The sequence below is a fragment of the Microbacterium sp. cx-55 genome (genome assembly GCF_021117345.1).
Lineage (GTDB): Bacteria > Actinomycetota > Actinomycetes > Actinomycetales > Microbacteriaceae > Microbacterium.
Window position 1 is genome coordinate 738,432 of sequence record NZ_CP088261.1, and the last position, 57,671, is coordinate 796,102.

At 70.7% G+C, this 57,671-nt stretch carries 45 protein-coding genes, 1 tRNA gene and 1 riboswitch (2 of these 47 cut by a window edge); of the genes, 30 read left to right on the forward strand and 16 right to left on the reverse strand.

What is annotated here, in order from left to right; translation table 11 throughout:
* Both LQ938_RS03515 and LQ938_RS03520 read right to left on the reverse strand, forming a co-directional pair.
* Positions 1-1,350 carry the 5' portion of a helix-turn-helix domain-containing protein gene (locus LQ938_RS03515; RefSeq protein WP_223721788.1) on the reverse strand. The gene continues 879 nt to the left of window position 1, outside the view, so 1,350 of the gene's 2,229 nt are visible here — the first part of the coding sequence; it begins with the start codon at positions 1,348-1,350; its stop codon lies beyond the left edge, outside the window.
* Positions 1,351-1,498: 148 nt separating this feature from the next.
* Complete coding sequence (locus tag LQ938_RS03520) at positions 1,499-2,218, reverse strand: alpha/beta hydrolase (RefSeq protein ID WP_223721789.1); 720 nt, start codon at positions 2,216-2,218, stop codon at positions 1,499-1,501.
* A 303-nt stretch (positions 2,219-2,521) separates the two neighbouring features.
* On the opposite strand from LQ938_RS03520, the gene LQ938_RS03525 reads away from it, so the two are divergent.
* Positions 2,522-3,625 (forward strand): helix-turn-helix domain-containing protein, encoded by a 1,104-nt coding sequence (locus LQ938_RS03525; protein ID WP_223721790.1) that lies wholly within the window; start codon positions 2,522-2,524, stop codon positions 3,623-3,625.
* Positions 3,626-3,870: 245 nt separating this feature from the next.
* Here LQ938_RS03525 and LQ938_RS03530 read toward each other — a convergent pair.
* Positions 3,871-3,943, reverse strand: a tRNA-Met gene (locus LQ938_RS03530).
* 198 nt (positions 3,944-4,141) lie between these two features.
* On the opposite strand from LQ938_RS03530, the gene LQ938_RS03535 reads away from it, so the two are divergent.
* Entirely contained in the window at positions 4,142-7,672 is a 3,531-nt protein-coding gene (locus LQ938_RS03535; protein WP_223721791.1) for a lamin tail domain-containing protein, read from the forward strand.
* A 50-nt stretch (positions 7,673-7,722) separates the two neighbouring features.
* Here the strand turns inward: LQ938_RS03535 and LQ938_RS03540 are convergent, their stop codons facing one another.
* Positions 7,723-8,688: an acetylxylan esterase gene (locus tag LQ938_RS03540; protein WP_374197469.1), complete on the reverse strand. Its 966-nt coding sequence runs from the start codon at positions 8,686-8,688 to the stop codon at positions 7,723-7,725.
* Positions 8,689-8,775: 87 nt separating this feature from the next.
* Here LQ938_RS03540 and LQ938_RS03545 point away from each other — a divergent pair, with 87 nt between their 5' ends.
* From LQ938_RS03545 to ligD, 3 genes are all read left to right on the forward strand, one after another.
* Positions 8,776-11,223 carry an ATP-dependent helicase gene (locus LQ938_RS03545; protein ID WP_223721793.1) on the forward strand — a complete coding sequence of 816 codons (2,448 nt, stop codon included), beginning with the start codon at positions 8,776-8,778 and terminating at the stop codon, positions 11,221-11,223.
* Between the two features lie 20 nt (positions 11,224-11,243).
* The gene (locus LQ938_RS03550) at positions 11,244-12,314 is read left to right on the forward strand and encodes an SseB family protein (RefSeq protein WP_223721794.1); all 1,071 of its coding nucleotides are present in this window, start codon (positions 11,244-11,246) and stop codon (positions 12,312-12,314) included.
* A 72-nt stretch (positions 12,315-12,386) separates the two neighbouring features.
* Positions 12,387-13,409, forward strand: a complete 1,023-nt coding sequence (gene ligD / locus LQ938_RS03555) for a non-homologous end-joining DNA ligase (RefSeq protein WP_223721795.1) — start codon at positions 12,387-12,389, stop codon at positions 13,407-13,409.
* 358 nt (positions 13,410-13,767) lie between these two features.
* On the opposite strand, the gene LQ938_RS03560 is transcribed toward ligD, so the two are convergent.
* From LQ938_RS03560 to LQ938_RS03575, 4 genes are all read right to left on the reverse strand, one after another.
* Positions 13,768-14,799, reverse strand: a complete 1,032-nt coding sequence (locus LQ938_RS03560) for an ATP-dependent DNA ligase (RefSeq protein ID WP_223721796.1) — start codon at positions 14,797-14,799, stop codon at positions 13,768-13,770.
* Between the two features lie 13 nt (positions 14,800-14,812).
* The gene (locus LQ938_RS03565; protein ID WP_223721797.1) at positions 14,813-15,970 is read right to left on the reverse strand and encodes an AI-2E family transporter; all 1,158 of its coding nucleotides are present in this window, start codon (positions 15,968-15,970) and stop codon (positions 14,813-14,815) included.
* 177 nt (positions 15,971-16,147) lie between these two features.
* Positions 16,148-17,389, reverse strand: a complete 1,242-nt coding sequence (locus tag LQ938_RS03570; RefSeq protein ID WP_223721798.1) for an acyl-CoA dehydrogenase family protein — start codon at positions 17,387-17,389, stop codon at positions 16,148-16,150.
* A 162-nt stretch (positions 17,390-17,551) separates the two neighbouring features.
* Positions 17,552-18,217, reverse strand: coding sequence for a TetR/AcrR family transcriptional regulator (locus tag LQ938_RS03575; RefSeq protein WP_223721799.1), 666 nt, complete (start codon positions 18,215-18,217; stop codon positions 17,552-17,554).
* Between the two features lie 178 nt (positions 18,218-18,395).
* On the opposite strand from LQ938_RS03575, the gene sucC reads away from it, so the two are divergent.
* The 3 genes from sucC to LQ938_RS03590 all read left to right on the forward strand — a co-directional run bounded on the left by sucC (position 18,396) and on the right by LQ938_RS03590 (position 21,042).
* A complete protein-coding gene (gene sucC / locus LQ938_RS03580; RefSeq protein ID WP_223721800.1) occupies positions 18,396-19,559 on the forward strand; it encodes an ADP-forming succinate--CoA ligase subunit beta in 1,164 nt (387 codons plus the stop codon).
* Between the two features lie 26 nt (positions 19,560-19,585).
* On the forward strand, positions 19,586-20,488 hold the full coding sequence (gene sucD / locus LQ938_RS03585; RefSeq protein WP_223721801.1) for a succinate--CoA ligase subunit alpha: 903 nt from the start codon (positions 19,586-19,588) through the stop codon (positions 20,486-20,488).
* A gap of 110 nt (positions 20,489-20,598) precedes the next feature.
* The gene (locus tag LQ938_RS03590; protein ID WP_223721802.1) at positions 20,599-21,042 is read left to right on the forward strand and encodes a nitroreductase family deazaflavin-dependent oxidoreductase; all 444 of its coding nucleotides are present in this window, start codon (positions 20,599-20,601) and stop codon (positions 21,040-21,042) included.
* A 98-nt stretch (positions 21,043-21,140) separates the two neighbouring features.
* Here LQ938_RS03590 and LQ938_RS03595 read toward each other — a convergent pair whose 3' ends face one another.
* Positions 21,141-22,601 carry an NCS2 family permease gene (locus LQ938_RS03595; RefSeq protein ID WP_223721803.1) on the reverse strand — a complete coding sequence of 487 codons (1,461 nt, stop codon included), beginning with the start codon at positions 22,599-22,601 and terminating at the stop codon, positions 21,141-21,143.
* 164 nt (positions 22,602-22,765) lie between these two features.
* On the opposite strand from LQ938_RS03595, the gene LQ938_RS03600 reads away from it, so the two are divergent.
* Genes LQ938_RS03600 through purH form a run of 3 tightly spaced genes read left to right on the forward strand, consistent with a single transcriptional unit; the run spans position 22,766 to position 26,265 of the window.
* The gene (locus LQ938_RS03600; RefSeq protein WP_223721804.1) at positions 22,766-24,028 is read left to right on the forward strand and encodes a cell division protein PerM; all 1,263 of its coding nucleotides are present in this window, start codon (positions 22,766-22,768) and stop codon (positions 24,026-24,028) included.
* A gap of 9 nt (positions 24,029-24,037) precedes the next feature.
* The gene (gene purN, locus LQ938_RS03605) at positions 24,038-24,628 is read left to right on the forward strand and encodes a phosphoribosylglycinamide formyltransferase (RefSeq protein WP_223721805.1); all 591 of its coding nucleotides are present in this window, start codon (positions 24,038-24,040) and stop codon (positions 24,626-24,628) included.
* A gap of 29 nt (positions 24,629-24,657) precedes the next feature.
* Complete coding sequence (gene purH, locus LQ938_RS03610; RefSeq protein ID WP_223721806.1) at positions 24,658-26,265, forward strand: bifunctional phosphoribosylaminoimidazolecarboxamide formyltransferase/IMP cyclohydrolase; 1,608 nt, start codon at positions 24,658-24,660, stop codon at positions 26,263-26,265.
* Positions 26,266-26,326: 61 nt separating this feature from the next.
* Here purH and LQ938_RS03615 read toward each other — a convergent pair whose 3' ends face one another.
* Positions 26,327-27,775 (reverse strand): dihydrolipoyl dehydrogenase family protein, encoded by a 1,449-nt coding sequence (locus tag LQ938_RS03615; protein ID WP_223721807.1) that lies wholly within the window; start codon positions 27,773-27,775, stop codon positions 26,327-26,329.
* 131 nt (positions 27,776-27,906) lie between these two features.
* Here LQ938_RS03615 and LQ938_RS03620 point away from each other — a divergent pair, with 131 nt between their 5' ends.
* The 5 genes from LQ938_RS03620 to LQ938_RS03640 all read left to right on the forward strand — a co-directional run bounded on the left by LQ938_RS03620 (position 27,907) and on the right by LQ938_RS03640 (position 34,739).
* Positions 27,907-29,562, forward strand: coding sequence for an AlkA N-terminal domain-containing protein (locus LQ938_RS03620; protein ID WP_223721808.1), 1,656 nt, complete (start codon positions 27,907-27,909; stop codon positions 29,560-29,562).
* Positions 29,559-30,083 carry a methylated-DNA--[protein]-cysteine S-methyltransferase gene (locus LQ938_RS03625; protein WP_223721809.1) on the forward strand — a complete coding sequence of 175 codons (525 nt, stop codon included), beginning with the start codon at positions 29,559-29,561 and terminating at the stop codon, positions 30,081-30,083. The genes LQ938_RS03620 and LQ938_RS03625 overlap by 4 nt, the downstream gene beginning before the upstream one ends.
* Before the next feature lie 182 nt (positions 30,084-30,265).
* A complete protein-coding gene (locus LQ938_RS03630) occupies positions 30,266-32,074 on the forward strand; it encodes an ABC transporter ATP-binding protein (protein ID WP_223721810.1) in 1,809 nt (602 codons plus the stop codon).
* Positions 32,071-33,882: an ABC transporter ATP-binding protein gene (locus tag LQ938_RS03635; RefSeq protein WP_223721811.1), complete on the forward strand. Its 1,812-nt coding sequence runs from the start codon at positions 32,071-32,073 to the stop codon at positions 33,880-33,882. Before LQ938_RS03630 ends, LQ938_RS03635 begins: the two co-directional genes overlap by 4 nt.
* 44 nt (positions 33,883-33,926) lie before the next feature.
* Positions 33,927-34,739: a lytic transglycosylase domain-containing protein gene (locus tag LQ938_RS03640; protein WP_223721812.1), complete on the forward strand. Its 813-nt coding sequence runs from the start codon at positions 33,927-33,929 to the stop codon at positions 34,737-34,739.
* A gap of 15 nt (positions 34,740-34,754) precedes the next feature.
* Here LQ938_RS03640 and LQ938_RS03645 read toward each other — a convergent pair whose 3' ends face one another.
* Positions 34,755-35,207 carry a GNAT family N-acetyltransferase gene (locus LQ938_RS03645; protein ID WP_223721813.1) on the reverse strand — a complete coding sequence of 151 codons (453 nt, stop codon included), beginning with the start codon at positions 35,205-35,207 and terminating at the stop codon, positions 34,755-34,757.
* Positions 35,208-35,379: 172 nt separating this feature from the next.
* On the opposite strand from LQ938_RS03645, the gene LQ938_RS03650 reads away from it, so the two are divergent.
* On the forward strand, positions 35,380-37,599 hold the full coding sequence (locus tag LQ938_RS03650) for an NADP-dependent isocitrate dehydrogenase (protein WP_223721814.1): 2,220 nt from the start codon (positions 35,380-35,382) through the stop codon (positions 37,597-37,599).
* Positions 37,600-37,662: 63 nt separating this feature from the next.
* Here LQ938_RS03650 and LQ938_RS03655 read toward each other — a convergent pair whose 3' ends face one another.
* A complete protein-coding gene (locus tag LQ938_RS03655; RefSeq protein ID WP_231341353.1) occupies positions 37,663-39,114 on the reverse strand; it encodes a L,D-transpeptidase family protein in 1,452 nt (483 codons plus the stop codon).
* A gap of 174 nt (positions 39,115-39,288) precedes the next feature.
* On the opposite strand from LQ938_RS03655, the gene LQ938_RS03660 reads away from it, so the two are divergent.
* From LQ938_RS03660 to LQ938_RS03685, 6 genes are all read left to right on the forward strand, one after another.
* Complete coding sequence (locus tag LQ938_RS03660) at positions 39,289-40,488, forward strand: ROK family transcriptional regulator (protein WP_223721816.1); 1,200 nt, start codon at positions 39,289-39,291, stop codon at positions 40,486-40,488.
* Positions 40,489-40,556: 68 nt separating this feature from the next.
* The gene (locus LQ938_RS03665; RefSeq protein WP_223721817.1) at positions 40,557-41,825 is read left to right on the forward strand and encodes an extracellular solute-binding protein; all 1,269 of its coding nucleotides are present in this window, start codon (positions 40,557-40,559) and stop codon (positions 41,823-41,825) included.
* A gap of 79 nt (positions 41,826-41,904) precedes the next feature.
* On the forward strand, positions 41,905-42,870 hold the full coding sequence (locus tag LQ938_RS03670) for a carbohydrate ABC transporter permease (protein WP_223721818.1): 966 nt from the start codon (positions 41,905-41,907) through the stop codon (positions 42,868-42,870).
* Positions 42,867-43,742, forward strand: a complete 876-nt coding sequence (locus LQ938_RS03675) for a carbohydrate ABC transporter permease (RefSeq protein ID WP_223721819.1) — start codon at positions 42,867-42,869, stop codon at positions 43,740-43,742. Before LQ938_RS03670 ends, LQ938_RS03675 begins: the two co-directional genes overlap by 4 nt.
* Entirely contained in the window at positions 43,742-44,665 is a 924-nt protein-coding gene (locus tag LQ938_RS03680) for an ROK family protein (protein ID WP_223721820.1), read from the forward strand. Before LQ938_RS03675 ends, LQ938_RS03680 begins: the two co-directional genes overlap by 1 nt.
* Positions 44,658-45,437: a glucosamine-6-phosphate deaminase gene (locus LQ938_RS03685; protein ID WP_223721821.1), complete on the forward strand. Its 780-nt coding sequence runs from the start codon at positions 44,658-44,660 to the stop codon at positions 45,435-45,437. Before LQ938_RS03680 ends, LQ938_RS03685 begins: the two co-directional genes overlap by 8 nt.
* A gap of 87 nt (positions 45,438-45,524) precedes the next feature.
* On the opposite strand, the gene LQ938_RS03690 is transcribed toward LQ938_RS03685, so the two are convergent.
* From LQ938_RS03690 to LQ938_RS03700, 3 genes are read right to left on the reverse strand one after another with little or no spacing between them, the layout of a single operon-like run.
* Positions 45,525-45,956 (reverse strand): YrdB family protein, encoded by a 432-nt coding sequence (locus LQ938_RS03690; RefSeq protein WP_374197466.1) that lies wholly within the window; start codon positions 45,954-45,956, stop codon positions 45,525-45,527.
* A 1-nt stretch (position 45,957) separates the two neighbouring features.
* Positions 45,958-47,133: an N-acetylglucosamine-6-phosphate deacetylase gene (gene nagA / locus LQ938_RS03695; protein ID WP_223721823.1), complete on the reverse strand. Its 1,176-nt coding sequence runs from the start codon at positions 47,131-47,133 to the stop codon at positions 45,958-45,960.
* Positions 47,130-48,749 carry a beta-N-acetylhexosaminidase gene (locus tag LQ938_RS03700; RefSeq protein ID WP_223721824.1) on the reverse strand — a complete coding sequence of 540 codons (1,620 nt, stop codon included), beginning with the start codon at positions 48,747-48,749 and terminating at the stop codon, positions 47,130-47,132. The genes nagA and LQ938_RS03700 overlap by 4 nt, the downstream gene beginning before the upstream one ends.
* Positions 48,750-48,796: 47 nt before the next feature.
* A riboswitch (ZMP/ZTP riboswitch) is annotated at positions 48,797-48,880 on the forward strand.
* A 37-nt stretch (positions 48,881-48,917) separates the two neighbouring features.
* Here LQ938_RS03700 and glyA point away from each other — a divergent pair.
* From glyA to LQ938_RS03715, 3 genes are all read left to right on the forward strand, one after another.
* On the forward strand, positions 48,918-50,192 hold the full coding sequence (glyA, locus tag LQ938_RS03705; RefSeq protein WP_223721825.1) for a serine hydroxymethyltransferase: 1,275 nt from the start codon (positions 48,918-48,920) through the stop codon (positions 50,190-50,192).
* Positions 50,193-50,401: 209 nt separating this feature from the next.
* Positions 50,402-51,283, forward strand: a complete 882-nt coding sequence (locus LQ938_RS03710) for a bifunctional methylenetetrahydrofolate dehydrogenase/methenyltetrahydrofolate cyclohydrolase (RefSeq protein ID WP_223721826.1) — start codon at positions 50,402-50,404, stop codon at positions 51,281-51,283.
* A gap of 153 nt (positions 51,284-51,436) precedes the next feature.
* Positions 51,437-52,759 carry an amidohydrolase family protein gene (locus tag LQ938_RS03715; protein ID WP_223721827.1) on the forward strand — a complete coding sequence of 441 codons (1,323 nt, stop codon included), beginning with the start codon at positions 51,437-51,439 and terminating at the stop codon, positions 52,757-52,759.
* A gap of 94 nt (positions 52,760-52,853) precedes the next feature.
* Here LQ938_RS03715 and LQ938_RS03720 read toward each other — a convergent pair whose 3' ends face one another.
* The gene (locus LQ938_RS03720) at positions 52,854-53,846 is read right to left on the reverse strand and encodes a PDR/VanB family oxidoreductase (protein ID WP_223721828.1); all 993 of its coding nucleotides are present in this window, start codon (positions 53,844-53,846) and stop codon (positions 52,854-52,856) included.
* Positions 53,847-54,036: 190 nt separating this feature from the next.
* On the opposite strand from LQ938_RS03720, the gene LQ938_RS03725 reads away from it, so the two are divergent.
* The 4 genes in view from LQ938_RS03725 to LQ938_RS03740 are tightly spaced (at most 60 nt apart) and all read left to right on the forward strand, a layout consistent with a single transcriptional unit that may run on beyond the window.
* Positions 54,037-55,347 carry an amidohydrolase family protein gene (locus LQ938_RS03725; RefSeq protein WP_223721829.1) on the forward strand — a complete coding sequence of 437 codons (1,311 nt, stop codon included), beginning with the start codon at positions 54,037-54,039 and terminating at the stop codon, positions 55,345-55,347.
* The gene (locus LQ938_RS03730) at positions 55,344-56,090 is read left to right on the forward strand and encodes an ABC transporter ATP-binding protein (RefSeq protein WP_223721830.1); all 747 of its coding nucleotides are present in this window, start codon (positions 55,344-55,346) and stop codon (positions 56,088-56,090) included. The genes LQ938_RS03725 and LQ938_RS03730 overlap by 4 nt, the downstream gene beginning before the upstream one ends.
* Positions 56,087-56,959, forward strand: coding sequence for an ABC transporter permease (locus LQ938_RS03735; protein ID WP_223721831.1), 873 nt, complete (start codon positions 56,087-56,089; stop codon positions 56,957-56,959). Before LQ938_RS03730 ends, LQ938_RS03735 begins: the two co-directional genes overlap by 4 nt.
* Positions 56,960-57,019: 60 nt before the next feature.
* Positions 57,020-57,671, forward strand: the 5' portion of a protein-coding gene (locus tag LQ938_RS03740) for a hypothetical protein (protein WP_223721832.1). Its footprint extends 557 nt past the window's final position; 652 of the gene's 1,209 nt are visible here — the first part of the coding sequence; it begins with the start codon at positions 57,020-57,022; the stop codon falls past the right edge of the window.

Here is a 57,671-nt window from a genome sequence, read left to right on the forward strand (position 1 = left end):
CGCCGAGGCGAGCGTGACTTCTCCGGGCATCGCGGCAGCATCCGTCTCTTCCGTGCGCAGCGCCATCTCGCGTGTCATTTGCAGCGTCCATTGCCGAAGCCGGGTGCGCTGCGCATCGATCTCGCGCGAGTCCTGTTCGGCCGACAGGCGGCGGTCGGCGAAGATCCGAAGGAGATCGTGAATCCGGTACCGGTCACCGCTCAACGACTCGAGCAGGGCGAGATCGGTGAGTTCATCGAGCACTTCCCGCGTCGTCTCGTCGTCGAACGGGTGGAGGGACGCGACCATATCGGCGCGGAATGAGGCGCCGGTGATGAGGGGGATGCTGCGGAAGACCTGTCTCGACCGTGCCGTGAGCGCCTCGTAGGAGAGGGTGAAGGTCGACTCGACGCGCAGATCTCCCGCGACGAGCTGGCGGAGCCGCGTGGCGTCCACGCGCAGCCTTCGTGCGAAATCCTCCACGGTCCACGCGGGACGCGACGAGATCCGGTTGCCGGCGATCCGCAGTGCCAGCGGGAGGTCGGCACACAGCTCGGCGAGCTCAGCGAGCTCCCCGGATGACTGTTGCGACGGCGGGATCGTGCGGGCGAGGAAGTCGATGCTCTCGTGCCGGGCGAGGGAGCCGAGGACGACGCGCTGGCAGCCCTCGAGTCCCGTCAAAGACCGCTGCGAGGTCAGGACGATGCGCACCGCATCGGATGCGGTCAGCACGGGTCGCACCTGCGCTTCGTTCGTGACGTTGTCGAGGAGGACGGCGAAGGACTTGTTCGCGCTCGATCGCCGCCAGGCCGCGACGGCGTCGTCGATCGTGTCGAGTTCGTCGTCGACGCCGATCTGACGCAGGAGCGCCTGCAGCACCTGGAGCGAGGAGAGCGGAAGCGTGTCGGGAGTGTGGAGGTTGACGAACAGGATGTCGGCGCCGCCCGGGATGGCGCGGTGGAGCGCCTCGAGCGCCACGGTCGTCTTGCCCACGCCCGCCGTGCCGGTGACGACGACGGGCGTCGGAGGGGTGCTCTGCGGCGACAGGATCGACGCCAGAACGCTCATCTCCGCCTCGCGCCCGCTGAAATCCGGGAGTCGGAGCGGACGGACGGACACCGGCGGACGATCGAGGGCCGCGCCGCGTCGACCCGGCCGCGCCGCGCTCAGAAACTCGGTGCGCTCCTGGTCGGCCAGGTGCAGCCCGTCGGCGAGCGCGATCACGGTACGCCGCTGCGGGCCGGCGCTCATCCCTCGCTCGATGTCGCTGATCGTTCGCACGCTCACCCGGGATTGCTCCGCGAGACCCTCGATCGTGAGGTCGGCGCGTTGGCGACGGCGGCGCAGCAACTCTCCGAACGGGTGCGACACGCGGTCTCGTCTCCTTGCGCGGGGGGACGTCGATGCGGTCAGGGCCTCGTGGGCGTGCGCGGGTCGGCTGTCCCACGGATGACCTTTCCAGATCCGGCGCAGCCCCGCAAAACTGCCTCGGAGATGGGGGCTGCGGGTCGTCGATCCGTCAGGCGCGCGACTCGATCTCGGTGGCGGCGTCGAGCAACAGGTCGACGATCGGCGCCGGATGCGTGTGCATGACGAGGTGCGGTGCGTCCAGCTCCAGAATGCGTCGCGCCAGAGCCCGGCGGCATCCGAAGCGCTGCAGTTCCGGATGGATGACGCGGTCCGCTGCGGAGACGACACCCCAGGTCGGCAGGCCCCGCCACGCGACAGCTGCTGCGCGCTCGGTGAGAGCGGAGACCGCGATCGGCCGCTGCGAGACCGCCATCACCTGCGCCTCATCATCTGAGACGCCCTCCGCGACGAGGAGAGGGAACCTGTCGATGTCGACACTGAGCTCCGTGCATTCCTGGCCGTCGGAGAGGGGGGAGGCGACCAGATGGGGAATGGCCTCGGCGGCGGGGAACAGATCGCGGAGTTCGGCGATGCTCTCGCCGCTGTCGGGAACGTAGCCGTTCACGAAGACCGTGCCCGCCACGTTCGACGCGGATCCGGCGACGGCGACGACCGCGGCGCCGTAGTCGTGTCCGACGAGGATGACCGGCCCCTCGACCCCGCGGGCGATTCGGCGGATGTACCCGCCGTCGTCCGCGAGGCTGCGCATCGAGACCGGCGGCGCGAGCACACGGCATCCGCTTCCGAGAAGACGCAGGGCGATCGGCCACCAGCACGACGCATCGGTGAACGCGCCGTGCACGAGAACATAGGTGACACGAGAAGACATTCGCCTGCCTCGGAAGGGTCGGAGCAACCCTCCGAAGCTACGCCGGAGCCCGCGCCGCACGACGCGACAGTCGTCGCGCACGTTTCGACACCCGTCCGTTGACGTGCTCGTATCGGCGCGACTCACCCGCGGCGCCCATGCAGAAACTGCGATACGCAGCATTTCTGCCTGCTTTCTGCATGGCGCTCACCAGCGAACAGCAGTGCAATGGACTCGGAGACCATTCCGCCCTCGGGCGGCGGTCCCGCGCATCGGCCCACCACGCTGACGCGTCCCGCGACTCGTCCGACAGGGGAGTGTGTGATGAAGAGTATTGCGCTCGTGCAGTACGGGGATCCACTCGCCTCGCTCCGGGATGTGGTCGAGGAGTTGTCGTCGCTGCTGGACCGCACGGTGATGATCCGCACCACGCAGCCCGCGGTCACCGTCCGCAGCAACTCGTCCGCGAGGATGACTCGCGGCCTGCGTACGTTGCACGCGGCAGAGGACGAGATCGAGCTCGACGTGCCGGTGCACGGTCGCGCGGGGCTCCTCGCTCACGTTCTCGTGCTGACCGGGGCCCGCGGGCCGCTGCCGCACGGACACCTCGACGCGCTGGATGCCGCGACCTCCCTGGTTCGGGCAGCGCTCGACGACCCCGCGCTCCCGGCGTTGCCCGGTCGCGACGATGTGCTCGGCGACCTCCTCTCGGACGATGCGACAGCGCGCCGGGCGGCCCTCTCGGTCGCGATCGAACAACGCTGGGTTCGTCGAGGGGCGGGCATGAGGATCCACGCCGTTCGCGTGGACGCGGCGGTCAGCACCGTCATGCTGGTGGCGCTGGGTCGTCGGCTCTCGACGTCCCGGCACCTGCCCTTCGCGTCCCTCGGAGTGAGGAAAGGCACGCTCTACCTGGTGAGCGTGCCCACCACCGCGCCGCTCGAGGACGCGATTCTCGCCGAGGCGGCCGGTCACGGCATCCGCGTGCTCGGGATCGGCTCGGCGTCTCCGTCGGCGGGCGCGGAAGACCTCGAGCAGGCAGCGTACGAGGCATCCTGCGCCGCGGAGCTGTCGGCCACGTTCGACGAGTTCCAGCCCGGAGTCGACGTCAGCGCGCTCGGCGGGTGGCTGCTGCTGGCGTCATCGGCGGCCGAGCCGTCGCAGCTGAAGGTGATCTCGCCCGCCGCGCACGCCCTCTACTTCGAGGGCAGCGAATACCAGCGCCGCACGATCGAGACGTACCTCGACGTCAGCGGGAATGTCGTCACCGCGTGCGGGATCCTCTTCATCCACCGGACGACCCTGTACTACCGGCTCGAAAAGATGCCGCCGGTCGTCCGCGATGCGCTCGCCGACGGCATGAAGCGCAGCACTCTGCACCTGGCGCTCAAGTTGATCCGGATGTGGGAGGCCACCGGTCGGCTGTGAGGCGTTCGTGACTGCGGTCGGGCAGCCGTTCCCGCAGGTGAAGCTCACTGCCGAGAGTCGAGGGCGTCTGATCACATCGGAATGACGACGGATGCCTCAGACGGACCGCCACGCCGCTCGCTTCCCCCCGTACGCGTCCAGTCGAGGTCAACAGCGGCGCTCAACAGCACTTCTCCGCCATGACGGGATCATCCACCGCTCTGCTCGAGCAGGCTCCCAGGAGCGCCGAGCCCGGCAAGGACTAGACGCGACGGCGGGAGTCGAACCCGCAACGCCTCCGGGTATGAGCCGGTGCCCGGGACCACCCGGATCGCCGCGATGATTCGACGCTAGCCGCCGCATCCGACACCGGCGCGAGAAAGTCCGACCGTGTCACGTCGTGACGAAACGTGACGGGGTTGGTCGCCCCTCGGTGGCCACCATCGATTCACGCCCCGGCCACCTCCGGTGTGCGCGACGGCCATGCGGGGCCGATGGTCTGAGGGAGTCCCCCTCCACCCCCTGCTCAGGAGACTCATGCCCCGCTTGCACCGCGGGCTCGCTGCACTCGTGATCGGCGCCGTCGGCGCCTCCGCACTGCTCGCGTTGCCCACCGCCGCATCTGCCGCTTCGCCCGGCATCGTCATCAACGAGATCGAATCGTCGGGCGGTGTGCCCGGAGACTGGATCGAGTTCACCAACCCCACGAGCGCTGCCATCGATCTCGGGGGTTACACCGTCAAGGACTCGACGGAGAAGGATGCGTACGCCATCCCGTCCGGCACGATCGTCGAACCGGGGGCGTATCTCGTGCTCGACGAGAAGGCCTCATCGGGCGAGGGCGCCTTCGCGTTCGGCCTGGGCGCCAACGACGGCGTGCGCCTGTTCGACCCGCAGGGTGCGCTCGTGGATGAGCACACCTGGACCGGGCACGCGACGACCACCTGGGGGCGCACCGCCGACAGCACCTGGGCGCTGACCAGCGCCTCCACCAAGGGTGCGGCCAACACTTTCGCGACCGTGACGCCGACGCCGACGCCGACGCCCTCCGCGCCGACGACGCCGGCATCCGGAGTCGTCCTGAACGAGATCGTCTACGACGGTGTGTCCGGCGTCGCGAAGGACAGCGTCGAGCTCTACAACGCGGGCAGCACCCCCGTGGACCTCACCGGCTGGAAGCTCGCCGACGACAAGCGCGCGCCCGAGACGCTGCCCGGCAGCGCAACGCTCGCCCCCGGCGCGTACCGCGTGCTGGTGAACGGCACCGACTTCACGTTCGGCCTCGGCAAGGGTGATGAGGTCGTGCTGTACGACGCCACCTCGGCGATCGTCGACAGCTACGCCTACGCGAACACCGCCCCTCTCGCGACGTGGGCGCGCTGCGCCGACGGCGCGGGCGCGTGGGCACCCGCCACCGCCGTGACTCTCGGGGCCGCGAACGTGTGCGCGCCCCTCACCGCTCCGGGCCGGATCATCGTCAACGAGATCGACTCGGCCCCATCCGACTGGATCGAGTTCGTCAACCCGGGCACGTCTGCGCTCGACATATCGGGATACGAGATCCGCGACAACTCCGACGACCACCGCTGGCAGTTCCTGCCGGGTTCGACGATCGTCGCGGGCGAATTCCTCGTCGTGACCGCCGACACGATCGGCCTCTCCGGCGGTGCCCAGGTCGCCTTCGGCGCACCGATCGGGATCGGCAGCGCCGACCGCATCCGCCTCTTCGACGCATCCGGCGCGCTGATCGACGACTCGCTGCCGTGGCAGGGGCACGCAAGCCTCGACGGCTCCGAGGCCGCGGCCACCCTCGCGCGATGCCCCGACGGTGTCGGCGCCTTCGTGCTGGCGCACCCGACGCCGGGCGCGTCAAACAGCTGCGTCATGCCCGACGTCGCGATCAACGAGATCGAATCGAACGGCGACGCCACCGACTGGGTCGAGGTCGTGAACCTGGGCGCCGGCGTGGTCGACATGTCCGGCTGGACCCTGATCGACAACGACCCTGCCGGGCACGCGGCCGAGACCACGCCGCTCCCCGCCGGCACCGTGCTCGCGTCGGGCGAATACTTCGTCTTCGACGGCGGCACGAACTTCGTGTTCGGACTCGGCAACGGCGACACCGCGACCGTTCGCGACGCGACCGGCAACACGGTCGCCTCCTACTCCTACCCGGCGCACGCCGCCGGTGTGTGGGCACGCTGCGCCGACGGAACGGGCGACTTCATCGACGTCGCGGTCTCCACGAAGGGACTCCGGAACGCCTGCGGCAACCCCGTGCGGATCAACGAGATCGAATCCGACGGCGGATCACCCGACGACTGGATCGAGCTCGTCAACCCGACGGATGCGGCACTCGACGTCTCGGGCATTGTGCTGAAGGACGACGACGACACGCACGCCTACGCGATCCCCGCGAACACGACGATCGCTGCGCGCGGCTACCTCGTGATCGACCGCGCCGCGCTCGGCTTCGGCCTGGGTGGCGGCGACGCGGTGCGACTGTTCGATGGCGACCTCGCCATCGACGAGACCACGTGGGGCGCCGGCCACGCGGCGACCACCTGGGGTCGCTGCCCCGACGTGACCGGGCCTTTCGCGGTGACCGTGGAGTCCACCCGGGGTGCGGCCAACATCTGCGCCGGTGAGATCCCGGTGAGCCCGTGGCCGGGGTCGGCATCCGTGACGGTGCTCGACGAGGCACCCACGTTCCTCGAAGACAGCTCCGGCCTCGACGCGCAGGCGACAGCGGACGGAACCTTCCTCTGGGCCGTCGACAACGGCACCGGAACGTTCTGGAAGCTCGCGGTCGCCGCCGACGGCTCGACGACGTTCGCCGAAGGGTGGACGAAGGACGGCAAGCGCGCCCGCTTCCTGAAGGACGCGAACGCGCCCACCGCAGCCGGCCCCGACACCGAGGGCATCACGGTCGCCGACGACGGGTTCGTGTATCTGGCCTCCGAGCGCGACAACAGCGCGAAAGCGGTCAACCAGAACATCGTGCTCAAGATCGACCCGAACGCGCCCGGTCCGGATGTCGTCGCCACCCAGCAGTGGGACCTCACCGCCCTCCTGCCGAAGGTGGAGGCGAACCTCGGGATGGAGGCGGTCGAGTGGATCGCGGATGCGGACCTGTCGGCGTCGCTGATCGACGACACGACCGGGCAGCTGTACGACCCGGCGCAGTACCCCGGGCACGGCAACGGGCTGTTCTTCGTCGCCGTCGAAGACACGGGTGATGTGTACGCCTTCGCCCTGAAGGCGGACGGATCGGCGTCGCTCGTGGCGACGATCGACCCGGGCCTCGCAGGGGTCATGGCGCTCGATTACGACACGGTGCTCGACGTCCTCTGGGCCGTGTGCGACAACGGATGCGACGGCGCCGCGGCGCAGATCACCCTGAACGGGACGACCGAGCCGGCCATCGCGCACTTCGCTCGCCCGGCGGGGATGCCGAACGTCAACAACGAGGGCTTCGCGACCTCTCCGACCGCCGGCACGGGCACGCGCGCCGCGTGGTGGTTCGAAGACGGTGTGAAATCCGGCGCGCTGCGCCTCGGCACTGTTCCCACGGCAGCCACCCCCGAGGTACCCGGACCGGGCGAGAACCCGCTGCCCGGCACCGATCCCTCGGTCCCGCTGCCCGGCACCGGACCGTCGGTGCCGCTGCCTGGCATGGCTCTCACGGGCGACAACAGCGGCTCCGTGATCGCCCCGGCGACCGCAGAGCGCGGCCAGCGAATCACCGTGTCGGTCGGAACGGCGTACGCCGGTGAGCCCGTCACCGTCTGGCTCTACTCGACGCCAGTGCAGATCGCGGCCGGAGCGGTGGACGCATCCGGTCGGATCCAGGTCACGATCCCGGTGGATGCTGCGCTCGGCGACCACCGCCTCGCGGTCTACGGTGCAGACAGCGAGCTGATCGGATGGACCGCCCTCCGCGTCGTCGATGGTGCGCTCGCCGCCACCGGGGGAGGTTCAGCCGAAGGCGCGTTGGTGCTCGGGCTGCTGATGCTGCTCGCCGGGGGCATCGCGGTCGCCGCGCGTCGCCGCATCCGTTCCGCCTGACGACACGATCCGAGTCCCCCGCGTGCATGATGCCGCGGGGGATTCGGCGTTCAAAAGCGGGCGCGCAACCACTCGACCTGGCGGTGCCAGTGGCGGAACCCGCCGCCCTCGTGACCGTTGAAGCCGTAGACCTCGATGTGGGCGTCGGATGCGGACAGCGCGTTGAACGCGGCGAACACCGACCCGGGCAGGACGACCTCGTCCATCAGTCCGACCGAGAACAGCGCCGGCACGGTGATGCGGCGCGCCAGGACGGCGCCGTCGAAGTAGGAGAGCGTCCGCAGCACCTCTGCCGCAGCATCCTTGTGCACCGCGAGGTAGCGCGTGATCTCGGTGAACGGCGCCTCGGGCGTGCGCGTGATCGACCGCGGAAAGTCGCACAGGAACGGAACGTCGGGCAGCACCGCGCGGGCGTGCGGGGAAAGCGCCGCGGCGGCGATCGCGGTGCCGCCGCCCTGGCTCACCCCCGTGACGGCGATGCGAGCGGCGTCGACGAACGGCAGGTCGACGACCGCGTCCAGCACCTGCACCGCATCCGTGAACAGGCGACGGTAGTAGTAGGTGTCGGGGGAGGAGATGCCGCGGGTCATGTATCCGGCGACGGCGGGCCCGGAGCCGTGCGGATCCGGGGTGTCTCCGCCGCTTCCCCAGCCGCTGCCCTGACCGCGGGTGTCCATCAGGACGTGCACGTAACCGGCGGCCGCCCACGCGAGCCGCTCGCCCGGCAGGCCCCGCCCTCCGCTGTAGCCGAGGTACTCGACGACGGTCGCCCTCGGTTCGTCGCCCGGGGGTCGGGTGATCCACGCCTTCACGGGTTCGCCCGCGAACCCGGGGAAGGTGAGGTCCTCCACGACCAGCTCGGTGATCGGCTGGGCGACGGGCTCGATGCGGACCTCGCCGCCGGCCGCCCGCGACTCCTCGAGCGTGCGGCGCCAGAAGTCGTCGAGGTCGTCGGGAACGGGCAGATCGGGCGCGTACTCCCGCAGGAGGTCGAGCGGCAGATCGGTGTGCGTCAGAGCCATGCGCTCATCCTCACGCATCCGGCCCGCGGCCACTCGTTCCACGGGCGCCGTGTCCGGGGTCGCGCCTACACTTGACACGCAATGACCGACGCATCCACGCCCCTCATCGTCGGCGGTGGTCGCGGCCCGCAGGCGGCCGCGTCCGTACGCCCCGACGAAGACCTGCTCGACGGCCTCAACGAGCCGCAGCGCGAAGCCGTGACCTACCGCGGGCCCGCGCTCCTCATCGTCGCGGGCGCGGGGTCGGGCAAGACGCGGGTGCTGACCCACCGCATCGCGTCGCTGCTGCGCGCCCGTGAGGCCTGGCCCAGCCAGATCCTCGCGATCACCTTCACTAACAAGGCCGCGGGCGAGATGCGCGAGCGCGTCGGGCACCTCGTCGGCGAGAGCGCTCGCGGCATGTGGATCTCGACGTTCCACTCGGCGTGCGTGCGGATTCTTCGCAAAGAAGCGCAGCAGTTCGGCTTCACGACCGCTTTCACGATCTACGACTCCGGCGACTCGCGAGCCCTCATCAAGCGGCTCGTGAAAGAGCACGAGGCGGATGCGTACGGGCTCACCCCCTCTTCGGTGCAGGGTCGCATCTCGAAGCTGAAGAACGAGCTCGCCGACGCCGAGTCCTACGCGCGTCAGGCGAACATGTCCGATCCCGCGGAGCGCATCTTCGTCGCAATCTTCGGGGACTACCAGCGGGCGCTCCAACGCGCCAACGCGTTCGATTTCGATGATCTGATCGCCCAGACGGTGTACCTCTTCCGCGCGTTCCCGCACGTCGCCGACGTCTACCGGCGCCGGTTCCGGCACATCCTCGTCGACGAGTACCAAGACACGAACCACGCGCAGTACGCACTCATCCACGAGCTCACCCGCCCCGTCGGCGGGGGTGAAGCCGAGCCATATGCTTCCGGCGGCATGATGATCTTCGAGGCCGAGAAGGCGCCCGAGGCGGAGGGGGCGTCGCTCACCGTCGTCGGCGACTCCGACCAGTCGATCTACGCCTTCCGCGGCGCCGACATCCGCAACATCAGCGAGTTCGAACGCGACTACCCGGGTGCGAAGGTCGTGCTGCTCGAGCAGAACTACCGATCGACGCAGAACATCCTGTCGGCGGCGAACGCGGTCATCAGCAACAACTTCGACCGCAAAGACAAGAAGCTCTGGACCGACGTGGGCGCGGGTGAGCCGATCGTCGGCTTCACGGGCTACTCGCAGCACGACGAGGCGCAGTTCATCGCCGACGAGATCGAGAAGCTGCGCCGGAAGAACGTCGCCTACTCCGACATCGCGGTCTTCTACCGCACCAACTCGCAGTCCCGCGCGCTGGAAGAGATCTTCATCCGCTCCGCCGTGCCCTACAAGATCATGGGCGGCACGAAGTTCTACGAGCGCGCCGAGATCAAGGACGCGCTCGCCTATCTCGTCTCGGTGGCGAACCCGGCTGACGAGATGGCCCTCCGCCGCATCCTGAACCGCCCGAAGCGGGGCATCGGCGACGTGACCGCGACCTCGATCGCCCGGTTCGCCGAAGAGCACGAGATCACCTTCCGCGATGCCCTGGCGGCATCCGCGCAGCTGGGGGTGGGGCCGAAGCTGCAGGCGTCCATCGCGCAACTCGACCGCGTGCTCGCCGAGGCGACCGCGATCATGCTGCCGTCCTCGGGCGAACTCGCGCCGCCGACGGCCGTCGCCGAAGGCCTCACGCTGCTGCTGCAGAAGAGCGGATACCTCGATGCGCTGCGCGCGAGTCGCGACCCGCAAGACGAGGCGCGACTCGAGAACCTCGACGAGCTCGTGGCTGTGGCGCGCGAGTTCGCCCGCAACAATCCCGACGGCACGATCATCGACTTCCTCACCGAGGTGGCGCTCGTGGCCGACGCCGACGACCTCGACGACGCGTCGGGCTCGGTGTCGCTCATGACGATGCACACGGCCAAGGGACTCGAGTTCGACACGGTGTTCCTCACCGGCGTCGAAGAAGACCTCATCCCGCACCGGATCTCGGCCGGTGAACCCGGTGGCCCCTCCGAAGAGCGACGCCTGTTCTACGTGGGCGTGACCCGCGCCCGGCAGCGCCTGTACCTGACGCTCGCGATGACCCGCGCGCAGTTCGGCGAGGTGACCGTCGCCATGCCGTCCCGGTTCCTGCAAGAGATCCCGGCGGAACTCATCGACTGGCGTCAGTCGCCGGGCGACGTCAACTCCCGCGGCGGTGCCGGATCCCGGGCCCTCAACGCGCGCCGGCCCGGTGGCGGCAGCGGCGGCGGTTGGGGCGGACGACGCGACGATCCGCCCGCCCTCGCGCCCAAGTCCACCTCGCTCGATCGGTTCCCGAACCGCATCCCCGCGAAGGTCCGCGACAACAGTGCGATGGAACTCGGGCAGGGCGACCGCATCCGGCACGAGGACTTCGGCGAGGGGCGTGTCGATGCGGTCACCGGCGAGGGCGCGAAGCGCATCGCGCACGTGCGTTTCGAGTCGGCGGGTGCGAAGAAGCTGCTGATCAAGATCGCGCAGATCGAGAAGCTCTGACCGCCCCGTAGGCTGGCACGATGGCTCTCTTCTCGCGCCGACCGAAGAACTCCGACGACGACTCGACCGGCGCAGTGCCGCCCCAGGGCGGTGCGCAGACGCCGGATGCGGCGGCCCCCGACGTCGAGCCGTCCGTTCCGGCCGAGCCGGTGCCGCACGTGGGGATCTCGGTCTCCACGTTCGGCAGCGTCAGTGCCGCCACGTCTCGCGCCGATACCCCGGCCGCGCCGGCCCCCGCCATCCCGCCGGGTGCGACGCCGGCCCGCCCCGCGCACCTCGCCTCGCCGGCCGCGGAGGCATCGAGCCGAGTGGAGACCGTACCGGGGCTCCGCGACAACGTGCTGCTGCGCGACGCGCTCGCCGCGCTCCCGGCCCAGGCCCAGCCGACCGAGATGATCAACGTCGCCCGGCAGCTGCTGCAGGGTCACGTCTACATCCGCGTCCAGGGCGACGCGCGCGAGCTGCTCGCGCAGGGCAAGAGCCTGCCGACGTCGATGGTGACGTTCAAGGACGAGAAGTACATGCTGGTGTACTCGGGCGGCGCCGCGCTGCAGGACGCGATCAAGGCCGACGGAGATGCGGGCACTTCCGCGCTCGCGCAGTCGGTTCTCGGGCTGCTGCAGCAGGTGGTGGCGGGTCCGATGGGAGGCGTCGCCATCGACCACGCCTCGCGTCCCGGGTCGGCCCTCCTCCCGAAGCAGCTGATCGAGAAGGCGCTCGCCGACCTCGACCCCGCCCAGCGCATCAAGTCGCTCTTGGCCGGAAAACGCACCTCCGAGACCGCGGACGACGTGGCGGTCGCGATGACCGAAGCTCCGCTGTGGATCGCGGCGCGTCGATCGGATGACGGGCAGGTCGGTATCGCTGAACTCCGCACCCCCGACGGCGCGCGGCTGCTCGAGGTCTTCTCGCACCCTCTCGAACTGCTCGCGCTCGGGCGCGGTGACCAGGCCGTCAAGGTCGAACCGACGCAGCTAGCCAAGGCCCTCCGCGGTGACACGGGGCTGAGCGGCGTGGTCGTCGACCCGGCCGGTCCCTGGATCCGGCTCACGCGCGACCAGCTGCATCCGCTGCTCATCGTCGGCGCCTGAACGCCGACTACCGTGCGTGGCGGCTCCGCGCCACCGGTATCGCCGGCGCGGGTGGCGTCCTAGGGTCAGCACATGGCCTCCGAGCGCATCACCCTGATCGTTCCCGGTACGGACGGTGACCGCGAGGTCGACCTGTCGAGCCCGAACCGCATGGTCTGGCCGGAGGTCGGCATCACCAAGCGGGAACTCGCCGAGTACACCCTGAGCGTGTCGGAGGCTTTCCTCCGCGCGAACGGCGATCGCCCGGTCTCCCTCGAGCGCTTCCGCGACGGCATCGGCGGGGAGAGCTTCTTCTCGAAGAACCCGCCGAAGGGCACGCCCGACTACGTCGATGCGGTGACGGTGACCTACAACAGCGGGCGTCGGCATCCGCAGGTCGTGCTGAACGAGCCCGCCGCAACGCTCTGGGCCGTGCAGATGAACACGGTCGTGTTCCACCCGTGGGCATCGCTGGCGGGCGACTCGGACCACCCCGTGGAACTGCGCATCGACCTGGACCCGCAGCCGGGAACGGACTTCGCGGATGCTGCCGCCATCGCACCGCTCATGCGCGACGTGCTGGCCGACGCCGGACTGGAGTCGTGGATCAAAACGAGCGGAAACCGCGGCATCCACCTCTTCTGCCCCATCGAGCCGACGCACGAGTTCCTCGACGTGCGGCACGCCGTGATCGCCGCGGGCCGCGAGCTCGCCCGCCGCGAGCCCGACCGCGTGACGATGAACTGGTGGAAGGAAGAACGCGGCGCGCGCATCTTCATCGACTTCAACCAGGCGAACCGCGACCGCACGATGGCGGGGGCGTACAGCCCGCGGTCGCTCCCGACGGCGACGGTCTCGACCCCCATCACCTGGGACGAGCTGCCCGGCGTCGATCCGCACGCGTTCACCGTGCGGACGGTGCCCGAGCGCGTGCGCACGGTCGGTGACCCGTGGGCCGAGTTCGCCGCGCGGCCGGGGCGCATCGACACGCTGCTGGAATGGTGGGAGCGCGATATCGCCGACGGCCTCGGGGAGCTGCCGTTCCCGCCCGAGTTCCCCAAGATGCCCGGTGAACCGCCGCGGGTGCAGCCCAGCCGCGCCCGCACGCCCGAGTAGCCCGCGTTCCGCCGCTCACGTGTCGGGATCGGTCGGGTGGGGCGGCGCTTTGCGCCACGTGAGTGGGTGAGGCTGATGCTCACGTGTCGCGATCGGTCGGGTGGGGCGACGCTTTGCGCCACGTGAGCGGGTGAGGCGTGAGCGGAGCGGGCCGGGTCGGGCGGATGCTCACGTGTCGCGATCGGTCGGGTGGGGCGACGCTTTGCGCCACGTGAGTGGGTGAGACGGATGCTCACGTGTCGCGATCGGTCGGGTGGGGCGACGTATTGCGCCACGTGAGCAGGGGGAGGGGCGGCGCGCGCGGGGCGAGTGGAGCGGATGGAGGCGCGCCGGGGCCGATATAGCGAGGCGAAGCGGGTCAGTCCAGGACGTCGGCGAGGTCGTAGGCCGACACCCGGTCGAGCTGGCCGAACGTGCACGACCGCGCGTCGCGGTCGGGGCGCCAGCGCTCGAACTGCACCGTGTGCCGGAACCGCATCCCCTCGAGCTGGTCGTAACGCACCTCGAGCACGCGCTCCGGTCGGAGCGGAACGAATGACACGTCCTTCGACCCGGAGAAACGCGACCGCTCCGTCTCGGCGCCGACGGGGGTGCCGTCGGCGTTCCGCTGCACGAGCGGCTCGAGTTCGTCGATCAGCGCGAGGCGCCGCGCATCGGTGAAGGCCGAAACCCCGCCGACGTTCCGCAGCATCCCGTCACCGTCGTAGAGGCCGACCAGCAGCGATCCGACGCCCGTCCCGCTCTTGTGCACGCGGTAACCGAGGGCGACGACGTCGGCCGTTCGGGCGTGCTTGATCTTCCCCATCGTGCGTTTTCCGGGGGAGTAGGGTGCGTCGAGCCGTTTCGCCATGACTCCGTCCAGGCCCGCCCCCTCGAAGTCCGCGAGCCAGCGGCGCGCGAGGCCCGCATCCGCGGTCGCGCGCGTCACGTGCACCGGCGGCGGCACCGACCCGAGCAGGCCGACGAGTTCCATGCGCCGCGTCGCGAACGGTTCGGGCTGCAGGTCGCGGTCGCCGCGGGCGAGCAGATCGAACGCGATGAGTAACGCCGGAGTCTCGCGCGAAAGCGTCGCCACTCGAGAAGCGGCGGGATGGATGCGCTGGCTGAGGGCCTCCCAATCGAGGCGCTGCGCCCCGCTCGGGCCGACCGGGATCACGATCTCGCCGTCGATCAGGCAGGGCTCGGGCAGGATCTCGGGCAGCGCCGCGACCAGCTCGGGGAAGTATCGCGTGAGCGGTTTGGCACCGCGCGAGCCGAGCTCAACGTTCTCGCCGTCCCACGCCGCGAGCACGCGGAACCCGTCCCACTTCGGCTCGAAGAGGTAGCCCTCCGCATCCGGTACCTGCGGCACCGCCTTGGCGAGCATCGGAGCCGGGATGACGTACCGCACGGGGGGATCCGGATCAGTCGATGGCGGATTCGCGAGGCTTCGAACGCGCCCACCGCGGCGGGGTGTTCGGGCCGTCCCACACCTGGATGATGCCCCAGACGGTCGCGGTGATCGGCACGGCGAGCACCGCACCGACGAGACCGCCGAGCACGGTGCCGACGGTCAGGGCGACCAGGATGACGAAGGCGTGCAACTTCATCGAACGCCCCATCAGGAACGGCTGCAAGAAGTTGCCCTCGAGCTGGTTGACGAGCACCACGACACCGACCACGAACAGCGCGTTGACCCACCCGTTGGCGACGAGCGCGACGAGGGCGGCCAGAATGCCCGCGAGAGTGGCACCGACGATCGGGATGAAGGCGAGAAGGAAGACGAGAACCGCGAGGGGGATGGCGAGCGGCACCTGCAGGATGAGCAGACCGATCAGGATGCCGATCGCGTCGACGAGGGCGACGGTCGCCGTGCCGCGTACATAGGCTCCGAGGACCGAGACCGTCTTGTCGCCGATGCGACGACCGCGGTCGTACTGGCGGCCGCGGAAGGGGCGGAGGAGGAACTCCCACATCCAGGGTCCGTCTTTCAGGAAGAAGAACAGGATGACGACCATCAACACGAGTCCGGTGACGAAGTTCGCAACGACGCTGACGCCGGCGAGCGCTCCCGATCCGAACTGCGAGCTGGTGACGAAGTCGCCCGCCGTGCTCAGCCAGTCATCGATCTGGTCGGAGGTCGGCGCGAAGGGAAGCGTGTTCACCCAGGCGAGCAGCTCCTGCACGCCAGCCTCGGCCTGCGAGTAGAGGTCGTCCCACTGGTCGCGGACCGCCCAGACGATGAGCCAGCTGACGCCGCCCAGCAGCACCACGATCACGAGCAGGGTGACGACCGTGGCGAGAAGGGAGGGCACGCCGTGCCGCCGTATCCATCCCATGGCCGGCGCGAACGCGGACGCGAAGATCAGCGCGATCACGAGCGGGATCGTCACGACGGTGACCGAGTGGATGGCGAAGAATATCGCCGCAGCCAGCCCCACCACGACGATGATCTGCACGGCCCGGATGGCGAGCGAGCCGAACGAGTCGGCCCACAGGCTCCAGGGTGCGCGGGTGGCCGTCAACTCGACGTCGCGGGAGGTGAGCTGGACTTCTCGGGCGGAGCGGCGGAACAATCCCATGCTGAGACCGTAGCGGTACCCCGCCGCGCTCCCGCCACGGTTGACGACGGCCCCCGCCGCGTGCTCGTCGGCCGCGAGACAGCATCTGTGCGGCGAGACGTTGGTCCGGAGCCGACGTCTCGTGCCGAAACTGCGGTCTCGCGGTCGGTGGGCCGGGCAGCGGATGCGGCCGGTGGGTCAGACGAAGGCGCTGACGCCGGTGATGTCGCGGCCGAGGAGCAGCGCCTGCACGCTCTCGGTGCCCTCGTAGGTGTGGATGGCCTCGATGTCGGCGAGGTGCTGCATGACGCCGTTCTCCAGCAGGATGCCGTTGCCGCCCAGCAGATCGCGCGCGGTCGACGCGATTCGACGCGCGGCGCGCGTGTTGTGGTACTTCGCGAGCGACGCCTGCGTCGGACGCAGATCCCCGGATGCCTCGAGGTCAGCCAGTCGCCGACAGTAGAGCTGCATGGCGGTGAGCTCGTCGAGCATCTGCGTCAGCCGCTCCTGCACCATCTGGAACTTCGCGAGGGGCTTTCCGAACTGCACGCGTTGCTGCGCGTACGACAGCGCCGCCTCGTAGCAGGCGGTCGCGTGCCCGAGCGCCGACCAGGCGACGCCCGACCGGGTGGAGTAGAGAACGATCGAGGCGTCCTTGAAGGTGTGCGCACCGGGGAGCACCGCTTCGGCGGGAAGGCGCACCTCGTCGAACACGATGTGCGCCTGGTGGATGCCGCGGAGCGACCCCTTGCCGGTGATCACCGTGCCGGTGTAGCCGGGCGTGGTCTGCTCGACGAGGAAGCATCGGACGGCGCCGTGCTCGGCCGCATCCGGGTCATCCACGCGGGCCCACACGAACGTGATTCCTCCCGACGCGCCGTTCCCGATCCACTTCTTGGTGCCGCTGAGCACCCACTCCTCGCCGTCGCGGCGGGCGACCGACTCGAGCGAGACCGAATCGGAACCGTGGTCGGGTTCGGTGAGAGCGAAGGCGCCGAGCACCTCGCCGCGAGCGAGCGGTTCGAGCCAGCGGTCCTGCTGCGCGGGGCTGCCGAACAGCGCGAGGGTACGCAGGGCCAGCCCGCCCTGCACGGCCACGATCGTGCCGAGCGAGCCGTCGCCGCGCGAGATCTCCATGTTGACCAGGCCCGCAGCCAGGGGGGAGAAGTGCGTCAGACGAGGGTGCTCGATGCCGTCGTTGTACAGGTCGAGCTCGCCGAGGCGGGCGGTGAGATCGACCGGGTACTCGGCCGCATCCCACGCGTGCGTCATGCGGTCGCCGACCTCGTCGACGAACGCCTTCGCGCGGTCCCAGACGGCGCGATCCGCGGCGGGGATGTCGGCGAACACCGCGTAGTAGTCGGTATCGCGGCGGCCGAGGATGTCGTAATCCGTCACTCGTTCGCCCGGGAAGGTGCCGTCGGTCGTCGGGGTGCTCATGATGCTCCTGGATGCGGCGCGCCGCCGTGGCGCGAGCCGAGTCCAGGGTACTCCGCACGGAACGCGGTGTCTCGCTCCATGGGACGCAGTTTCATCCGGGCGCCTCGCGCGCCCGTCAGCCGGGCGTCTCTCGGGCGAAGCCGTGCGCCTCGCGCGCGCCCGTCAGAGCTCGCGCTGCAGCCGTCGGGCGAGCTCGGCGGGCGGCATCCGCCGCGGGAACACGGCCACGACGACCTCGTCCTCGCCCGTGCGAGGGGAGGTGCCCACGCCGAACCGGTCGAGTGCCTCATCGAGCGCGCGCCGGAGCACGGTCACCGGCACCTTCTTCGGCCCGCGGAGCAGCTGGCGCAGGACGTGGTTGTGGACCGCCGTCACGAGCGCAGCGAACCCCACAGCGTCGAGCGGGTCGAGTCCGGGCAAGGACCGGCGGAGGTACTCGTCGAAAAGCCGCTCGTAGCGGAAGACCGTGACGATCTCGCGGTCGCGGAGGGCGGGCACGCCCCGCACGACCGTGTATCGCCGCCGCGCGAGCTCCGGATCCGCGGCGAAATGACGGAAGACCTGCAGCGAGGCCTCGCAGACGGCCTCCCAGGGGTCGGCGTGCTCACCCGACAGGTAGGTGCGGAGGCGCTCGAGGAGCTCCTCGTGGTCGGCGAAGACGACGTCATCCTTGCCGCCGAACTGGCGGAAGAACGTTGACCGGGAGATGCCGGCCGCCTGGGCGATCTGATCGACCGACGTCGCCTCGAAACCCTGCCGGGCGAACAGATCGAGCGCTGCGGCGACGACGTCGTTGCGCGCGGCGGACGGGGACGATGGCTCGCTCATGTGGACAGCAGCCTAGACCCGCGCCGCCCGCCCTCACGCGCAGATCCGGCGTCCGCATCCGCGCCCGTGGCGACGAGGCGGGCGAAACTGCGGTAGTAGGCTGGGTCACTGGTCGTTATCTCGACGTCGAGACGTTTTTGCGTCTGCCCACCCCCTCGTCCCAGCGGAGGACTGCACTGTGGATCTGTACGAGTACCAGGCACGTGACCTATTCGAGAAGTACGAGGTGCCGGTTCTCGCGGGCATCGTCGCCGACACCCCCGAGGAGGTGAAGGCAGCAGCCGAGAAGCTCGGCGGCGTCGTGGTCGTCAAGGCTCAGGTCAAGGTCGGCGGTCGCGGCAAGGCCGGCGGCGTCAAGGTCGCGAAGACCCCCGACGAGGCGTACGAGGCCGCGAAGGCGATCCTCGGACTCGACATCAAGGGCCACATCGTCAAGCGCGTGATGGTGGCCGCCGGTGCGCGCATCGCCCGCGAGTTCTACTTCTCGGTGCTGCTCGACCGCGCGAACCGCTCCTACCTGTCGCTCGCCAGCGTCGAAGGCGGCATGGAGATCGAGGAGCTCGCAGTCGAGCGTCCCGAAGCGCTCGCCCGCATCGAGATCGACCCGATCGAGGGCATCACCCCCGAGAAGGCGCTCGAAATCGCGAAGGCCGGCAACTTCGAAGCGGGTCTCGCCGAGAAGGTCGCCGACGTCTTCGTGAAGCTCTACGCCGTATACAAGGGCGAAGATGCCACGCTCGTCGAGGTCAACCCCCTCGTCGAGACCGAAGAGGGAGACATCGTCGCGCTCGACGGCAAGGTCTCGCTCGATGAGAACGCAGACTTCCGCCACCCGGGCCACGCTGAGCTCGAAGACGCGGATGCGGCCGACCCGCTCGAGGCGAAGGCCAAGGCCAACGACCTCAACTACGTCAAGCTCGACGGTCAGGTCGGCATCATCGGCAACGGCGCCGGGCTCGTCATGTCGACGCTCGACGTCGTCGCCTACGCGGGGGAGAAGCACGGCGGCGTGAAGCCCGCCAACTTCCTCGACATCGGTGGCGGCGCCTCGGCGACCATCATGGCCGCCGGTCTCGACGTCATCCTCGGTGACTCCCAGGTCAAGAGCGTCTTCGTCAACGTCTTCGGCGGAATCACGAGCTGCGTCGCGGTTGCCGAGGGCATCGTGAAGGCCCTCGAGATCCTCGGCGACGCGGCCAGCAAGCCGCTCGTCGTGCGCCTCGACGGCAACCAGGTCGACGAGGGTCGCGCGATCCTCGCCGCCGCCAACAACCCGCTCGTGACCCTCGCCGCCAGTATGGACGAGGGCGCCGACAAGGCCGCCGAGCTGGCGAACGCCTGAGCCCTGAGACTCGAGAAGGACAGAACATGTCGATCTACCTGAACAAGGATTCCAAGGTCATCGTCCAGGGCATCACCGGCGGCGAGGGCACCAAGCACACCGCGCTGATGCTGAAGGCGGGCACGCAGGTCGTGGGTGGCGTCAACGCCCGCAAGGCCGGCACGACCGTCTCGCACACGGGCGCAGACGGCGCCGCCGTCGAGCTGCCGGTGTACGCATCCGTGGCCGAAGCCATCGAGAAGACCGGCGCCGACGTGTCGATCGCGTTCGTGCCCCCCGCCTTCACGAAGGACGCGATGATCGAGGCCATCGATGCCGAGATCCCGTTGCTGGTCGTCATCACCGAGGGTGTGCCGGTGGGCGACAGCGCCGAAGCCTGGGCCTACGCGCAGTCCAAGGGCAACACGACCCGCATCATCGGCCCCAACTGCCCCGGCATCATCACGCCGGGCGAAGCGCTCGTCGGCATCACCCCGGCGAACATCACGGGCAAGGGCCCGATCGGACTCGTCTCCAAGTCGGGCACGCTGACCTACCAGATGATGTTCGAGCTGCGCGACCTCGGGTTCTCGACCGCCATCGGCATCGGCGGCGACCCGATCATCGGCACGACGCACATCGACGCGCTCGCCGCGTTCGAAGCCGACCCCGAGACGAAGGCCATCGTCATGATCGGCGAGATCGGCGGCGACGCCGAAGAGCGCGCGGCCGACTTCATCAAGGCCCACGTGACCAAGCCGGTCGTCGGTTACGTCGCCGGCTTCACCGCGCCCGAGGGTAAGACCATGGGGCACGCGGGCGCTATCGTGTCCGGCTCCGCCGGCACGGCGCAGGCGAAGAAGGAGGCCCTCGAGGCCGCCGGAGTCAAGGTCGGCAAGACGCCGTCCGAGACCGCCGCGCTGATGCGCGAGATCATCCAGGGGCTCTAAGCCCCACCGCCGAGGGGGCGGATGCGGAAGCCGGCGCGAGAGCGTGCGGCACCGCATCCGCCCCCTCGTTTTCCGACCGCCATCGGGGCGCCCCGCGGTACCCTGAGGCCATGCCGCTAACCGGAGAGTACAAGCCCAGCACGAGCGAGTGGGCCCGCACCCAGGCCGAGAAGTACGAGGCGTCGGGAGGGACCGAAGCGAACGAGCTGCGGGGTGTGCCGATCATCGTGCTCACGACCGTCGGCGCCAAGTCGGGGGCACTGCGCAAGACCGCGCTCATGCGCGTCGAGCACGACGGGGCGTACCTCGTCGTCGCCTCGAAGGGCGGCGCACCGGACGAGCCCGCGTGGGGCGCCAACATCCGCAAGAACTCGCACGTCGAACTGCAGGATGGCGCCGACCGCCGCGACTACACCGCGCGCCTGCTCGAGGACGGCCCCGAGCGCGACGAGTGGTGGAACCGCGCCGCGCGGGTCTGGCCGGACTACAACGAGTACCAGAAGAAGACCGACCGCCAGATCGCGATCTTCGTGCTCGAGCCCCGCGACGCCTGACCGGCACCCGCCTTCCGCGAGACAGCGCTTTCGCCACGAGACGTCGGTTCCCGACCGACGTCTCGTGGCGCGAATGCAGTCTCGCGGCCGGAAGGCGGTCAGACGCCGAGCACGGCCTCGATCGGGCCCCGGGCGAAGAAGACGACGAAGCCGGCCGCGACGACCCACAGGAGTGGGCTGATCGTGCGGGCGGCACCGGTCAGCGACCGGACCACGACCCACGCGATGAAGCCCGCGCCGATGCCGTCGGCGATCGAGTAGGTCATCGGCATGATGATGACCGTCAGGAACACCGGGATCAGCACCGACGGGTCGGTGAGGTCGACGTGCCGGATCTGGCTCATCATCAGCGCGCCGACGAGCACGAGCGCGGCCGACGCGATCTCGGTCGGGACGATCGTCGTGAGCGGAGTGACGAACATCGCCAGCACGAACAGCGCCCCCGTTACCAGGTTCGCGATTCCCGTGCGCGCGCCCTCGCCGATCCCCGTGCCGGACTCCACGAACACCGTGTTCGACGAGGATGAGGTGAGCCCGCCCGCCACGGCGCCGAGGCCCTCGACGACGAGCGCCGAGCGCAGGCGCGGGAAGTTGCCGCGCTCATCGGCGAGTCCGGCCTCACGGCTGAGGCCGGTGAACGTGCCCATGGCGTCGAAGAAGTTCGTGAACAGCAGGGTGAACACGAGCATGGTCGCGGCGAGCACGCCGATGCGGTCGAAGGACCCGAAGCTGACCTGACCGATCAGGCTGAGATCGGGCAGGCTGATGACGGATGCGGGCAGCTCCGGCACGGTGAGCGACCAGCCGCCGGGGTTCACGGTGCCGTCCGCTCCGATGCGCGGGCCGAGGTGCCAGATGGCCTCGACGATGACCGAGAGGACCGTGCCGCTCACGAGCCCGATCAGGAGCGCGCCCTTGACGCGCCGCACCATCAGCACGGCGCTCACGAGCAGCGTCAGCACGAACATGAGGGTCGGGACGGTCGCGATCGAGCCGCCCGTGCCGAGCCCGACCGGGGGAGAGGACAGCCCGGTGGACTGCACGAATCCGGCGTTGACGAGACCGATGAAGGCGATGAACAGGCCGATGCCGACGGTGATTGCCGTCTTGAGCGCGAGCGGGACGGCGTCGAAGATCCGACGTCGCAGGCCCGTCACCGCCAGCAGCACGATGATCACACCGTTGATCAGGACGAGCCCCATCGCCTCGGGCCAGGTGACCTGACCGACGACGCTCACGGCGAGGAATGAGTTGATGCCGAGGCCCGCCGCGAAGGCGAACGGCAGCCGGGCGACGAGACCGAACAGGATCGTCATGACCCCCGCGGTCAGCGCGGTCGTCGCCGCGACCTGCGCGAACCCGAGCGTATTGCCGGCGACATCCGTTCCGCCGGAGAGGATGATCGGGTTCAGCACGACGATGTAGGCCATCGCCACGAAGGTCACGACTCCGGCGCGCACCTCGCCGCCGATCGTCGCTCCGCGTTCGGTGAGCGCGAAGTAGCGGTCGATTCGGCCTCGGCGGCCGGATGCGGGTGGGGTCTCGGCGGGATGGTTCACAGTCGATGGTTCCTCGTGCACCCCACGACGTTAGTCGCCCGGCGGCGATCCGCGCACCGCGGGCTGTCCCTCCGGTGCGACGCGCCCGGTGTCGGATGCGGAAGTGGGCGCGCCTCGCGTGGGACGCGGGCCCCGCATCCGGTGCTGGGTAGGGTCGATCAGGCATGCACCGCCTTCTCGTCTCCCTGCTCTCCGCGCTCGACGCTCTCGTCGCCGCGGTCGTCGGCGTCGCTGTCGCGGTCGCCCCGCTGATGGTGCTCTGGTTCGTCGTCTTCGGGGCTCCCGATCTCGGGGCAATCTGGCAGACGTCGGCGGCCATCTGGCACCTCGGTCACGCCGTCCCGCTCGCGATCACGCTGCCCGCGGAGTACCTGGCGCAGGCCGGCATTGATCCGTCGCTCGCGTCGTTCGTGCTGTCGCTCGCGCCCCTCGGGTTCGCCGCCTTCACGTTCCTGTTCGCCGCGCGCTCCGGCGCCCGAGCAGCTCGGGCCGGCGCGTGGCTGACCGGTGTCGCGACCGGGACCATCGTCTTCACCGCCTTCGCCGTCGGTGTCGCGCTGACCTCCGCCGCGGAGGTCGTGAGCGTGTCGCTGTGGCAGGCCGTGCTCTTCCCCTCGGCGTTCTACGCGTCGGGACTTCTCGCGGGCGCCGTCCGGGTGGCCTGGACCGATGGCGACGAGGGGATCGTGGACAGCATCCGGCTCCGCCTCGACCGGGCGGGCCACGCGTGGCCCGAGGTGCCGGGACTCATCGCCCGGGGTACGGCGCTCGTCGTCACGGCCCTGCTCGGCGCCGGCGCCCTGCTGCTCGCGATCGCGCTCGTCGTGCGTGCCCCGCAGATCGTCGCGCTCTCGCAGTCGGCCAACCTCGACGGCTTCGGCGCCGTCGTGGTCGCTCTCGGGCAGATGCTGTATCTGCCGACGCTCGTGCTCTGGGCGGTCGCGTTCCTCGCCGGTCCCGGTGTCGGGCTCGGAGCGGGGGCGGTGGTGGCCCCCGGCGGCACACAGCTCGGCATCCTGCCCGGCATCCCGGTGCTCGGCGTCCTGCCCGAGTCCTCCTCGCCCTGGCTGCTCGCCCTCGCGCTCCTCCCGGTGGCGGCGGGAGCCGCGGCGGGCTGGGCGGTGCGTTCGCGGCTGTCGCCGCGCGGAAGCTCCGCGGATGCGGAAACCACCGGCATCCTGGTGGCGCTGACCGGGGCGATCGCGCTGTTCTCCGCCCTCGCGGCGGCGCTGCTCGCCGTGCTCGCCACCGGTTCGCTCGGACCGGGCCGCCTCGCCGGCATCGGACCGGATGCGGCCGCGGTCGCGATCGCGATCGGCGTCGAGGTGGGCCTCGGCGCCGGCATCCTGCTGCTCGCCCCGCGCCGCGGCGCAGGCGCGGGACGCGATACCGCGTTCGCCCCGGACGGCGACCGGTCGCGCCGCTAGACTGACCGGGTGCTCACCGTCGCCGTCCTCATCTCCGGCGCCGGCTCGAACCTTCGGGCGCTTCTGGAAGCCGCGGCCGCGGCCGACTTCCCCGCGCGGGTGATCGTCGTCGGCGCCGACCGTGAAGCCGATGGTCTGGCGCACGCGGAGGCCTTCGGCATCCCGAGCTTCGTCGTTCCGTGGCCCGGCGCCGCCGAACGCGAGGCGTGGGGGGCGGAGCTCGCCAGCCAGCTCGAGGTGTGGAATCCGGATCTCGTCGTGCTCTCGGGGCTCATGCGCCTGCTGCCCGGGGCGGTCGTCGAACGCTGGTCTCCGCGCATGATCAACACGCACCCGGCGTACCTTCCGGAGTTTCCCGGTGCCCACGCTGTCCGCGACGCGATGGTCGCGGGCGTGGCCGAAACCGGCGCGAGCGTCATCGTGGTCGACGACGGCGTCGACACCGGTCCGATCCTCGCCCAGGAGCGCGTCGCCGTGCTGCCGGGCGACGACGAGCACGCGCTCCACGAGCGCATCAAGCCCGTCGAACGGCGTCTGCTGGTCGACGTCGTGCGCCGGATCGCCGTCGGCGACCTCGACCTCGCCGCATCCGTTCTCTGACCGACACCCTTTCCCCACCGAGGAGTCCCATGGCCGGGCCCAGCCACGATCCGTCCCTCTACCGTCACCGCGACACCGTCCCGGTGCGCCGCGCACTCGTTTCGGTGAGCGACAAGACCGACCTGTTGACGCTGGCCGAGAGCCTGTCCGCCGCCGGTGTCGAGATCGTCTCCACGGGGTCTACGGCCTCGACGATCCGCGACGCCGGGTTCGCGGTCACGGATGTTTCGGCGGTCACGGGGTTCCCCGAGTCGCTCGATGGTCGGGTGAAGACGCTGCATCCCGGGGTGCACGCGGGCCTCCTCGCGGATCTGCGTCTGGAAAGCCACGAGCACCAGCTCGGCGAGCTCGGCATCGCGGCGTTCGAGCTCGTCGTGGTGAACCTCTACCCGTTCGTGGAAACCGTGGCATCCGGCGCCGAGGGCGACGCGGTCGTCGAGCAGATCGACATCGGCGGCCCCGCGATGGTGCGTGCGTCGGCGAAGAACTACGCGAACGTCGCGATCGTGGTCTCGCCGGAGTCCTACCCGGCGATCATCGAGTCGATCGCGGCGGGTGGCACGACGCTCGCGCAGCGGAAGGAACTCGCCGCGCGCGCCTTCGCGCACACCGCGGGCTACGACCGGGCCGTGGCGACCTGGTTCGCCGAGGGCACGCTCAACGGCGACTCCGAACTGCCCGCGCACCTCACGATCGGGGCCGAGCGCCTCGAGACGCTGCGCTACGGCGAGAACTCGCACCAGCGCGCCGCGATTTACACCCGCAGCGGCGGCCACGGCATCGCCCAGGCCACCCAGCTGCAGGGCAAAGAGATGTCGTACAACAACTACGTCGACGCGGACGCGGCGTTGCGCGCCGCGTTCGACATGGTCCAGCCCGCGGTCGCCATCATCAAGCACGCGAACCCCTGCGGCATCGCGGTGAGCGCGCCGAACGCCCTCGACCCGATCGCGAGCGCGCACCTGCGTGCCCACGAGTGCGACCCGGTGTCGGCCTTCGGCGGCGTCATCGCCGCGAACCGCACCGTCACGCTGAAGATGGCGGAGAACCTGCGCGACATCTTCACCGAGGTCATCGTCGCGCCGGACTTCGAGCCCGAGGCCCTCGAACTCTTCCGGTTGAAGAAGAACCTACGTGTGCTGCAGCTGCCCGCCGACTGGCAGCAGGAGCGGTTCGATGTGCGCCTCGTCTCGGGCGGCCTGTTGCTGCAGGATGCCGACCGCTTCCCCGACGACATCGAGTCGGTCGCGAAGAACTGGGAACTCGTGGCCGGCGAACGCCCCGCCGACGAAGACATGACCAACCTGATCTTCGCGTGGAAGGCGTGCCGCGCGGTGAAGTCGAACGCGATCGTGCTCGCCCAGAACTCCGCCACCGTCGGCATCGGGATGGGCCAGGTCAACCGGGTCGACTCCTGCCGCCTCGCGGTCGAACGCGCCGGCGACCGCGCGCGCGGGTCGGTGGCCGCATCCGACGCCTTCTTCCCGTTCTCGGACGGCCCGCAGGTGCTCGTCGACGCGGGCATCTCGGCGATCATCCAGCCCGGCGGATCCGTGCGCGATGAGGAGACCATCGCGCTCGCCCGCGAGCACGGCGTCACGATGTTCTTCACCGGCGAGCGGCACTTCTACCACTGAGCGCGGCGGGCGCGTGTGAAGAACCGGGTCGGAGTGCGTGCTCCGACCCGGTTCTTCGTCCTCAGGCGGTCGGCCGCCCGTAGGTCTCGAGAAAGCGGAGCCACACTTCGCTGAGCGTGGGATAGGCGGGCACGGCGTGCCAGAGGCGGGCGATGGGTACTTCGCCGACGATCGCGATCGTGGCGGCGTGTAGCAGTTCGGCGACCTCGGACCCCACGAACGTGACGCCGATCAGCACCTGGCGGTCCTCGTCGACGATCGCGCGCGCGGTGCCGACGTAGTCGTCGCTGAACGTGGAGGCGCCGGCGACCCAGGAGAGGTCGTAATCGAGGGTGCGGATGCGGCGCCCGGCCTTCTGCGCGGCCGCTTCCGTGAGGCCGACCGACGCGACCTCGGGGTCGGTGAAGGTGACCTGCGGCACGCTGTCGTGGTCAGCCGTCGCGACGTGCGTGCCCCAGGGCGCGTCGTCGACCGTGCCGCCGGTGGCTCGTGCGGCGATGACGTCGCCCGCGGCGCGCGCCTGGTACTTGCCCTGGTGGGTGAGGAGAGCGCGGTGGTTGACGTCACCGACGGCGTACAGCCAGTCCGAGCCGTGCACGCGCATCGTGTCGTCGACCTCGAGCCAGGTGCCCGGCTCCAGCCCGATGCTCTCGAGCCCGAGATCGTCGGTGCGCGGGAGGCGACCCGTCGCGACGAGCACCTCCGCGGCGCGCACGGTCTCGCCGCTCGAGAGAGTCAGTTCGGCCGTATCGCCCTCACGACGCGCCTCGGTGACCTCGGTGCCGAGGCGCAGCGTGACCCCGCGCTCGCGCAGCGCGTCACCGACGAGCGTGCCGGCGAACGGCTCCATCCCGCCGAGCAGCGACCCGCGTACGACGAGCGTCACCGACGCGCCGAGGTCCCTGTACGCGTTCGCCATCTCGGCCGCCACTACTCCGCCGCCGATGATGGCGAGACTCTCCGGCACCTGCTCGGCGCTGGTCGCCTCGCGACTGGTCCACGGCGAGATCTCGGCGAGTCCGGGGGTGTCGGGCAGCAGAGCGGAACTGCCGGTGCAGACCGCGACCGCGTGGCGGGCGATGAGCTCGGTCACGCCGCCATCTGCCGAGGTGACGCTCACCCGCTTCTCTCCGACGATCCGCCCGTGACCGCGCACGAGATCGATCCCGGCGCCCTGCAGCCACTCCACCTGCGAGGAGTCGTTCCACGAGTGCGTCAGGGTGTCGCGGCGTCGCAGCACACCGGCGACGTCGACGTCTCCGGTGACCGCTTGCTTCGCTCCGTCGACGGCCCGCGCGGCGCGAAGTGCCGAGCCCGCTCGCAGGAGCGCTTTCGAGGGCATGCACGCCCAGTACGAACATTCGCCGCCGACCAGTTCGCTCTCGACGATGACCGCCGTGAGTCCGCGTTGCACCGCGCGATCGGCGACGTTCTCGCCCACCGGGCCCGCCCCGATCACGATCAAGTCGTACGTGCGGGTGGCGGATGCTCCGGATGCGGCGTCGGTCATGCCGCGACGCTATCTCGTTCCGGTCACCGGGCGCGAGGGCTTGCGGACCCCGCGGGATGGCCCCCGGCGTGCCGCGCTGCCGTGTCCGAAAACCGCGAGCGGGTGGCGCCGGCGCGTGTCAGGCTGAGTGCATGCCCCTCGCCGCAATGTCGTTCGACGAACGCTATCGCGCCATCCATTCGCGCGATGCGCGGTTCGACGGCCAGTTCGTGACCGCCGTTCGCACGACCGGCATCTACTGCCGTCCGAGCTGCCCGGCCCGCACCCCGCTGCCCGCGAACGTCACGTTCTACCCGACCAGTGCGGCCGCCCACGAAGCGGGGTACCGCGCGTGCAAGCGCTGTCTTCCGGAGGCCGCACCGGGTTCGCCGGAGTGGGACCTCCGCGCCGACGTCGCCGGCCGGGCGATGCGGCTGATCGCCGACGGAGTCGTCGAACGCGACGGGGTTCCCGGCCTCGCGCAGCGGCTCGGATACTCGTCGCGGCATCTCACGCGCGTGCTGACCGCGGAACTGGGGGCGGGGCCCCTCGCCCTCGCCCGCGCCCATCGCGCGCACACGGCACGGATGCTGCTCGTCGGCACCGACCTGCCCGCCTCCGAGGTCGCCTTCTCGGCGGGCTTCGCCAGCATCCGCCAGTTCAACGAGACGGTGCGCGAGGTCTTCGGGATGACCCCGCTCGCCCTCCGCGCGCGGCGTCGCGGCGAATATCACGCCGAGTCCGGCACGATCGAGCTGGTGCTCGCGCACCGAGGGCCGATCGACCTCGACGGCGTCTTCGGGTGGATGGACGTCCGCGCCGTCGCGGGCGCCGAGACGGCCACCCCCGACTCCTTCGCCCGCACCCTCCGCCTCGCGAGCGGCACCGCGTGGTTCGAGGTGCGCCGTACGCCCGACGCCCTGCGGCTGCGGACGCGGCTGACGCGCCTGTCGGACCTGCCCCAGCTGCTCACGCGCGTGCGCCGGCTGTTCGACCTGGATGCCGACCCGACCGCGGTCGATGACGCACTCGCCCGCCACCCGGAGCTCGCCGCCCACGTGCGCGCCGTGCCCGGGATCCGAGTGCCCGGCGCCGCCGATCCGCACGAGATGCTGATCCGCGCGATGGTCGGGCAGCAGATCACGGTCGCCGCCGCGCGCACCGCGTTGAACGCGCTGACGGATGCGCTCGGCGAGCGGGTACCCGCGCACGCCGGCACGGACCGGCTGTTCCCGACGATGGCCGCGATCGCGGCGCACGGCGCGGACGTGCTCCGCGGGCCGGGTGCCCGCATCCGCGCGATCACGGGCGCCGCCGCGGCGCTCGCCGACGGAACCCTGACCCTCGACGCGGGCGACGATGCGCAGGAGCAGCGCGCGCGACTGCTGGCGACGCCGGGCATCGGGCCGTGGACCGCGGACTACGTGCGGATGCGGGTGACGGGTGACCCCGACGTCTTCCTCCCGGGCGACGTGGCCGTCCGTGCCGGCGGCGCACGGCTCGGCCTCCCCGCCGACCCCCGGGGCATCGCGGCCTGGGCCGAGCGCGGAGCACCCTGGCGGAGTTACCTCACGGCGCACCTGTGGCGCGCCGCCGCGGCGCCCGGGGCGGCCGCCCGGGCGGCCGCTGTGGCTGGGCCGACTGTGGCGCGCGCGGCGCCCGCGGCGGCCGCCTCTCGCCCGGCGGCGCGGAAGAGGACCGCAGTCGTCGGACCGGACCCCGCCGCGGCGCCACATCCGTCCCACGAGTTCACATCTGCCCCAGCGGTCCGACGACTCGCGACCACCCCCACCCAGGAGACGCCATGACCGCCCTCATCGAGACCATCGACACCCCCGACGGGCCCTTCACCGCGCTCGTCGACGACCGCCAGCGCGTGCTCGCGTCGGGGTGGACGGCCGATCGTGAGGTCGCCCTCGGCCGGCTGCGCGCGGCGGCGCGGCCCGCGGAGGCCCGGGACGGCACGGTCGAGGCCATGGCGGCCGTGCGCGCCTACTACGCGGGCGACGTGACGGCGATCGACGACGTCGCGGTGCACCAGGTCGGCACGGTCGGTCAGCTCGCCGGGTGGCGCGCGCTGCGGAGCATCGCGCCCGGCGCGCCGCTCACCTACACGGAGTTCGCGATCGTCCTGGGCTCTCCGCGGGCGGTGCGGGCGGCCGCATCCATCTGCGCCCGGAACGCACCCGCGCTGTTCGTGCCGTGCCACCGCGTGCTTCGCACCGGGGGAGCGCTCGGCGGCTTCGCCTGGGGGCTCGACGTCAAGCGCAGCCTTCTCGACCGCGAGCGCGGCGAGCGCGGCGAGCTCGTCGTGCACCGGACGACTTGAGCGTCGAGGGCGTCGTGCGGCGGACGGTCTGAGCGCGGCGAGCACCGTCCCGGGAAGGGTGTGGCGCTCGCGCGTGTTGCATCCAGCGAATCCACAGGCATATTCTGGAGGGCTGCTCTCCCTCCGCATGCGCCCCGCCGATCGCGGGGCTCCGGACCTGCGCCACGCACCCCCCAGGAACCATGACACCCTCTTCCACGCTCTCCACTCCGCGCGCCCTCGCGCGGTTGCTTCCGTTCGCGCGCCCCGTGCTTCCGCGGCTCATCCTCGGCGCGGTCAGCGCCCTGGCGGCCAGCATCGTCGCGCTCATGATCCCCCTCGTCCTCGAGGGCGTCGTCGGCGGCCCGATCGCTTCGGGCGACCCCGGCCAGATCCTGTGGGGCGCGATCGCGGTCCTCGCCCTGGGATTGGCGGAGGCGATTCTCGTGTGGGCGCGGCGCTGGTTCGTGCTCGCGCCCTCGACGCACATCGAGTACGAGTTGCGCACCGGGTTCTACCGACGGCTGCAGCGTCTCCCGGTCTCGTTCCACGACCGCTGGCAGTCCGGACAGCTGCTGAGCCGCATGATGCAGGACATCAGCCTCATCCGCCGCTGGCTCGCGTTCGGCCTCATCCTGCTGGTCGTCAACGTGCTCACGATCGCCATCGGCACCGTGCTGCTGTTCCAGTGGCACTGGCTGCTCGGTGTGATCTTCCTGATCTTCTCCGCGCCGCTCTGGTACGCCGGCTTCCACTTCGAGAAGCAGTACGGCACGCTCGCCCGGCAGAGTCAGGACCAGGCCGGCGATCTGGCGACGTCGGTCGAGGAGAGCGTGCACGGCATCCGCGTGCTGAAGGCCTTCGGTCGGGGCGGGCACGCGCTGGCGAAGTTCACCCGCCAGGCCGAGACGCTGCGTCAGACCGAGCTCCGCAAGGCTCGGGCGATCGGGCAGATCTGGTTCTGGCTCGTGCTGCTGCCGGAGATCGCCTTCGCGTTCTGCCTGGGCGCCGGCATCGTGCTCGCCAGCCTCGGTGAGCTCTCGGTCGCGCAGCTGTTCGCCTTCTTCGCGATGGCGACCGTGCTGCGGTGGCCGATGGAATCCATCGGCTTCCTCTTCTCCTTCATGCTCGACGCCCGCACGGCCACCGACCGTATCTACGAGGTGTTCGACGAGGAGAACACGATCGTCGATCCGGCCGCGCCGAAGACGATCCCGACGGCGCGCGGGCGACTCGTGTTCGAGGACGCGCACTTCCGCTATCAGGATGCGCCCGAGACGCAGCGCGACCTCCTAGACGGGGTCGACCTCGCGCTCGAGCCGGGCGAGACGATGGCTCTCGTCGGTCTCACGGGTTCCGGCAAGACCACCCTCACGACGCTCCCCGCGCGGCTCTACGACGTGACGGGCGGTCGGGTCACGCTCGACGGCGTCGACGTCCGCGACCTGACGCTCGAAGAGCTCCGCACCCATGTGGCGATGGCGTTCGAGGACGCGACGCTCTTCTCCGCAAGCGTCCGCGAGAACGTGCTGCTCGGTCGGGACGACCTCGATCCGGCCTCGCCGGAGGGCGAGCGGGTGATGCGCGAGGCTCTCACGATCGCGCAGGCCGGCTTCGTCGACGAGCTTCCCCGTGGCGTTGACACCGTCATCGGCGAGGAGGGCCTGAGCCTCTCCGGCGGCCAGCGCCAGCGCCTCGCCCTCGCCCGTGCGGTCGCGGCGCGCCCGGCCGTGCTGGTGCTCGACGACCCGCTGTCGGCCCTCGATGTCGACACCGAGGCGCTCGTGGAAGAGGCGCTTCGTCGCGTGCTCGCCGAGACCACCGCGCTCATCATCGCCCACCGCCCGTCGACGGTCGCGCTCGCCGACCGCGTCGCGCTCATGGAGCACGGCCGGGTCACCGCGGTCGGCACGCATTCCGAGCTCATGCGCACCTCGGACCACTACCGCTACGTCATCTCCAGTCTCGACAGCGATGACGCGGATGCAGCCCACGAAGGAGTCGCGTCATGACGACCGTCACCGGAACCGGCGGAGAAGACCGCTCCGACTACACGCGTGAAGAGAGCCGCCACATCCGGCGCCGGTCGCTGCGCCTGCTCGGCTCGCTCGTGACACCGCTGCGCGGGCATCTGATCCTCGCGGCGCTCGTGCTCGTCGTCTCGACGGCGCTCCGTGTGATCGGCCCGGCACTCATCGCCTACGGCATCGACACGGCGCTTCCTGCGGTGATCGACCGGATGGACTGGATGCCGGCGATCGGCGTGTTCGCCGTGTACCTCGTGTCCGCCATCGGCGGGGCGGGGCTCATCGGCTGGTACGTGGTCGTCGCCGCGCGGCTCACCCAGGCGGTCATGATGGACCTCCGCACGCGCATCTTCCGGCACACGCAGCGACTCAGCCTCGAGTTCCACGAGTCGTACACCTCGGGCCGCATCATCTCGCGCCAGACGAGCGACCTCGACACCATCCGCGAACTGCTCGACGGCGGGCTGAACGAACTCGTCTCTGGTGTTCTCTACGGCGGGTTCACCCTCGTCGCGCTGCTGCTGCTTGACTGGGAGAGCGGCGCCGTCCTCGTGATCATGGGCGTGCCGCTGTGGCTGCTCATGCGGTGGTTCTACCGGCGGTCCCAGGTCGTGTACCGCGAGTCGCGGGTCGTGAGCGCGAAGGTTATCGTGCAGTTCGTCGAGAGCATGACCGGCATCCGCGCGGTGAAGGCGTTCCGCAAGGAGCCGCGCAACGACGAGGCTTTCGGCGAGCTGTCGGGTCAGTACCGCGATGTGAACATGCGCTCGATCAAGCTGTTCGGCACGTTCGAGCCGGCCCTCATGGCGATCTCGGCGGCGACGCTCGCGCTCGTGATCCTGTGGGGCGGGCTCCGCGTCTCGAGCGGCGAGTTGGAGGTCGGTGTGCTGCTGGCCGCGGTGCTGTACGTGCGTAACTTCTTCTCGCCGCTGCAGGAAGTGGCGATGTTCCTCAACTCGTACCAGTCCGCCGCCGCGGCGCTCGAGAAGGTGTCGGGCGTGCTGGAGGAGGAGCCGTCGGTGCCCGATCCGGTGACGCCGGTCGACCTGCGTTCGGCCCGCGGCGCCATCGGGTTCGACGATGTCGAGTTCGGGTACGGCGACGGCCGGGTCGTTCTGCCGGGCTTCTCGCTCGACGTTCCCGCGGGGCAGACCATCGCTCTCGTGGGCACCACCGGCGCGGGGAAGACGACGCTCGCGAAGCTGGTGTCGCGCTTCTACGACCCGACCGCGGGGCGTGTGACGCTCGATGGCGTGGACCTTCGGGAACTGCATCCGAAGGATCTGCGGCGCGCGATCGTCATGGTGACGCAGGAGGCGTACCTGTTCAGCGGAACGGTCGCCGACAACATCGCGCTCGGCAAACCCGACGCCACCTTCGAGGAGATCCAGCGGGCGGCGCGGGCTGTCGGCGCCGAGCAGTTCATCGAGGCGCTGCCCGACGGGTACGACACCGACGTGAACAAGCGCGGCGGACGGGTGTCGGCGGGGCAGCGTCAGCTGATCTCGTTCGCCCGCGCCTTCCTCGCCGATCCGGCCGTGCTGATCCTCGACGAGGCGACCGCGTCGCTCGACATCCCGAGCGAGCGGCTCATCCAGGAGGCGCTGCAGACCCTGCTCGCCGACCGCACGGCCATCATCATCGCCCACCGGTTGTCGACCGTCGCGATCGCCGACCGGGTGCTCGTCATGGAGCACGGTCGCATCATCGAGGACGACACCCCGGCCACCCTCATCGCCGGAACCGGTAAGTTCGCCCAGTTGCACGCGGCCTGGCGGGCCTCGCTGGTCTGAGGTGCGTCACCGCCCGTTCAACCGGGCGGCGTAGCGTCGCGCTCGTGCCCCTGCCGCATCCGCCTCCGACCGTCGCCGCGAGCGGTGGGCTCCGGTGGTCGCGCGTGGCGGGTGGGATCGTGATCGTGACGGCGCTGTGCGTGGCCGGGGCGGTGCTCGTTCGTCCGACAGACGTGGGCCCGGGCGCGGCTCCGGCCGCCGTGCCGGTCGTGTCGGCTGCCGTCGCGCCGGTGGCGGAGGCGTTACCGGCGGGGGAGGCCGCGGCGGGAGCTGCCGCCACGGTGGAGAGCGTCTCGGTCGTCGTCGCGCCGGATGCCGGGTGGGTCGAGGCGACGGCCGCGCGCACGGGGATCCCGGTGCGTGCGCTCGAGGCCTACGCGCGCGCCGATCTCGTGATCGATGCCGAACAGCCCGGATGCGGAATCGGGTGGAACACGATCGCCGGGATCGCGGCGATCGAATCCGATCACGGTCGGCACGGCGGTGCGGTGCTCGGGGCCGATGGGTACTCGACCCCGACGATCCGCGGCGCGGCGCTGGACGGCCGCGGGGTCGCGGCGATCCCCGACACCGACGGGGGAGCGTGGGACGGGGATGCGGTCTGGGATCGCGCGGTCGGACCGCTCCAGTTCATCCCCGCCACCTGGAGCACCTGGGGCGCCGACGGGAACGGCGACGGCGCGGCGGATCCGAATCAGATCGATGACGCGGCCCTCGCGGCGGCGCGCTACCTGTGCGCGTCGGGTGAGATGACGACGGTCGGCGGATGGCGCACCGCGGTGTTCAGCTACAACCATCTCGACGTCTACGTCGACGATGTGGCTCGTGTCGCGCAGCAGTACGGGGCGTCCGGCTGAATCCCGGCGGCAGGATCAGATCCGGATGCGGGCGACGATCTCGCCGAACTCGGTCTCATCGAACGGCTCGAATCCGACGCTCCGGAAGAACATCTCCGGACCCTCTTCGCCGGCTTCGTAGATGACGTCGACATGGTCCATGCCGCGCTCGCGCGCCTCGGAGATCAGGCTGTCGACGGCGAATCGTCCGACGCCGCGGCGCTGTTCGTCCGCGTCGACGTTGATGCGCCAGAGGACGGAGCGGAAATGCTCGTTCGAGGAGTCCGCATCCAGGTTCGCGCTCACGAAGCCCACGACCTCGTCGCCGTCGAGCACGACGCGCTGCCAGGTGGTGCGCGGGTCGACCACGGTGGCCGCGACTCCGTAACTGACCGGGGCGAGGAACTGTTCCTGCCCGGGCTTGAGGGACAGCGTGTTCACGGCGACGATCGTCGCGGCGGAGAGCTCTTCGAGGCGCAGTTCCGTCATACCCACAGGCTAGCGCGCACGGCTCCCTCCCCGAAGGGATCGGACCGTGCATTACCGCGCGCCGCGTTCGCGCGCGCTGACAGAGGCGGAAAACTATCTTGACGTCGAGATAGTTTTCGGCCGTGGGGTAGGCTGAACGCACACCCCTGATCGCTTGACGGAGAGACGACACGTGCCTGATTCGACCATCATCTACACGCACACCGATGAGGCTCCGGCGCTCGCCACCGCCTCGTTCCTACCCATCGTCCAGGCGGTCGCCGGGCAAGCGGGTGTGCACATCGAAACGCGCGACATCTCGCTCGCCGGACGCATTCTCGCCGCGTTCCCGCAGCGCCTGACGCCCGAGCAGCTCGTCGGCGACTCGCTCGCCGAGCTCGGCGGCCTCGCGACCCTTCCCGAGGCCAACATCATCAAGCTGCCGAACATCTCGGCATCCATCCCGCAGCTGAAGGCTGCGATCGCGGAGCTCCAGGCGCAGGGTTACGACGTGCCGAACTACCCCGACGAGCCGTCCTCGCTCGATGAGAGCAACATCCGCGCGCGTTACGACCGCATCAAGGGCTCCGCCGTGAACCCGGTGCTGCGCGAGGGCAACAGCGATCGCCGTGCGCCGCTGTCGGTGAAGAACTACGCGCGCAACCACCCGCACCGCAACAAGCCGTTCCCGGCGGGTTCGAAGACGCGGGTCGCGACCCTCGGCCACGACGACTTCCGCTCGAACGAGACCTCGTGGGTCAGCGGCGACGACGACGCGCTCTCGATCCAGCACGTCGCGGCCGACGGCACCGTCACCGAACTGAAGTCGGGCATCAAGGTGCTCCCCGGCGAGATCGTCGACGCCACGTTCCTCTCGGCCGCAGCGCTCGACGCGTTCCTCGCCGAGACGCTCGAGGCAGCGAAGGCCGACGACGTGCTCTACTCGGTGCACCTGAAGGCGACGATGATGAAGGTCAGCGACCCGATCATCTTCGGACACGTGGTCGAGGCGTACTTCGCCGACGTGTTCGCGAAGTACGGCGAGGTGCTCGCCGCAGCGGGCCTCACCCCCGACAACGGACTCGGCTCGATCCTCGCCGGGCTCTCGTCGATCGAGCAGGGCGAAGAGATCGCCGCGGCGATCACCGCCGACCTCGCGAACGGTCCGCGGCTGTCGTACGTCAACTCCGACAAGGGCACCACCAACCTGCACGTCCCCTCCGACGTCATCGTGGATGCCTCGATGCCGGCCCTCGTCCGCAACGGCGGAAAGCTGTGGGGCGTCGACGGCGGCGAGGACGACACCCTCGCCGTGATCCCCGACTCCTCGTACGCCGGTGTCTACCAGGCGGTCATCGACGACGTGATCGCGAACGGTCCGCTCGACCCGGCGACGATCGGTTCCGTGTCGAACGTGGGCCTCATGGCGCAGGCGGCCGAGGAGTACGGCAGCCACGACAAGACCTTCGAGATCGCCGCTCCCGGCGTCGTGCAGGTGCGCACGTCCGCCGGCGATGTCGTGCTCGAGCACCACGTCGAGAAGGGCGACATCTGGCGGGCGACGCAGACGAAGGACATCGCGGTGCGGGACTGGGTGAAGCTCGCGGTGACCCGCGCGCGTGCCACGGGCGTTCCGGCCGTGTTCTGGCTCGACGAGACCCGCGCGCACGACGCGCAGCTCATCGCGAAGGTCACGCGCTACCTCGCCGACCACGACACCGACGGTCTCCAGCTCGAGATCCTGCCTCCCGCCGAGGCGACCCTGTTCTCGCTCGAGCGGATGCGGCGCGGCGAAGACACCGTGTCGGTCACCGGCAACGTCCTCCGCGACTACCTGACCGATCTGTTCCCGATCCTCGAGGTCGGCACGAGCGCCAAGATGCTCTCGATCGTTCCTCTTCTCGCGGGCGGCGGACTGTTCGAGACCGGCGCGGGCGGCTCCGCCCCCAAGCACGTGCAGCAGCTGTTGTCGGAGGACTACCTCCGCTGGGACTCGCTGGGGGAGTTCTTCGCCCTGGCGGCCTCGCTCGAGCACTACGCGACTTTCACCGGCAACGCGAAGGCGAAGGTGCTCGCCGACACGCTGGATGCGGCGACCGGCACGTTCCTCGAGAACGACAAGTCGCCGGGCCGCGCGCTCGGCACGATCGACAACCGCGGCAGCCACTTCTACCTCGCCCTGTACTGGGTGCGGGAACTCGCCGCCCAGACCGCGGACGCGGAGCTCGCGTCGGCCTTCGCTCCTCTTGCTGAGAAGCTCACGGCGAACGAAGACACGATCGTCGCGGAACTCGTGGCGGTGCAGGGCGCGCCCGTCGAGATCGGCGGCTACTACCACCCCGACGCCGAGCTCGTGACGGCCGTCATGCGGCCGTCGGCCACGCTGAACGGGATCATCGACGCGATCGGCTGATCACCGGAAACGACGGAGGGGGCGGATGCTGCAGCATCCGCCCCCTCCGTCGTTCGGTCTCGCTCAGTGGTGAACGGAGACCTCGGTGCCGTTGGGCGCCCAGTCGAACACGAACTTCGCCTGCGACACCGGCATGTTGACGCAGCCGTGGCTCATCGGGTTGCCGAAGTTGTTGTGCCAGTAGGCGCCGTGGAAGCCCACGTCCGGCGCGAAGTAGGTCACCCAGGGGACGTCCTTCGTGCAGTAGGCCGAGGTCGGGCCGCACCCCATGTCTTGCATGGACACGTGGGCGAAGACCTCGAAGTTGCCGGTGGGCGTCGCGGTGCCCGGAAGACCCGACGACACCGCCCAGCTCTGCACGACCTGGTCGTTCTCGTAGAGGACCGCGCGCTGCGTGGACAGGTTCACATCGATGTGCCGGTACAGCGCCGTCGTCTGGAAGGGCGTCTCGGCGACCGTCAGGCGGTAGGCGGCGTCGCCACCGGCGAGCTGCGCGGCGAACGCGCTCGCGATGCTCGAGGTGTCGTCGAGGCTGCGTCCGGCCAGGCCCGCGGTGAGTTCCCTGAGGGTTTCGCCCGCGGAGTTGGTGACCACCGTGGCGTTGACCGGCGCGCGGTCGACGAGGCTCGGGAGCGTGTCGACGGTCGCCTGGATCGCGCCGGCATCCGCCGCGAGGGCGATGTCGCCGTCGACGTCCGACACGGTGAGCCAGGATGCGGCGACCGCGCGGTCGACCGGCACGGTGCGCTCGTCGCCGACGTAGAAGCCGACCGTGTCGAGCAGGCCGTTCAAGCGCCCGACGGCGGCATCGGCCTCGGGCGTCGTGACCGCGGCTTCGACCGGGACGACCGTCGCGTCGATGCGCGCGGTGCCCGCTCCGCTCGTGAAGGCGTCTTCCAGAGCCGCACGGACGGTCGCGAGGTCGAGACCGGCGCCCTCGGTGGCCGGCGTCGTGACGTAGGAGGCGGATGCAGCGTCGAAAGCGACCGTCGCGTCGACCGGGTCGACGTAGGCCGCGCCCGCGGCAGAGCGCAACGACTCTTCCGCCTGCGTCGCGTCGATGGCCACGTCGGCGTCGATCGGCGCCGAGTTCCACTGGGTCACGTTCCACATCGGGTGCGCGGCGAACGCGGCTTCGGCGAGGGCCCGAGCATCGACCGTCGCGCCGAGGTCGGCTCCCGTGACGGTGGCGACACCATCCGCGGTCTCGAGCTCGACGGTCGTTCCGGCCAGGCGCGCCTGGAGGGCGTCGGCGGCGGCGCCCACCGTGAGGCCGCCGACCGGGACTCCGGCGACCGCCGTTCCGGGGGCGATGAGGATGAGGGAGAGCACGGCGGCCGCAGCCGCGACGACGCCGCCGGGGATGCCGAGCCAGAGTCCGAGGTGCCGCTTCTTCGCGGCCGGCTCTTCCGGTGCCCAGGCATAGGTGGGCGCATCGATATCGCACGAGTCGCCACCCTGGGGCGAAACGGACGTGTCGGTCTGCGGCGTCGGGCCGGTCACGAGATCGGTCACGCGCTCACCCCCTGCGAGTCATGTGTCTTCTCATGGTACGCGACCGCTCGGGCGTGTCGGCAACGATCCGGTCTCGACTGCGGCGCATCTCGATCGTGCGTCCGAAGGTAACGGTCATGTAAAACCGGGTGCCGGTGGTTGCGTTCGATTTGTTTGTAAGGTCTACTAACAAACATGACTGCATCGGAAGTGCAGCGCGGCTCTTCCTCCTCGGGTTCCGCGCACCCTCGCACCGACCTCACCTCCCTCCCGGCCACCGGCCGTGCCCGACGGGGTGCCGCGAAGGTGCTGCCGGAGCACGCCCGCGGCCACAACCGCTCGCTCGTGCTGCAGACGCTGTTCCACGCCGGAGCCATGAGCCGGGCCGATCTCTCTCGGGAGACCGGCCTCACCCGCGTCACCATCTCGGACCTCGTCGCCGAGCTCATCACCGACGGCTTCATCACCGAGAAGGGGCCGCGGGAGTCCGCCCGCCCCGGCAAACCCGCGATCCTCGTGGACGTGGACCGCACCGGCCACCGCATCGTCGGCATCGACCTGTCGGGCAACGACGTCTTCATCGGCGCCATCCTCACCCTCGACGGCGACATCGTCGCGCGGCGCGAGGTGCCGCATCCGGCCGACGCGGCCGACGTGCTCGACACCGTGATCGATCTCGCCCGCGCCCTCGTGGCGGACGCCCGCGAGCCCGTGCTCGGAATCGGCATCGGAACGCCGGGCGTTATCGATGACCGGGGAGTCGTGCTCACGGCGCCGAACCTCGGCTGGGTCGGCTTCGATCTCGAGGGAGTCCTCGTCGAGGCGCTCGGTCTTCCGGTGCTGGTCGCGAACGACGCGAACGCGGCGGTGCTCGCGGAATACACGTTCGGCGGCGCGAACGAGGACGTGCTGCTCGTGAAGGTCGGCAGCGGTGTCGGCTCGGGCCTGCTCACGGGCGGACAGCCGATGCGCGGCAGCCGCTTCGCCGCAGGCGAGATCGGGCACGTCACTGTCGGCACCGACGGCGGCCCGCAGTGCGCGTGCGGCAAAGTCGGATGCCTCGAAGCGTGGCTTTCGGTGCCCTCGCTCAGCGCGCGGCTCGCGCAGGAGTCCGACCCGGAGGCCCGATCGCTCGTGCTGCGCGACGCGGGGGAGCGCCTGGGCATCGCCCTCGCCCCCGTCGTCGGCGCCCTCGACCTGTCGGAGATCGTGCTCTCCGGCCCCCCTGAACTCCTCGACGGTGTGCTTGCGCAGGCCACCGTCGAGGCCCTCCGCACCCGAACGCTCGCTCCTTTCCACGAGGGCGTCCAGGTACGGATGACGGCGCAAGGCCAGGACATCGTCCTGCGCGGAGCAGCCGTCATGGTCTTGACCGCGAGACTCGGCGTCTCGTAGCGGACCACGCGGGGCGAGCCGTCGGCGCGTCCCACCACCACACCTGAGAGAGAACAGAAGGACAACGCATGAAGAAGTCCCTCGGAGCCGTCGCCCTGTTGGGTGCGTCGGCGCTTACGCTCGCCGGTTGCGCCGGAAGCGGCGGCGGCTCGACCGAGTCGTCATCCGCAGAGATCCGTGTCTGGCTCGCCGGCACCGATACCTCGCAGGACGCGCGCGACTACTTGACCCAGACGTTCGAAGACGAGAATCCGGGCTCCACTCTGGTCATCGAAGAGCAACAGTGGACGGGTCTGGTCGACAAGCTGACCACCAGCCTGTCCTCGAACGACAGCCCCGACGTCGTCGAGATGGGCAACACCCAGGCGCCCGCCTTCACCTCCAGCGGCGCGCTCCTCAGCCTCGACGACATCGCCGCCGATCTCGGCGGAGACGACCTGCTGCCCGGCTTCGTGGAGGCCGGTACGTGGGACGGCACGCTGTACGCGGTGCCCTACTACTCCGGCGCACGCGTGGTGTTCTACAACACGGCCCAGTACGCCCAGGCGGGCGTCGCGGTGCCGACGACGCTCGACGAGTACGTGTCGAACGCCGTCACCCTCGCGGGTGCGCTGCCCGGTGTGTCCGGGGTCTACTTCCCCGGCAAGGACTGGTACAACGCGCTTCCCTTCGTCTGGGCGAACGGCGGCGAGGTCGCCGTTCAGGCGGACGACGGCAGCTGGGACGCACAGCTCTCCAGCGACGAGTCGATCGCCGGCCTCACGCAGGTGCAGGAGCTGCAGGAGAAGGCGTCGCTCGCCCCGAAGGACGGCGACGAGACCGAGGGCTGGGTGCCGTTCCGCACGGGCGAGGCCGCGACCTACTCTGCGCCGAGCTGGGCGTACTGGTCGATCGTCGCCGACGAGGACAAGCAGCCCACGCCCCTCACCGACACGACGGGGTACTTCGCCCTGCCGGGCGCGGACGGGGATGCCGCACCGGTGTTCGCCGGTGGCTCCAACATCGGGATCGCCGCGAAGTCCGCGCATCCGGACCTCGCGAAGTCGGCGCTCGAGATCATGCTGAGCGACGAGTACCAGTCGATCCTCGCCGAAGGCGGCCTGGTGCCGGCGAAGACGTCGCTCGGTGACAAGGTCGCTGCGGCGACGCCCGAGCTCGCGACCGTCATCGCCGAGGCCGCGGCCAACGCCAAGCTGACTCCGGCGTCGCCGAAGTGGGCGGATGTGGAAGCGCAGGGCGTCATGCAGGACCTGTTCGTCAACATCGCGAACGGCGGCGACGTGGCGTCGCTCGCCGCAGCGGCCGACGAGCAGATCGAATCCATCCTGAACGGCTGATCGCGACCCCGCGCCCGGCGTCATCCGCCGGGCGCGAGGCGCCGCATCCGAGTACACGTCCGATCGTCCGAGGAGTTCCATGTCCGTCCAGGCCCCGCCTGCCCCGCCGACGCGGGGACCGGAGAGCGTGCACGACGCGCCCGCCCCGCCGCGCCGGCGCCGCGCGCAGAAAGCGCCGCTCCTGCTGATCGCGCCGGCGCTCATCATGCTCGTCGTGTTCATCGGCTGGCCCCTCGTGCAGATGATCGTCATGTCGTTCCAGGAGTTCGGGCGCCCGCAGATCTTCGGCGCCCCGGCGCCGTTCGTCGGCCTGGCGAACTACGTCGCGGTGCTCGGCGACTCGCAGTTCTGGCTCGTCCTCGCCCGCAGCATCGCCCTCTGCGTCGTCTGCGTCGCGCTCACCATGACCCTCGGCGTGCTCGTCGCGCTGCTGATGGCCAAACTCGGCCGGGTCATGCGGCTCGCGGTCTCTCTCGCGCTGCTGCTGGCGTGGGCGATGCCCGCGCTCACCGCGACGATCGTGTGGGGCTGGATCTTCGACACCCAGTACGGTCTCGTGAACTATGCGCTGACCCAGCTCACCGGCACCGACTGGACCGGGCACAGCTGGCTCATCGAACCGCTCAGCTTCTTCACGGTGGCCGCGATCATCATCACGTGGGGGGCGATCCCGTTCGTCGCCTTCTCGGTGTACGCGGGACTCAGTCAGATCCCCACCGAGGTGACGGAGGCCGCATCGCTCGACGGTGCCGGCGCCGTCGCACGCTTCCGCTTCATCCTGCTGCCGTATCTGCGGTCGATCCTCTTCGTCCTGCTGATCCTGCAGGTCATCTGGGATCTGCGGGTGTTCGCGCAGATCTACGCCCTGCAGACGATCGGCGGCGTCCGCGCCGACACCAACACGATCGGCGTCTACATCTACAGCGTCTCGATGGCGTCCGGCGACCTCGGCTCCGGGGGCGCGATCTCCGTCATCCTCGTCGTCGTCATGCTGCTCATCTCGGCCGCCTACATCCGTTCGATGCTGCGTGAGGACAACGCATGACCGCGCCCGCCGTCCGCATCCGTCCCTCCAGCGTGGGCGCTCGCCGCATCCGTCCGGGGCGCGTGCTCCTGAACCTGGCCGCCCTCGTCGTCATCGTCTGCGCGGTGTTCCCCGTGTACTGGATGGTGAACACGTCGCTCCTGCCCTCGTCGGCGACCAAGACCGCGACGCCGCACCTGTGGCCCGACCAGTTCACGCTGCGCAACTACGCGACCGCGTTCGCGGACGGCGGTTTCGTCGCCGCGCTCGGTGTGTCGGTCTCCGTCACCCTCCTCGCGCTCGTCGTCAGCCTCGTCTTCGCGTTCCTCGCGGCGGTGGCGGTATCGCGCTTCCGGTTCCGCAGTCGGAAGACGTTCATCGTCGCGATCCTCGTGGTGCAGATGATCCCGGCCGAGGCGCTCATCATCTCCACGTTCCGCGTGCTCGACAGCTGGGCGCTCGTCAACACGATCATCGGCCTCACGTTCGTCTACGTGGCGCTCGTGCTGCCCTTCACGATCTGGACCCTCCGCGGATTCGTGAACGGCGTGCCGGCCGAGCTCGAAGAGGCCGCGATGATCGACGGATGCAGCCGCACCGGCGCGTTCTGGCGGGTCACGTTCCCGCTCCTGGCTCCCGGTCTCGTCTCCACCGGGGTGTTCGCGTTCATCCAGGCGTGGAACGAGTTCGTCTTCGCGCTCGTGATCATGACCCGCCCCGAATCGCAGACCCTGCCGATCTGGCTCCGGAGCTTCGTGCAGGTGACGAAGGCCACCGACTGGTCGGTCGTGATGGCCGCGTCGACCCTGATGGCGATCCCCGTCATCATCTTCTTCCTGCTCGTGCAGCACCGCATGGCCAGCGGGCTCATGTCGGGCGCGGTGAAGGGGTGATGCGCGTCGGACTCGACGTCGGCGGCACCAAAACGGATGCGGTCGTCGTCGACGCGCACGATGCGGTGATCGGCAGCGTCCGGCTGCCCACGCTCTGGGGGCCGGACGGCGTCGCCCGCACGGTCGTCGATGCGGTCGCCGCGCTCGGCGCACGTGCGGGTGTCGACCCGGGATCGTTCGCCTCCGTGGGTATCGGGATGCCGGGGCAGGTGCGTCCAAGCACCATGCGCGTGTCGCACGCCCTGAATCTCGGCATCGATCGGATGGACGTGCGCGAGACCCTCGCGCCGCTGCTCGGACTGCCGGTGCGCGTGGAGAACGACGTCAAGGCCGCCGCGGTGGGCGCGGCCGTGCTGCAGGGGCGCGACAGCATCGCGTACCTGAACCTCGGCACCGGCGTCGCCGCGGGCATCGTCGTGGGCGGCCGGGTCTGGCGCGGACGCCGCGGCGCCGCGGGCGAGGTCGGGCACATCTCGATCGACCCGCACGGCCCCGAATGCCGGTGCGGGGGGCGCGGATGCATCGAGTCGCTCGCGGGCGGCGCATCGATCGCCGCACGATGGGAGCGGCCGGGGGAGTACCCGGTACGCGACGTGTTCGACGCGGCCGACGGCGGTGACGTCCTCGCAATCGAGCTGCGCGCGGGCCTGGCTTCCGCGGTGGCGGCGGCGGTCCGCATCCTGGTTCTCACCGCCGACGTCGACGCCGTCGTGCTCGGCGGCGGGCTCACCGCGCTCGCCGACCGGATGCTGCCCGAGGTTCGCGCGGCGCTGTCGCGCGGGGCGGCCGGCTCGCCGTTCCTCCGCTCCCTCGCCCTCGCGGATCGGGTCGAAGTTCTGCCGCCGGGGTCTCCCGCGGCGGCGCTGGGGGCGGCGATCGTGGGCGGAACCCGAGACACGGAAGAGGTGGTCGTTCATGGCTGAGGTCGTCATCGTGGAGTCCGAGGCGGAGGCGGGGGCGCTCGTCGCCGACGAGATCGCCCGCCGGGTCGCCGCGCGGCCCGACGCCGTGCTCGGACTGGCGACCGGGTCCACCCCGCTCCCCGTGTACGAGGCGCTGACCTCCCGTCTGGCGGGTGTCGATGTTTCGCAGGTGCGCGGCTTCGCGCTCGACGAGTACGTCGGCCTCGACCCGCAGCATCCGGAGAGCTACCGTTCCGTCATCCACCGAGAGGTCGTGGTCCCGCTCGGCCTCGACGCGGATCGGGTGCAGGTGCCCGATGGGCGGCTCGCCGGGATCGAGACGGCGGGCGACGAGTACGAACGGGCGATTCGGGCCGCGGGAGGGGTGGACCTGCAGATCCTCGGGATCGGCACCGACGGCCACATCGCCTTCAACGAGCCCGGCTCGTCGTTCGCGTCGCTCACGCGGGTGAAGACCCTGACGGCGCAGACCCGCGCCGACAACGCGCGCTTCTTCGCCCACCCGGACGACGTGCCCCGCCACTGCATCACGCAGGGGCTCGGCACGATCCTGCGCGCAGGACACCTCGTGCTGCTCGCGTTCGGGCAGGGGAAAGCGGATGCGGTCGCCGGCGCGGTCGAGGGGTCCCTCACGGCGATGCTGCCCGGGTCGGCGATTCAGCTGCATCCGCACGCGACGGTCATCGTCGACGCCGCGGCGGCGTCGCGGCTGCGCCTCGCGGACTACTACCGTGCGGCGTGGCGCGACAAGCCGGACTGGCAAGGGCTCTGAGTCCCGGGGCTCCGGGGCGCCGGAGGCGACTCGGGCGCGGTGGCAGGTCGGGCGAAGCGGCGGCAGGTCAGGCGAAACGGTGCCGGCTCAGGTGAAGCGGCGTCGGCCGGCGATGGCGCCGACCGTGATCGCGATGACGGCGTAGACGACGCCGACCCAGGTGAGGCCCATCGCCCAGAACGCCGCGGTCGCCCCGGCGTACACGAGCAGCTCGACGATCGCCCGTACGAACGGGTGCACGGAGAAGACGGCCCGCGGCGACACGAAGAGCGCCCACAGCAGGATCGCGGCGACGGGCGTCCCGATGCCGGCGACGATGTTCCATGGGAACACCCAGAAGACGAAGCCCCACACCGCGAGCACGATGAACGCGACGATCTCGCAGACGAACGAGAGCACCTCGACCGCGCTGAGCGGTCGGCGCGTGCCCGCGGGCAATTCGTTCGCCGCCGACCCGTCGCCGCCGGTCGAGAGCGGGGCGGAGGAAGGAGCGGGGCGCGGATCGGTCACGAATTCCATTCTACGAGCGCGACGCGGCTCCCCGATCCGGGACGCCGGCGGTCCAGACCCCGTGCACGCGCAGGTCGTCCGACAACAGCACGAGATCGCCGAGGGCGCCCGGGACGAGCCGCCCGAGGTCCGCGCGACCGATCGCCCGCGCCGGGGTCGTCGTCAGGGCCTGCACCGCGACGGCCAGCGGAACACCCGCTCCCACCGCGACCCGGAGTGCGGCGTCCTGGGTCAGGGTCGAGCCCGCGATGGTGTCGGTGCCCGCGATCCGCACCTCACCGCCGCGCACCGTGACGTCGAGGCCGCCGAGCAGATAGTCGCCCTCGGGCGCGCCCGCCGCCGCCATGGCGTCGGTCACGAGCGCGATGCGGCCGGGGGCCGTGGCGCACAGCATCCGCACGATGATCGGATGCAGGTGCACGCCGTCGGCGATGACCTCGAGCGTGATCCGGTCGTCGGCGAGGGCGGCGCCCACCGGCCCGGGGCTGCGGTGATGGAGCCCCGGCATCGCGTTGAAGGCGTGCGTGAGGATCGTCGCCCCGGCATCGAACGCGGCCGCGGCGGTGGCGGCGTCGGCCGCCGTATGACCGATGGCCGCGGCCGCCCCGTGCTCGACCACCCGGCGCACCGCGTCGAGCCCGCCGGCGAGCTCGGGCGCGAGCGTCACCTGGCGGATCGTGCCGGTCCCCGCATCCAGCAGACGATCGAGCGCATCGGGGGCGGGCGCGCGCAGCAGGTCGCCGTCGTGCGCACCGCGGTGGCCCGGGTCGAGGAACGGGCCCTCGAGATGCGAGCCGAGCACATCGGCGTCGGTGCGGGTGAGGTCCGCGACCAGGCGGACGCGTGCGGCGAGGTCGGGAAGCGGCGCCGTTACGAGCGAGATCACCGCGCGCGTCGTGCCGTGCGCGCGGTGCAGGGCACGCGCGGTGCGGATGGCGTCCACGCCGTCGTCGTTGGCGCGGCCCCCGCCGCCGTGGCCGTGCAGGTCGATGAATCCGGCCGTCAGCACGGCGCCCGCGCCGGCCCGCGCCGCGGCGTCCACGATCGTCGTCTCGGGCGACACGGATGCTCGCCACGAGTCCCCGGTTCCGGATGCGGTCACCCGCCCCTCGGTGACGTGCACCCAGCCGTTCTCGGTCACGACGCCGTCGTCGACGACGCGCGCCGAATGGACGATGAGGGTCACGACGCGGACCCCGCTGCGGATTCGGCGGGGGACGCGGACCCGGCGGGATCGGAGTCGGCCGCCGCGGATTCGGACTCGGCTGCGGCCTCGGCTCCTGCGACGGGCGGCGGTGACGCGATGCGGCCGGCGCGGATGCCCGCATCCGCCCACAGCTCAGCGAGTACGGCCACCCGTTCCCGGAACGCGGGCCAGGTGCGCTCGGGGCCGTCGGCCGCCGACCACGCGATCTCGGCCGCCGCGGCGATCCGCGGGTAGACCATGGCTTCGATGTCGGCCTCGGTCGCGAGGGTCTCGGTCCACAGCGCCGCTTCGACGCCGAGGATGTCGCGGTCCGATGCCCCGGCGATGACACGCGTCGGCTCCCACGAATACGCCGCTTCGAGGCTCGTCGGACCGTTCGCCCACTCGAGCCCGAGGGCGGACTGCGCGTCGGGTTTCATGTCGAGGTAGATCGCATCGGCGGGGGAGAGGATGAGGCGACCGCCGCCGGCGATGAACCCGCGGGCATCCTCGTCCGCGCCGTCGATCGGCGTGACGAAGCCCCAGTACTGCCCGATCGTTCCGGGCGCGATCCTCGCGACGCGACCCGCCTCGTGCCAGGCGACCGGGGTCTTTCCGAGCCCCGCCACGATCTCGGTCGCCCGAGTGAGGAAATACGCGTAGTCCTCGGCGGACGTGCCGAGGGCCTCGTCTCCGCCGATGTGCAGGAGGGGGCCGGGGGTGAGCGCGGCGATCTCGCCCAGCACATCCGCGAGGAACTCGTAGGTCGCCTCATCGCAGATGCGGAGCGACGAGAACCCGACCGCGAAGCCCGTGTACGGCTCACCCGGCGTCGGGATGCCGCCCCCGAACGTCGCGGCCGTCTCGGCGACGGAGGCCGAGATCACCGGCGGCTCGACCAGCTCGGGGTAGGCGAGACCGACCGCGTGCGTGTGCCCCGGAAGATCGATCTCGGGAACCACGCGCACGTGCCGCGCCGCCGCGTAGGCGACGAGGTGCGCGTAGTCGGCGCGCGTGAAGTGCCCGCCCGGATCGCCGAGCGCCGACGTCTGCGACCCGCGATGAGCGAGCGCGGGCCGGGACTGCAGCGCGAGGCGCCATCCCTGATCGTCGCTCAGATGCAGGTGCAGCACGTTGAGCTTCAGCGCCGCGATGCGATCGATCAGGCGTTCGACGACGGGGACGGGGAAGAAATGGCGGGCGACGTCCAGCATCATCCCGCGGTGCGCGAACCGCGGAGCGTCGCTGATGTCGGCCGCGGGCAGATCCCATCCGCCCGCATCGTTGTGAGAGAGCAGCTGCACGAGCGTCTGGGCGCCGTAGAAGAGGCCGGCCGCATCCGGGGACTCGAGCGCGACACCACCGGGATCGACCCGGAGCCGATAACCCTCCGGCGCCCCGGTGCCGGTGCGGCGCACAGCGATCGTGCGTCCGGACGCGGCGGCGGCGGCGACGGCGACGGCGACGCGCAGGCGTACGCCGGTGCGGGCGAGGACGAGATCCGCGATGACGGATGCGGCCTCCGCATCGCCGGTGAGAACGACCTCGGGCGACAGGGCGAACGCGCCCGCGCGCGTGCTCAGCGACCGCGGGAAGGGGACCACGCCGAGCACCATGTAAGGAACCCTAACAAAATAGTCCCGGACGCCGCATCCGCTATGCTCGTTCCTGTCGCGACTGGCGTTGAGGTGGGCCACCACCGGGGAGCGAACGACACGGTATTCGGCCGTACGCCTGGGCCGATGCGGAACCTCTCTCATCCGATACCGCTGTCAAGGAGTGTCATGACCGACCCGCTCTTCACCGCCCCGCTCGCCGAGGTCGACCCCGAGATCGCCCAGGTGCTCGAGCGCGAACTCGACCGCCAGCGCGGCTACCTCGAGATGATCGCGTCCGAGAACTTCGTGCCCGTCGCCGTCCTGCAGTCGCAGGGGTCGGTGCTGACGAACAAGTACGCCGAGGGATACCCGGGTCGCCGGTACTACGGCGGCTGCGAAGAGGTCGACGTCGCCGAAGAACTCGCGATCGAGCGCGCCAAGACGCTGTTCGGTGCCGGGTTCGCGAACGTCCAGCCGCACTCCGGCGCCTCGGCCAACGCGGCCGTGCTGCACGCGATCGCCCGCCCCGGAGACACCCTCCTCGGCCTTTCGCTGGATCACGGCGGGCACCTGACCCACGGGATGAAGCTGAACTTCTCCGGGCGGCTCTACGACATCGTCGCCTACGGCGTCGACGCCGAGACCTCCCTCATCGACATGGACGAGGTGCACCGCCTCGCCGTGGAGCACAAGCCGAAGGTCATCATCGCCGGCTGGTCGGCCTACCCGCGTCAGCTCGACTTCGCGCGCTTCCGTGAGATCGCCGACGAGGTCGGCGCGTACCTGTGGGTCGACATGGCGCACTTCGCGGGCCTCGTCGCCGCGGGCGTGCACCCGAACCCGGTGCCGCACGCGCACGTCGTCTCGTCGACCGTGCACAAGACGATCGGCGGACCGCGCTCGGGCTTCATCCTGAGCAACGACGCCGACATCGCGAAGAAGATCAACTCGGCCGTCTTCCCCGGGCAGCAGGGCGGCCCGCTCATGCACGTCATCGCGGCGAAGGCCACGGCCTTCAAGCTCGCCGGCACCCCCGAGTTCCGCGAGCGCCAGGAGCGCACCATCCGCGGCGCGCAGATCCTCGCCGAGCGGCTCACGCAGCCCGACGTGGCGGCGGCGGGAATCACGCTCCGCTCCGGCGGAACCGACGTGCACCTCGTGCTCGTGGACCTGCGCGACGCGGCGATCGACGGCAAGCAGGCCGAAGACCTGCTGCACGATATCCACATCACGGTGAACCGCAACTCGGTGCCGAACGACCCCCGCCCGCCGATGGTGACGTCGGGGCTCCGGATCGGCACGCCCGCGCTCGCCACCCGCGGCTTCGGCGACGCCGAGTTCACCGAGGTCGCCGAGGTGATCGCGCAGGCGCTGCTTCCGGATGCGGACGTCGAGGCGCTGCGCGTGCGCGTCGCCGCCCTCACCGCCGCGTTCCCGCTGTACCCCGGCCTGCAGCAGTAACCCCGGCTGCGTGCCCCCCGCATCCCGACTCTCGGTTGCGGGTTGCCGCGCAGCATCCCTCCCGGCATAGTGATTCGAACGCCCCTGCCGCGAGACGGGATGTTCGCGCCGAGACCGTGGGGTAACCCCTCCGTCTCGGCGCGAAGAACCCGTCTCGCGGTCCGGGGGGTGCGGGATCGCCGCCACGACGACGTGAGGAACACAGACACATGACCGCTCAGAAGCTCGACGGAAAAGCGACCGCCGCGGCGATCAAGGAGGAGCTCCGCGTCCGCGTGGCTGCGCTCGCCGAGAAGGGCGTCACGCCCGGAATCGCGACCGTGCTCGTGGGCGCCGATCCGGCCTCCCAGCTCTACGTCGGTATGAAGCACCGCCAGTCCGAGGCGATCGGGATGAACTCGATCCAGCGCGAGCTGCCCGCCGACGCGACGCAGGAGCAGGTCGAAGCGCTCATCGACGAGCTGAACGCCGATCCGACCTGCCACGGCTACATCGTGCAGCTCCCGCTCCCGAAGCATCTCGACACCGACGCGATCCTCGAGCGGATCGACCCGGCGAAGGATGCGGACGGCCTGCACCCGACGAACCTCGGCCGGCTCGTGCTGAATGTAAACGCGCCGATCACCTCGCCGCTGCCGTGCACGCCCCGCGGTGTCATCGAACTGCTGCGCCGCAACGGCTACGACCTCGGCGGAAAACACGTCGTGGTCGTCGGTCGCGGCGTCACGATCGGCCGGTCGATCGGGCTGCTGCTCACGCGTCGCGACGTGAACGCCACCGTGACGCTCACGCATACCGGCACCGAGGACATGTCGCAGTACCTCCGGCAGGCCGACGTCATCGTCGCGGCGGCGGGCGTGAAGCACCTCGTGCGGGCCCAGGACGTGAAGCCGGGCGCCGCGGTGCTGGACGTCGGCGTCACGCGCGAGGACGACCCCGAGTCGGGGACGCAGAAGGTCTACGGCGACGTGGATCCGGATGTGGCCGAGGTCGCCGGGTGGCTCTCGCCCAACCCCGGCGGCGTCGGGCCGATGACCGTGGCCCTGCTCATGCTCAACGTCGTCGAGGCCGCGGAGCGCGCCGCATCCTGAGCCCGCGCGGATCGTGAACCCGCGCCGTGTGCGGAGCGCGCAGCGGATCGTGAACCCCCGCCGCGTGCGGAGCCCGCGGCGGATCGTGAACTTGCGCCGCGTGCGGAGCCCGCGGCGCGACGGGCGCGCGGCCGGACGTGGTATCAACGGAGGATGCTGACCCTCACCGGCGCCGACCGCATCCTGATCGATCCGCAGACGGAACGGGGCGGCACGCTGTCGGTCGGGCCCGACGGGCGCATCGCCGCCGAACCGTCCGCGGACCCGGATGCGGTCCACCTCGACGTGAGTGGCTGCGTCGTCACCGCGGGGCTCGTCAATGCGCACCATCACCTGCTGCAGAGCGGGTTCCGAACCCTTCCCGACACGCGGGGCGCCGCGATGCGCGACTGGTTGCCGGCGATGGCAGGGGCATATGCCGCAGCCGGCATCGACGCATCGCTGACCCGTGCGACGGCCGCCGTGGGGGTCGCGGAGTCGCTGCTCTCCGGCGTCACGACGGTGGCCGACCACCAGCTGAACTGGCCCGCACCGGGCGAATCTGCAGACCCTGTGGCGGAGACGGTCGAGATCGCGCGGGCGATCTCCGCGGCGGCCGCGTCGCTGGGGGCACGGCTGGTCTTCGTCCGCGGGTCGGCGCGCGATGACCCCGCACTCGCCGCGGCCAGCGCGGACGCGATCATCGACGACCTGCTGCCCCGCGGCCATGTCGGCGGCGTCACGGACGACGGGATGCGGCAGATCGCCGTCGGGCCCGCGGGCGTGCACTCGGACGGCGAGGCGACCTTCCGAGCGCTCGGCGAGGTGGCCGCCCGTCACGGTGTGCGCCGACGCACCCAGGCCAACGAGCAGGTGGACACCGAGATCGCTCTGGCGCGGTACGGCCGGCGACCGCTCGACCTGCTCGAGGAATGGGGGTGGCTCGCGCCCGACGTCACGATCGCGCACCTCTGCGACGTCACCCCGGACGAGATCGACCGGCTCGCCGCGGCGGGGGTGAGTGCGACGCACGCCCCCGGATGCGACGTGCCGATGGGATGGGGCATCGCTCCGGTGGCCCGGCTGCGCGAGGCGGGCCTCCGCGTCGGGTTGGGCACATCGGGCGGCGGCTCGAACGACGCCGGACACCTGCTGGCGGACGCGCGTCTCGCGATGCAGATCTCGGGCCTCGTCGGCCCGCAGCTCCCCGCCCGCGCGGTGCTCGGGATGGCGACGGAGGATGGCGCCGTCGGGCTCGGTCGCGCCGACCTCGGGCACCTCCGGGTCGGGGCCCGCGCCGACATCTGCGTCTGGGATGTCTCCGGGGTCGCGGATGCGGGCGTCGCCGACCCGGTCGCGGGGCTTCTCTGGGCCTCGCCCGGCCGTCGTCCCCGGCACGTGGTGGTGGGCGGCCGCGTGGTCGTCCGGGACTATCGCCTCGTCGGCCACGACGAACACGCCATCGTCGCGGCGCTCCGCGCGCGCCTGCAGAGCTGACGCGAACGCCAGCCGCCGCGACCTCGGGCTCACACGAACGCCAGCCGCGGCTGACGCGGGCGAACCCGCCGCGGCAGCCTCCGATCCGCGCGGATCAGAGGTCGAGCACGATGAGCGGGCACGCCGCCCGGGAGACGCAGATCATCATGACGTCGCCGTGCTCCTGCTCGAGGGGGGTGAGCACCGAGTCCCGGTGCTCGACCTCACCCTCGAGGACCGGTACCTCGCAGGTGCCGCACGTGCCGCGGCGGCAGCTGGACAGCACGATCGTCTCGGGGGACTGCTGCCGGATGGCGTCGAGGATCGACTGGTCCGGCGCCACGGTCACGATGTCGCCGCTCGCGGCGAGTTCCACCTCGAACGGCGCGGTCCACACCGGAGCGCCGAACACCTTCGCCTCGAACCGTTCGACGTGCAGTGCCTCGTCGGCGCGTTCGGCGAAGACCTCCTCGAGCGCTTCGAGAAGACGCGCCGGTCCGCAGGCGTAGACGACGCCGTCCGGCCCGACCTCGGCGGCGAGCGCGGCGGGGGAGAGGCGCGCGCCCTCGTCGGCGGCGTGCACCCGCATCCGATCGGGGAATGCGGTGACGAGCTCGTCCACGAACGCCATGGTGCGACGTGACCGGCCCGCGTAGTCGAGGTGCCAGTCGACGCCCGCGGCCTCGGCCGCCGTCACCATGCTGCGGATCGCGGTGATGCCGATCCCGCCCGCAACGAAGCGGTACCGCGTTCCTGCCACCGGTTCGAAGGCGAAGTGGTTGCGCGGGCCCCGGACGCGCACGCGCTGACCGACGCTCACCTCGTCGTGGATGCGCGTCGATCCGCCCCGGCCCGCCCGCTCGCGGAGCACGGCGATCCGCCACGTCCCGCGGTCTGCGGGGTCGCTGCAGAGCGAGTACTGCCGTTCGACCGGGTCGCCCCCGGCGCCGTTCGGGGCGGGGAGGATCACGTCGACATGGGATCCGGCCGTCCAGGCCGGCAGGTCGCGGCCGTTCGGGGAGGCGAGGTCGAAGGCGACGACGCCGTCGGCCAGGTCGGTGCGTCCGGTCACGATCAGATCGCGCTCGACGTCGCTGAAGTAACTCACATCTCTCCTCGCCGTTCGGCCATTCACGCTATCCGCGGCATCCGTCCGACGCGCGCTGCGCGGCATCGTTTAACAGCCCGGCAACACGAGCCGTCGCACATCGAAACACGCTGCGCGTTGAATGCTGCCACATCAATTGTTGGTCACGCCAACAGGATTCGATGACAGTGTCGACAGGAAGGCGAGGGTCGTGAGCATCCATCCCGAGGATCTCGAAGCCGGTCAGCAGGTGGCGCGCCTGGACGGCGTGACCCTGCCCGACGGCACGACCGCGACGGTGCACATCACCGACGGCGCCCTGACCGACGGGCGCCAGGATGGCGCTCCGACCGGGCGCGTCAGCGCGGGGACGGATGCGGACGGCACCGAGTGGCTGCTGCTGCCGCCCGCCGCCGACCTGCACGCGCACATCGACAAGGCGTATACGTGGAGCCTCGCGGGTGAACCCGAAGGATCGCTCGAGGATGCCGTCGCGTGCTGGCGCGAATTCGGGGCGACGCTCTCGGAGGAGCAGATCGCCGCGCACGCGCGGCGGCAGCTGGATGCCGCCCTCCGGGCCGGCGTCACCACGATCCGCACCCACGTGAACTACCACGAAGGGGCCGACCCGCTACGAGGCATCCGGGCGGTGCTCGCCGCGCGCGAGGACTACCGCGGGCTGGTCGACGTGCAGGTGGTCGCGATGCACGGGCAGATCCACGACGACGGTCTCGTCCGCGACGCCCTCGCCCTCGGGGTCGATCTCGTCGGCGCCGCACCTCACCTCAGCGACGACCCGCGCGGAGAGATCGACCGGGCGGCCGCCTTCGCGGAGGCCGCCGGGATCGGCATCGACCTGCACACCGACGAGACCCTGAACCCCGACTCGCTCGACCTCATCGATCTCGCCGAGCGCACGCGGCACTGGCCGCGGGCGATGACCCGGTCGGCGGGCCACTGTGTGAGCCTCGCGGTCCAGCCGCCGGACCGGCTCGCAGCGGCCCTCGACGCGGCCGCGGAGGCCGGGGTCAGCATCATCGTCAACCCGCTCACCAACCTCTACCTGCAGGGGTGGCAGCATCCGGTCTCGATGCCGCGGGCGATTCCTCCGCTGCGGGCGATCCTCGACGCGGGCGTGGCGCTCGCCGCCGGCGGCGACAACGTGCAGGATCCCTTCAATCCGCTCGGCAACGGAGACATGGTCGACGTCGCCGCATCCCTCGTGATCGCCGGTCACCTCACCCCGCGGACCGCGTGGGACGTCGTGACGGCGGGGCGTTCCCTCGCGGGCCTGCCGCGCGCGACGGGAGCCGTCGGCGACCCGGCCGATTTCGTGCTGGTGCGCTCCGCATCGGTCGCGGCGGCGCTCGCGGAGCGCGCGCCCGATCGGGTCGTCGTCCGCGCCGGCCGCGTCGTGGCGACGCGCCGCACGCACACGACGACCGTGCCCGTCCCGGCGCACGCCGCGCCCCCCGAGAGGCCCGGAATACCCGAGCGACAGAGAAAGGCGGTGCAGGCATGAGCGCGACGCTCACCTCGCCCACGTTGCGTCTGGACGACGTCACGAAGGACTTCACCACCGGCACGCGCGCGCTGACCGGGGTCTCGCTGACGGTCTCCCGGGGCGAGTTCGTCTCGGTCGTCGGGCCCTCCGGATGCGGAAAGTCGACCCTCCTGCGCCTGGCATCGGGTCTGGAGACGATCACGCACGGGACGCTCGACGTCGACGCGGCCGTGACGAGCTTCGTCTTCCAGGACCCGACCCTGCTGGAGTGGCGGAGCGCCCAGAAGAACGTCGAACTCGTCGGCGAGCTCGCCGGCACCGGCGCCGCCGAGCGCGCCCGCCGTGCCCGCGAGGTGCTCGACCTGGTCGGACTCGGCGGGTTCGAGAAGCAGCATCCGCGTCAGCTCTCCGGCGGAATGCGGATGCGGGTGTCCATCGCCCGGGCGCTCGTCGCCGAGCCGCAGCTCGCGCTCTTCGACGAACCCTTCGGTGCCCTCGACGAGATCACCCGGCTGAAGATGCAGACCGAGCTGCAGCGCATCTTCCAGCTCAAGCAGTTCGCCGCGATGTTCATCACGCACTCGATCTCGGAGGCCGTCTACCTCTCCAGCCGGGTGCTCGTGATGAGCGGTCGGCCGGGCCGCATCGTCGACGACATCGAACTGCCCTGGTCGTACCCGCGACCGCCCGAACTGCGTTACGAGCCCGAGTTCGGCCGGATCGCCGGACACATCTCAGCCCTGCTGGAGGAGCACTCGTGAGCGAGAAGACGCTGACCGCCGCCGCACCGACCGCGCCGCCGCCGCTCGGTTCACCGCGCACCGGCGGATCGTTCTCGCGGGCGGCGAGTGCGACGGGTTCGCGCGTGCTGCCGATCGTGCTGGCGATCCTCGGCATCCTGATCGTCTGGTACGCGGTGTCGTACCTCGTGCTGTCGGAGAGCCGCCGCTTCCTGCTGCCGCCCCCGCACCAGGTGTTCACCGAGACCCTCGGCAACCCCCAGGTCATCATGCCGATGCTCACGGCCCTCGGCCAGACGACCAGCGTCGCGCTGATCGGACTCGCGATCGCGGTCGTGCTCGGGATGGGCTGGGCGATCCTCATGTCGCAGTGGCGGATCGCCGAGCGGGTGCTGTACCCGTACGCGGTCATCCTGCAGACCATCCCGATCCTCGCGCTCACGCCCCTCATCGGGATCTGGATGGGGTACGGCATCCCCGCCCGGATCGTCGTGTGTGTGATCATCGCGATCTTCCCGATGATCTCGAACACCCTGTTCGGTCTGCAGTCGGCGGAGCCCTCGGCGCACGACCTCTTCACCCTCAACAAGGCCACGCGGTGGCAGCGGCTCACGAAACTGCAGCTGCCGGCCGCCCTGCCCGCGATCTTCACGGGGCTCCGAAACGCCGCGGGTCTGTCGGTGATCGGCGCGATCGTCGGCGACTTCTTCTTCCAACAGGGATCGCAGGGCATCGGTGGGCTGCTGCGCACCTACACGCTGCGACTCAACATGGAGTCCCTGTTCCTCGCGATCATCTTCACCGCCATCTTCGGCGTGGTCGTGTTCTCCGTCTTCGCCGCCCTGGACCGGGCGATCGTCGGCCGCCTGTTCGGCTGGAAGAACCGCTGATCGCCCCCCTCGACCTGCTCCGCCCGCGCTCCACCCGACCCCCATCCTCTGGAGGAACCCGTGTCGACCGTTTCTGTTTCCCCCCGCCTGCGGCGTGCTCTCGCCGCCGGCGTCGTCCTCTCCCTCGCCGTGAGTCTGGCCGCGTGCTCGGCTGACTCCGATGCCGAACCCGATGCGGCCAGCACCGGCAGTTCGGCACCGGCCGCCGACGCCGGCAGCGCGCTCGACCTGTCCGACGTGTGCCCGGCCACGGTCGTGATGCAGCAGGACTGGCAGCCCGAAGCCGAGCACGGTGCGATGTACGCGCTCGTCGGCGATGACTACTCGATCGACACCGACGCGAAGACGGTGACCGGTTCGCTCGTCGCCCAGGGCGTCGACACAGGCGTCGACATCGAGGTGCGCCCCGGCGGACCGAACGTCAACTTCCAGCCCGTACCCGCCCTGATGTATCTCGACACCGACATCCTGATCGGTGCGGTGAACACGGATGCGGCCATCGTCGCGGCGGCCGACCAGCCGACGGTCGCCGTCGCCTCGCAGCTCACCTGGAGCCCGCAGATCCTGATGTGGGACCCGGAGAGCCACCCGGGCGCGGAGACGATCGAGGACGCGACGGCGGACGGCGCGGTGGTCGTGACCTCCGGCGACGTGATCCCGGCGCTCCTCCAATCGCAGGGCATGATCGATTCCTCGCAGGTGGACACCAGCT

Coding starts and splice junctions, on each gene's coding strand:
- LQ938_RS03520 (WP_223721789.1), bottom strand. CDS start 2,218: ATGTCTTCTCGTGTCACCTATGTTCTCGTGCACGGCGCGTTCACCGAT.
- LQ938_RS03525 (WP_223721790.1), top strand. CDS start 2,522: ATGAAGAGTATTGCGCTCGTGCAGTACGGGGATCCACTCGCCTCGCTC.
- LQ938_RS03535 (WP_223721791.1), top strand. CDS start 4,142: ATGCCCCGCTTGCACCGCGGGCTCGCTGCACTCGTGATCGGCGCCGTC.
- LQ938_RS03545 (WP_223721793.1), top strand. CDS start 8,776: ATGACCGACGCATCCACGCCCCTCATCGTCGGCGGTGGTCGCGGCCCG.
- LQ938_RS03550 (WP_223721794.1), top strand. CDS start 11,244: ATGGCTCTCTTCTCGCGCCGACCGAAGAACTCCGACGACGACTCGACC.
- ligD (WP_223721795.1), top strand. CDS start 12,387: ATGGCCTCCGAGCGCATCACCCTGATCGTTCCCGGTACGGACGGTGAC.
- LQ938_RS03565 (WP_223721797.1), bottom strand. CDS start 15,970: ATGGGATTGTTCCGCCGCTCCGCCCGAGAAGTCCAGCTCACCTCCCGC.
- LQ938_RS03570 (WP_223721798.1), bottom strand. CDS start 17,389: ATGAGCACCCCGACGACCGACGGCACCTTCCCGGGCGAACGAGTGACG.
- LQ938_RS03575 (WP_223721799.1), bottom strand. CDS start 18,217: ATGAGCGAGCCATCGTCCCCGTCCGCCGCGCGCAACGACGTCGTCGCC.
- sucD (WP_223721801.1), top strand. CDS start 19,586: ATGTCGATCTACCTGAACAAGGATTCCAAGGTCATCGTCCAGGGCATC.
- LQ938_RS03590 (WP_223721802.1), top strand. CDS start 20,599: ATGCCGCTAACCGGAGAGTACAAGCCCAGCACGAGCGAGTGGGCCCGC.
- LQ938_RS03600 (WP_223721804.1), top strand. CDS start 22,766: ATGCACCGCCTTCTCGTCTCCCTGCTCTCCGCGCTCGACGCTCTCGTC.
- purH (WP_223721806.1), top strand. CDS start 24,658: ATGGCCGGGCCCAGCCACGATCCGTCCCTCTACCGTCACCGCGACACC.
- LQ938_RS03615 (WP_223721807.1), bottom strand. CDS start 27,775: ATGACCGACGCCGCATCCGGAGCATCCGCCACCCGCACGTACGACTTG.
- LQ938_RS03620 (WP_223721808.1), top strand. CDS start 27,907: ATGCCCCTCGCCGCAATGTCGTTCGACGAACGCTATCGCGCCATCCAT.
- LQ938_RS03625 (WP_223721809.1), top strand. CDS start 29,559: ATGACCGCCCTCATCGAGACCATCGACACCCCCGACGGGCCCTTCACC.
- LQ938_RS03630 (WP_223721810.1), top strand. CDS start 30,266: ATGACACCCTCTTCCACGCTCTCCACTCCGCGCGCCCTCGCGCGGTTG.
- LQ938_RS03635 (WP_223721811.1), top strand. CDS start 32,071: ATGACGACCGTCACCGGAACCGGCGGAGAAGACCGCTCCGACTACACG.
- LQ938_RS03645 (WP_223721813.1), bottom strand. CDS start 35,207: ATGACGGAACTGCGCCTCGAAGAGCTCTCCGCCGCGACGATCGTCGCC.
- LQ938_RS03660 (WP_223721816.1), top strand. CDS start 39,289: ATGACTGCATCGGAAGTGCAGCGCGGCTCTTCCTCCTCGGGTTCCGCG.
- LQ938_RS03665 (WP_223721817.1), top strand. CDS start 40,557: ATGAAGAAGTCCCTCGGAGCCGTCGCCCTGTTGGGTGCGTCGGCGCTT.
- LQ938_RS03670 (WP_223721818.1), top strand. CDS start 41,905: ATGTCCGTCCAGGCCCCGCCTGCCCCGCCGACGCGGGGACCGGAGAGC.
- LQ938_RS03675 (WP_223721819.1), top strand. CDS start 42,867: ATGACCGCGCCCGCCGTCCGCATCCGTCCCTCCAGCGTGGGCGCTCGC.
- LQ938_RS03680 (WP_223721820.1), top strand. CDS start 43,742: ATGCGCGTCGGACTCGACGTCGGCGGCACCAAAACGGATGCGGTCGTC.
- LQ938_RS03685 (WP_223721821.1), top strand. CDS start 44,658: ATGGCTGAGGTCGTCATCGTGGAGTCCGAGGCGGAGGCGGGGGCGCTC.
- LQ938_RS03690 (WP_374197466.1), bottom strand. CDS start 45,956: ATGGAATTCGTGACCGATCCGCGCCCCGCTCCTTCCTCCGCCCCGCTC.
- LQ938_RS03700 (WP_223721824.1), bottom strand. CDS start 48,749: ATGGTGCTCGGCGTGGTCCCCTTCCCGCGGTCGCTGAGCACGCGCGCG.
- glyA (WP_223721825.1), top strand. CDS start 48,918: ATGACCGACCCGCTCTTCACCGCCCCGCTCGCCGAGGTCGACCCCGAG.
- LQ938_RS03710 (WP_223721826.1), top strand. CDS start 50,402: ATGACCGCTCAGAAGCTCGACGGAAAAGCGACCGCCGCGGCGATCAAG.
- LQ938_RS03715 (WP_223721827.1), top strand. CDS start 51,437: ATGCTGACCCTCACCGGCGCCGACCGCATCCTGATCGATCCGCAGACG.
- LQ938_RS03730 (WP_223721830.1), top strand. CDS start 55,344: ATGAGCGCGACGCTCACCTCGCCCACGTTGCGTCTGGACGACGTCACG.